Source organism: Streptomyces yunnanensis (assembly GCF_029011865.1).
Lineage (GTDB): Bacteria > Actinomycetota > Actinomycetes > Streptomycetales > Streptomycetaceae > Streptomyces > Streptomyces yunnanensis.
Genome location: NZ_CP095749.1, coordinates 4223240 through 4278835, shown reverse-complemented (window position 1 = coordinate 4278835; position 55596 = coordinate 4223240). Strand labels below are relative to the sequence as shown.

General features: G+C 72.8%; 52 protein-coding genes, 1 tRNA gene and 1 riboswitch (1 of these 54 running past the window's edge). Of the genes, 28 read left to right on the top strand and 25 right to left on the bottom strand.

Annotation, left to right across the window (positions count from 1 at the left end):
* Positions 1-67: the 3' end of a type III secretion system chaperone family protein gene (locus MOV08_RS18285; RefSeq protein WP_039633923.1), read on the top strand. The gene continues 467 nt to the left of window position 1, outside the view; the window shows 67 of its 534 coding nt (coding positions 468-534); its start codon lies off the left edge, out of view; the stop codon is at positions 65-67.
* Between the two features lie 18 nt (positions 68-85).
* On the opposite strand, the gene MOV08_RS18280 is transcribed toward MOV08_RS18285, so the two are convergent.
* The 4 genes from MOV08_RS18280 to MOV08_RS18265 all read right to left on the bottom strand — a co-directional run bounded on the left by MOV08_RS18280 (position 86) and on the right by MOV08_RS18265 (position 3790).
* Complete coding sequence (locus MOV08_RS18280; RefSeq protein WP_275308132.1) at positions 86-1396, bottom strand: alpha/beta hydrolase family protein; 1311 nt, start codon at positions 1394-1396, stop codon at positions 86-88.
* A gap of 175 nt (positions 1397-1571) precedes the next feature.
* On the bottom strand, positions 1572-1991 hold the full coding sequence (locus tag MOV08_RS18275) for a nuclear transport factor 2 family protein (protein ID WP_039633919.1): 420 nt from the start codon (positions 1989-1991) through the stop codon (positions 1572-1574).
* On the bottom strand, positions 1988-2374 hold the full coding sequence (locus MOV08_RS18270; RefSeq protein WP_039633917.1) for a hypothetical protein: 387 nt from the start codon (positions 2372-2374) through the stop codon (positions 1988-1990). The genes MOV08_RS18275 and MOV08_RS18270 overlap by 4 nt, the downstream gene beginning before the upstream one ends.
* Before the next feature lie 24 nt (positions 2375-2398).
* Positions 2399-3790, bottom strand: coding sequence for an MDR family MFS transporter (locus tag MOV08_RS18265; RefSeq protein ID WP_275308130.1), 1392 nt, complete (start codon positions 3788-3790; stop codon positions 2399-2401).
* Between the two features lie 243 nt (positions 3791-4033).
* On the opposite strand from MOV08_RS18265, the gene MOV08_RS18260 reads away from it, so the two are divergent.
* Positions 4034-4795: a phosphoglyceromutase gene (locus MOV08_RS18260; RefSeq protein ID WP_039633913.1), complete on the top strand. Its 762-nt coding sequence runs from the start codon at positions 4034-4036 to the stop codon at positions 4793-4795.
* Positions 4796-5111: 316 nt separating this feature from the next.
* Here MOV08_RS18260 and phoU read toward each other — a convergent pair whose 3' ends face one another.
* On the bottom strand, positions 5112-5789 hold the full coding sequence (gene phoU / locus MOV08_RS18255) for a phosphate signaling complex protein PhoU (protein ID WP_275308128.1): 678 nt from the start codon (positions 5787-5789) through the stop codon (positions 5112-5114).
* Positions 5790-6147: 358 nt separating this feature from the next.
* Here phoU and phoR point away from each other — a divergent pair, with 358 nt between their 5' ends.
* Together phoR and phoP are read left to right on the top strand one after the other, a co-directional pair.
* A complete protein-coding gene (gene phoR / locus MOV08_RS18250) occupies positions 6148-7416 on the top strand; it encodes a two-component system sensor histidine kinase PhoR (RefSeq protein WP_039633910.1) in 1269 nt (422 codons plus the stop codon).
* Positions 7417-7421: 5 nt separating this feature from the next.
* The gene (gene phoP / locus MOV08_RS18245) at positions 7422-8093 is read left to right on the top strand and encodes a two-component system response regulator PhoP (protein ID WP_466869767.1); all 672 of its coding nucleotides are present in this window, start codon (positions 7422-7424) and stop codon (positions 8091-8093) included.
* A 79-nt stretch (positions 8094-8172) separates the two neighbouring features.
* Here phoP and MOV08_RS18240 read toward each other — a convergent pair whose 3' ends face one another.
* On the bottom strand, positions 8173-8772 hold the full coding sequence (locus tag MOV08_RS18240) for a copper chaperone PCu(A)C domain-containing protein (RefSeq protein ID WP_275308126.1): 600 nt from the start codon (positions 8770-8772) through the stop codon (positions 8173-8175).
* 749 nt (positions 8773-9521) lie between these two features.
* Between MOV08_RS18240 and MOV08_RS18235 the strand changes: the two genes are divergently transcribed.
* The 7 genes from MOV08_RS18235 (at position 9522) to MOV08_RS18205 (ending at position 16578) form a co-directional block, all read left to right on the top strand.
* On the top strand, positions 9522-10004 hold the full coding sequence (locus MOV08_RS18235) for a CarD family transcriptional regulator (protein ID WP_003953493.1): 483 nt from the start codon (positions 9522-9524) through the stop codon (positions 10002-10004).
* Positions 10005-10390: 386 nt separating this feature from the next.
* Positions 10391-11137: a 2-C-methyl-D-erythritol 4-phosphate cytidylyltransferase gene (ispD, locus tag MOV08_RS18230; RefSeq protein WP_039633882.1), complete on the top strand. Its 747-nt coding sequence runs from the start codon at positions 10391-10393 to the stop codon at positions 11135-11137.
* Positions 11124-11660 carry a 2-C-methyl-D-erythritol 2,4-cyclodiphosphate synthase gene (ispF, locus tag MOV08_RS18225; RefSeq protein ID WP_372516352.1) on the top strand — a complete coding sequence of 179 codons (537 nt, stop codon included), beginning with the start codon at positions 11124-11126 and terminating at the stop codon, positions 11658-11660. Before ispD ends, ispF begins: the two co-directional genes overlap by 14 nt.
* Positions 11661-11797: 137 nt before the next feature.
* Positions 11798-12202 (top strand): PPOX class F420-dependent oxidoreductase, encoded by a 405-nt coding sequence (locus MOV08_RS18220; protein WP_275308125.1) that lies wholly within the window; start codon positions 11798-11800, stop codon positions 12200-12202.
* A 116-nt stretch (positions 12203-12318) separates the two neighbouring features.
* Positions 12319-13716, top strand: coding sequence for a cysteine--tRNA ligase (gene cysS / locus MOV08_RS18215; protein WP_039633875.1), 1398 nt, complete (start codon positions 12319-12321; stop codon positions 13714-13716).
* Between the two features lie 150 nt (positions 13717-13866).
* Positions 13867-14820: a 23S rRNA (guanosine(2251)-2'-O)-methyltransferase RlmB gene (rlmB, locus tag MOV08_RS18210; RefSeq protein WP_039633873.1), complete on the top strand. Its 954-nt coding sequence runs from the start codon at positions 13867-13869 to the stop codon at positions 14818-14820.
* A gap of 177 nt (positions 14821-14997) precedes the next feature.
* Positions 14998-16578 carry a DoxX family protein gene (locus tag MOV08_RS18205; protein WP_203232559.1) on the top strand — a complete coding sequence of 527 codons (1581 nt, stop codon included), beginning with the start codon at positions 14998-15000 and terminating at the stop codon, positions 16576-16578.
* A gap of 178 nt (positions 16579-16756) precedes the next feature.
* Here the strand turns inward: MOV08_RS18205 and MOV08_RS18200 are convergent, their stop codons facing one another.
* From MOV08_RS18200 to MOV08_RS18190, 3 genes are all read right to left on the bottom strand, one after another.
* Positions 16757-17485 (bottom strand): nucleotidyltransferase family protein, encoded by a 729-nt coding sequence (locus MOV08_RS18200; protein ID WP_275308124.1) that lies wholly within the window; start codon positions 17483-17485, stop codon positions 16757-16759.
* 30 nt (positions 17486-17515) lie between these two features.
* A complete protein-coding gene (locus MOV08_RS18195; RefSeq protein ID WP_039633868.1) occupies positions 17516-17932 on the bottom strand; it encodes a hypothetical protein in 417 nt (138 codons plus the stop codon).
* A 337-nt stretch (positions 17933-18269) separates the two neighbouring features.
* Positions 18270-19400 (bottom strand): ABC transporter ATP-binding protein, encoded by a 1131-nt coding sequence (locus MOV08_RS18190; protein ID WP_275308122.1) that lies wholly within the window; start codon positions 19398-19400, stop codon positions 18270-18272.
* A gap of 386 nt (positions 19401-19786) precedes the next feature.
* On the opposite strand from MOV08_RS18190, the gene MOV08_RS18185 reads away from it, so the two are divergent.
* The 3 genes from MOV08_RS18185 (at position 19787) to MOV08_RS18175 (ending at position 21499) form a co-directional block, all read left to right on the top strand.
* Positions 19787-19860: transfer RNA gene (locus MOV08_RS18185), tRNA-Thr, on the top strand.
* A 193-nt stretch (positions 19861-20053) separates the two neighbouring features.
* Positions 20054-20263, top strand: a complete 210-nt coding sequence (locus tag MOV08_RS18180; RefSeq protein ID WP_275298659.1) for a superinfection immunity protein — start codon at positions 20054-20056, stop codon at positions 20261-20263.
* A gap of 132 nt (positions 20264-20395) precedes the next feature.
* Positions 20396-21499, top strand: a complete 1104-nt coding sequence (locus tag MOV08_RS18175; RefSeq protein WP_275311820.1) for an aminopeptidase P family protein — start codon at positions 20396-20398, stop codon at positions 21497-21499.
* A gap of 97 nt (positions 21500-21596) precedes the next feature.
* Here the strand turns inward: MOV08_RS18175 and MOV08_RS18170 are convergent, their stop codons facing one another.
* Both MOV08_RS18170 and MOV08_RS18165 read right to left on the bottom strand, forming a co-directional pair.
* Entirely contained in the window at positions 21597-22610 is a 1014-nt protein-coding gene (locus MOV08_RS18170) for a zinc-binding dehydrogenase (RefSeq protein WP_275308121.1), read from the bottom strand.
* Positions 22611-22870: 260 nt separating this feature from the next.
* Positions 22871-24049: an NAD(P)-binding protein gene (locus MOV08_RS18165; protein WP_275308120.1), complete on the bottom strand. Its 1179-nt coding sequence runs from the start codon at positions 24047-24049 to the stop codon at positions 22871-22873.
* Positions 24050-24321: 272 nt separating this feature from the next.
* Between MOV08_RS18165 and MOV08_RS18160 the strand changes: the two genes are divergently transcribed.
* Positions 24322-24993: a pentapeptide repeat-containing protein gene (locus tag MOV08_RS18160; RefSeq protein ID WP_239010078.1), complete on the top strand. Its 672-nt coding sequence runs from the start codon at positions 24322-24324 to the stop codon at positions 24991-24993.
* A gap of 31 nt (positions 24994-25024) precedes the next feature.
* Here the strand turns inward: MOV08_RS18160 and MOV08_RS18155 are convergent, their stop codons facing one another.
* Positions 25025-25522 carry a hypothetical protein gene (locus tag MOV08_RS18155; protein WP_275308119.1) on the bottom strand — a complete coding sequence of 166 codons (498 nt, stop codon included), beginning with the start codon at positions 25520-25522 and terminating at the stop codon, positions 25025-25027.
* A gap of 112 nt (positions 25523-25634) precedes the next feature.
* On the opposite strand from MOV08_RS18155, the gene MOV08_RS18150 reads away from it, so the two are divergent.
* Entirely contained in the window at positions 25635-26966 is a 1332-nt protein-coding gene (locus tag MOV08_RS18150) for an SGNH/GDSL hydrolase family protein (RefSeq protein ID WP_275308118.1), read from the top strand.
* A gap of 150 nt (positions 26967-27116) precedes the next feature.
* On the opposite strand, the gene map is transcribed toward MOV08_RS18150, so the two are convergent.
* Positions 27117-27884, bottom strand: a complete 768-nt coding sequence (gene map, locus MOV08_RS18145; protein ID WP_275308116.1) for a type I methionyl aminopeptidase — start codon at positions 27882-27884, stop codon at positions 27117-27119.
* Between the two features lie 136 nt (positions 27885-28020).
* Between map and MOV08_RS18140 the strand changes: the two genes are divergently transcribed.
* Positions 28021-28317: a helix-turn-helix domain-containing protein gene (locus tag MOV08_RS18140; RefSeq protein ID WP_275308114.1), complete on the top strand. Its 297-nt coding sequence runs from the start codon at positions 28021-28023 to the stop codon at positions 28315-28317.
* A gap of 138 nt (positions 28318-28455) precedes the next feature.
* Here MOV08_RS18140 and MOV08_RS18135 read toward each other — a convergent pair whose 3' ends face one another.
* Positions 28456-29031 carry a TerD family protein gene (locus MOV08_RS18135; RefSeq protein ID WP_039633833.1) on the bottom strand — a complete coding sequence of 192 codons (576 nt, stop codon included), beginning with the start codon at positions 29029-29031 and terminating at the stop codon, positions 28456-28458.
* A 276-nt stretch (positions 29032-29307) separates the two neighbouring features.
* On the opposite strand from MOV08_RS18135, the gene arfB reads away from it, so the two are divergent.
* A complete protein-coding gene (gene arfB, locus MOV08_RS18130) occupies positions 29308-29736 on the top strand; it encodes an alternative ribosome rescue aminoacyl-tRNA hydrolase ArfB (protein ID WP_039641046.1) in 429 nt (142 codons plus the stop codon).
* An 89-nt stretch (positions 29737-29825) separates the two neighbouring features.
* Here the strand turns inward: arfB and MOV08_RS18125 are convergent, their stop codons facing one another.
* Positions 29826-30440: a flavin reductase family protein gene (locus MOV08_RS18125; RefSeq protein ID WP_239010077.1), complete on the bottom strand. Its 615-nt coding sequence runs from the start codon at positions 30438-30440 to the stop codon at positions 29826-29828.
* 357 nt (positions 30441-30797) lie between these two features.
* On the opposite strand from MOV08_RS18125, the gene cdgB reads away from it, so the two are divergent.
* A complete protein-coding gene (gene cdgB / locus MOV08_RS18120; RefSeq protein WP_275308113.1) occupies positions 30798-32480 on the top strand; it encodes a diguanylate cyclase CdgB in 1683 nt (560 codons plus the stop codon).
* Between the two features lie 264 nt (positions 32481-32744).
* Positions 32745-33662 (top strand): carbohydrate-binding protein, encoded by a 918-nt coding sequence (locus MOV08_RS18115; RefSeq protein WP_039633829.1) that lies wholly within the window; start codon positions 32745-32747, stop codon positions 33660-33662.
* Positions 33663-33726: 64 nt separating this feature from the next.
* Here MOV08_RS18115 and MOV08_RS18110 read toward each other — a convergent pair whose 3' ends face one another.
* From MOV08_RS18110 to MOV08_RS18100, 3 genes are all read right to left on the bottom strand, one after another.
* Complete coding sequence (locus MOV08_RS18110) at positions 33727-34656, bottom strand: 1-phosphofructokinase family hexose kinase (protein WP_275308112.1); 930 nt, start codon at positions 34654-34656, stop codon at positions 33727-33729.
* A gap of 210 nt (positions 34657-34866) precedes the next feature.
* Complete coding sequence (nagA, locus tag MOV08_RS18105) at positions 34867-36111, bottom strand: N-acetylglucosamine-6-phosphate deacetylase (RefSeq protein WP_039633823.1); 1245 nt, start codon at positions 36109-36111, stop codon at positions 34867-34869.
* A complete protein-coding gene (locus MOV08_RS18100; protein WP_102926552.1) occupies positions 36111-37043 on the bottom strand; it encodes an ROK family protein in 933 nt (310 codons plus the stop codon). Before MOV08_RS18100 ends, nagA begins: the two co-directional genes overlap by 1 nt.
* 346 nt (positions 37044-37389) lie before the next feature.
* On the opposite strand from MOV08_RS18100, the gene MOV08_RS18095 reads away from it, so the two are divergent.
* The 3 genes from MOV08_RS18095 to otsB all read left to right on the top strand — a co-directional run bounded on the left by MOV08_RS18095 (position 37390) and on the right by otsB (position 40140).
* Complete coding sequence (locus tag MOV08_RS18095) at positions 37390-38658, top strand: extracellular solute-binding protein (RefSeq protein WP_039633818.1); 1269 nt, start codon at positions 37390-37392, stop codon at positions 38656-38658.
* An 87-nt stretch (positions 38659-38745) separates the two neighbouring features.
* Complete coding sequence (locus MOV08_RS18090; RefSeq protein ID WP_039633817.1) at positions 38746-39000, top strand: DUF3263 domain-containing protein; 255 nt, start codon at positions 38746-38748, stop codon at positions 38998-39000.
* A 174-nt stretch (positions 39001-39174) separates the two neighbouring features.
* Positions 39175-40140: a trehalose-phosphatase gene (gene otsB, locus MOV08_RS18085; protein WP_039633811.1), complete on the top strand. Its 966-nt coding sequence runs from the start codon at positions 39175-39177 to the stop codon at positions 40138-40140.
* Here the strand turns inward: otsB and MOV08_RS18080 are convergent.
* The 4 genes from MOV08_RS18080 to MOV08_RS18065 form a co-directional block, all read right to left on the bottom strand.
* Positions 40130-40816: a hypothetical protein gene (locus MOV08_RS18080; protein WP_039633809.1), complete on the bottom strand. Its 687-nt coding sequence runs from the start codon at positions 40814-40816 to the stop codon at positions 40130-40132. The genes otsB and MOV08_RS18080 overlap by 11 nt on opposite strands.
* 97 nt (positions 40817-40913) lie before the next feature.
* On the bottom strand, positions 40914-42002 hold the full coding sequence (locus tag MOV08_RS18075) for a cytochrome c oxidase assembly protein (RefSeq protein ID WP_275308110.1): 1089 nt from the start codon (positions 42000-42002) through the stop codon (positions 40914-40916).
* Between the two features lie 97 nt (positions 42003-42099).
* A complete protein-coding gene (locus MOV08_RS18070) occupies positions 42100-43587 on the bottom strand; it encodes an alpha,alpha-trehalose-phosphate synthase (UDP-forming) (RefSeq protein WP_275308108.1) in 1488 nt (495 codons plus the stop codon).
* 49 nt (positions 43588-43636) lie between these two features.
* Positions 43637-44605 (bottom strand): glucosyl-3-phosphoglycerate synthase, encoded by a 969-nt coding sequence (locus tag MOV08_RS18065; RefSeq protein ID WP_039633800.1) that lies wholly within the window; start codon positions 44603-44605, stop codon positions 43637-43639.
* A gap of 176 nt (positions 44606-44781) precedes the next feature.
* Positions 44782-44939: riboswitch (SAM riboswitch) on the top strand.
* 17 nt (positions 44940-44956) lie between these two features.
* Here MOV08_RS18065 and thrC point away from each other — a divergent pair.
* From thrC to groL, 4 genes are all read left to right on the top strand, one after another.
* Positions 44957-46234: a threonine synthase gene (gene thrC, locus MOV08_RS18060; RefSeq protein ID WP_039633797.1), complete on the top strand. Its 1278-nt coding sequence runs from the start codon at positions 44957-44959 to the stop codon at positions 46232-46234.
* Positions 46235-46290: 56 nt separating this feature from the next.
* Positions 46291-46569, top strand: coding sequence for a MoaD/ThiS family protein (locus MOV08_RS18055; RefSeq protein ID WP_039633796.1), 279 nt, complete (start codon positions 46291-46293; stop codon positions 46567-46569).
* A 466-nt stretch (positions 46570-47035) separates the two neighbouring features.
* On the top strand, positions 47036-47239 hold the full coding sequence (locus MOV08_RS18050) for a cold-shock protein (protein ID WP_004986573.1): 204 nt from the start codon (positions 47036-47038) through the stop codon (positions 47237-47239).
* 489 nt (positions 47240-47728) lie between these two features.
* A complete protein-coding gene (gene groL / locus MOV08_RS18045; protein ID WP_275308107.1) occupies positions 47729-49351 on the top strand; it encodes a chaperonin GroEL in 1623 nt (540 codons plus the stop codon).
* Between the two features lie 89 nt (positions 49352-49440).
* On the opposite strand, the gene MOV08_RS18040 is transcribed toward groL, so the two are convergent.
* Together MOV08_RS18040 and MOV08_RS18035 are read right to left on the bottom strand one after the other, a co-directional pair.
* Positions 49441-49761: a hypothetical protein gene (locus tag MOV08_RS18040; RefSeq protein WP_275308106.1), complete on the bottom strand. Its 321-nt coding sequence runs from the start codon at positions 49759-49761 to the stop codon at positions 49441-49443.
* 93 nt (positions 49762-49854) lie between these two features.
* Complete coding sequence (locus MOV08_RS18035) at positions 49855-50256, bottom strand: Ig-like domain-containing protein (RefSeq protein WP_275308105.1); 402 nt, start codon at positions 50254-50256, stop codon at positions 49855-49857.
* A gap of 499 nt (positions 50257-50755) precedes the next feature.
* Between MOV08_RS18035 and MOV08_RS18030 the strand changes: the two genes are divergently transcribed.
* A complete protein-coding gene (locus tag MOV08_RS18030) occupies positions 50756-51709 on the top strand; it encodes a DUF998 domain-containing protein (protein WP_275308103.1) in 954 nt (317 codons plus the stop codon).
* A gap of 2122 nt (positions 51710-53831) precedes the next feature.
* On the opposite strand, the gene MOV08_RS18025 is transcribed toward MOV08_RS18030, so the two are convergent.
* Positions 53832-55502 carry a PTS transporter subunit EIIC gene (locus MOV08_RS18025; protein WP_275308101.1) on the bottom strand — a complete coding sequence of 557 codons (1671 nt, stop codon included), beginning with the start codon at positions 55500-55502 and terminating at the stop codon, positions 53832-53834.
* Positions 55503-55596: the final 94 nt, after the last annotated feature.

Genomic DNA, 55596 nt, shown 5'->3' with positions numbered 1-55596 from the left:
GCGCGGCGAGTCCACCCGCAACCTGGCCGCCTTCGAGCGGCTGACGCGGGGCGACGGGCAGGAGTAGCCGCGCGGCGGTGGTGGCTCACGGTACGAACCGCACCTCCGGGTGGCGCGCCGACGGCCCGTCCAGCAGGTTCCCCCGGTCACGGCCGCGCAGCCAACGGTCGAAGAACGCGGTGACGTAGGCCCGCTCGGCGGCGACCGCGCGCTCCGGCCGGGCCGTCCCGATCATCTCCGTGACGTCCTTGCGGGACAGCCCCAACTGCCGGGCGATCTGAGGGACCAGCGCCTCGGCGTCGGTGAAGGAGGCGTGCCGGCCGCCCCGCAGCGTCAGGTCCCGCAGCCAGGTCCCGCGCGCCGCGCTGTGCCGCCACACCGCGTCCCAGGACGCGACCGAGTGGTGGTCGTCCCCGGCCATGCCCATCAGCAGCAGCGGCCGGTCCACCCCGTCCCGCCCCACGGTGGACGGATGCGACGGGTCGTCGTCGCGCTGGGTGTAGCCCATCACCCCGTCCATGTTCACCGCGGCCCTGATCCGCCGGTCGTCGTGCATCGTTTGCGCGGCGGTGAAGCCGCCCGCCGACTGCCCGAACATCCCCACCGCGGTCAGGTCCAGCGCGCCGCGCAGCGCGGGCGGCAGCACCGCGTCCCGCCCCGTCAGGGCCAGCGTGTCGAGGACGAACCGGGTGTCGGCGACCCGCACCGCGCTGACCTTCTCCAGCAGCTCGGTGATCCGCCCGGTTCGCTGCGCCTTCGCCAGCTCCGCCCGCATCACGCTGTGCGCCACCCGGCCGTCCGGGAACTGCACGGCGGGCGCCTCGTAGGTGTGGTCGACGGTCACCACGGCATAGCCGCGGGAGGCCAGTTCGTCGCAGAGCGTGCTGCCGAGGGCGCGCGGGTCGCCGGCGCCGGGGGAGTAGAGGACCACCGGCAGCCGGCGCCCGGCCGGCCGGGCCACCGGTGCGCCCTGGTGCGCGTGGGTGAGGGTGGCGCCCCAGGCCACCTTTCCCGCCGGGACGTGGTCGGCGAAGGTGTTCAGCCCGTCGAACCCGACCGCCTCGGCCCGCGTCATCTGCGGCGCCCGCGGGAACCGCCCGGCGTCCCGGGTGGCCGGGTAGCGCACGCTCACCATCAGCTCCCGGTGCCGCTGCCCCGCGACCCAGGGATCCGAGCGGTGACGGTCCGTCAGGTGAAGGGCGGTGGTGCCGACGGGATACCGCCCGGTGGGCGCCGGGAGCGTCAGTGCCGGCGCGCCGGCCGACGCCCGCGCGGCCCCCGCCCCGCTCGCCCTCCCCGGTTCCGCCCCCGGCGCCCCGGCCGCCGCCGCGACCGCCACCGCGATCGCCGTCAGCGCCCCGATACCCGCGGCCCCCCGCCGCACCCTGCTGCCCATCGCCGCTCCCCGTGGCTCGGTCCTCGGGCGCGGTGTGCGCCCGACGCGCGGCTCGCCGCCCGTACGCAGCAGAATTCCCGGTCGGCCCGCCCCGATCGACCGTGCCGGCACCCGTCTTCGGGGTGTGGCCACCACGAAGAGCCGCGCCCGCCGCGAGGTCCGGCGGGCATCGCGGTCACCTCGCCCGGCCGCCCAGCGGCGCCCGCCGGGGCAGGACCGTGCGGTGGGCGATCCGCCATCCCCCGGGCGTGCGCACCACCACGTCCTCGTAGGTCACGCTGCTGCAGCTGCCGTCCGCGCCGACCCCCAACCCCTTGGAGCGCACCCGGACCTGATCGTCCGTCACCGGTGTGACGACGATGTTGGTGACGTGATGACCGACCGGGTTGCGCTCCGCCAGCGCGAGCGCCGCGGCCAGGATCTGTGCCGGGCCGTGCAGCACGCCCTGCCCGAACACCGTCACGTCGTACCGGACGTCCGGTGTGAACAGCTCGTCCAGCCGGTGGAGTTCACCGTCGTCGAAGAGGTGCCCGTGCAGGGCGAGCAGCTCGGTGACGGCCGCGCGGTCCTCCGGGGTGAACGCCGCCGCGGTCATCGCCGGCCCCGCGTCCCGCGGGCGGCGCCCGCCGCCTCGGGGAGTTCGCGCCGGACCAGCGCCCGGGCCGGCGGCTCGCCGGTGGCGTCCGCGTACGCCCGCCGCTCGCGGACCTCGCGGAGCGTGCGCGGGCGGTAGCCGGGCCCCTCGCCGCAGCAGCCCGTGGTGTGGAAGCGGACCCCCGCGGTCAGCAGGACGTCGAGCACCCGCCAGCCCTCGGCGTCGCGGCGCGGCGGCGCGGCGAACGCCGACCCCACGTGGATCAACTGCCGCGCGCACCGCGGACAGTGCCGCGGACGGCCGGCCGCGCGGGCCTCGGGGGGCGGCTGTTTGTAGGAGGCCCGGCAGGGCAGGCACACGAAGGACGACTTCCGAGGCGGCATGCGGGGGAGGCTAGCCGAGCCGTACTACGAGGTCGACGGGATTTCCGCCCGCCCGGTCCCGGCCCGCTCGTCGGTGGACGGGGCCGCGTCGGCGGGGGCCTGACCGGCGGGTTCCGCCCGGTTCCCGGCGACGGTGGCGGCGCCGCCGGACGGCGCCGCCTTCCCCGGCAGCCGGCGCAGCAGCAGCCCGTACCCCAGCGCCGCCACCGTGCCGACGGCCGCGCAGCCGGCCCAGAGCACGTCGGGGCCGTAGCGGTCGATGACCGTGCCGCCGAGCAACGGGGCGGCCAGCGAGGCGACGGACCAGGACAGCGCGTACATGCCCTGGTAGCGACCGCGGCCGTGGAGCGGCGACAGGCGGATCACCAGCCCCATCTGGGTGGGCGAGTTGATGATCTCGCCGAGGGTCCAGACCGCGACCGCGACCGCGTACAGGGCGACCGAGCCGGCCAGCGCCGTCATCCCGAAGCCGTAGCCGGCGAGCAGCGCCGAGCCGACGAGCAGCACGGCCGGGCTGCGGTGCTCGATGAAGCGGGTGACCGGGATCTGGAGCAGCACGATCAGCACCCCGTTCACCGCGATGACCAGCCCGAAGTCGGCGCTGGAGAAGCCGGCCCGGCCCATCGACACCGGCATCGAGACGTACGCCTGCTGGAACAGCAGCGCCAGCAGGAGGTTCAGCCCGACGACGGTCATGAAGCGGCCGTCGCGCAGCACGGTCAGCATCGAGACCCGCTCGGCGCCGGCGGCCGCCCCGCTGGACGCCGGGTCGTCCGCCGCCCCGCCCGCCTCCGGCCGGGACTCCGGCAGCTTGAAGAACACCACCAGCGCGCAGGCCAGCACCAGCGTGGCCTCGCCCAGGAAGAGGGCCAGATAGCCGTGTTCGGCGATGAGCCCGGCGGCGGTGGAGGAGAAGGCGAAGCCGAGGTTGATCGCCCAGTAGTTCAGGGAGAACGCGCGGACGCGGTCCTCGGGGGCGACGATGTCCGCCATCATCGCCTGCACGGCGGGGCGCGAGGCGTTGGTCGCCATGCCGACCAGGCCGGCCACCACCGCGATCGCCACCGGGTCGGTCATGAAGCCCAGCAGCGCCACCGACGCCGCCGTGGACACCTGCCCGATCAGCATCGTCGGCCGCCGCCCGAGCCGGTCGGTGAGCACCCCGGCGCCCACCGAGGAGACCACCCCGCCCAGCCCGTACAGCGCCCCGACCAGGCCCGCGTACGAGGCCGAGTAGCCGCGCTCCACGGTGAGGTAGAGGGCCAGGAACGTGGCGACGAACGCCCCCAGCCGATTGACCAGTGTGCTGGTCCAGAGCCACCAGAACTGCGGGGGCAGACCGGAGACGCTCTCCACGGCGGCCCGCCGTATCCGGGACGGGCCCCGCCCCCGGGACCCACTGATAGGCGCGGACATGACATTTCCCCCTTGGATGCCGGCCCGCACCCGCACGGGCGGGCAACCGCGATGGCCGGACGGCGTGCGACGACGTTCGATGCGGTAAGTGGCGAAAGCGCCAAGCGCACACTACAAACCGGCGGGTCGGCCAGCCACTCGATTGACGGGAAACGTCAAACGTCAACGACCCCGCCGACCCCGGATCCGCGCAGGTGACGGCCGCACGCGGGGACACCCTCGGCGTCGATTACGCTCGACGGCATGGCCACCGCACCGTACAAGCTGATCCTGCTCCGCCACGGCGAGAGCGAGTGGAACGCGAAGAACCTGTTCACCGGCTGGGTGGACGTCAACCTCAACGAGAAGGGCGAGAAGGAGGCGGTCCGCGGCGGAGAGCTGCTCAAGGAGGCCGGCCTGCTCCCCGACGTCGTCCACACCTCCCTCCAGAAGCGCGCGATCCGCACCGCGCAGCTGTCCCTGGAGGCCGCCGACCGCCACTGGATCCCGGTCCACCGCAGCTGGCGCCTGAACGAGCGGCACTACGGCGCGCTCCAGGGCAAGGACAAGGCGCAGACCCTGGCCGAGTTCGGCGAGGAGCAGTTCATGCTCTGGCGCCGTTCGTACGACACCCCGCCGCCCCCGCTGGCGGACGGCACCGAGTTCTCCCAGAGCGACGACGCGCGCTACGCGTCGATCCCGCCGGAGCTCCGCCCGAAGACGGAGTGCCTGAAGGACGTCGTCACCCGCATGCTCCCGTACTGGTACGACGGCATCGTCCCGGACCTGCTGGCCGGCCGCACGGTCCTCGTCGCCGCGCACGGCAACAGCCTGCGCGCCCTGGTCAAGCACCTCGACCAGATCTCCGACGCGGACATCGCCGGCCTGAACATCCCCACCGGCATCCCGCTCTCCTACGAGCTCGACGCCGACTTCCGCCCGCTCACCCCCGGCGGCACCTACCTCGACCCGGAGGCCGCCAAGGCCGCCATCGAGGCCGTGAAGAACCAGGGCAAGAAGAAGTAAGCCCGCACGCACAAGCCCCCTGCCTGCGGTTTCGCCGCAGGCAGGGGGCTTGCTTCCGTGCTCCGGTGGCAGCCGCTCGTCAGCAGCTGCCGCCGCACTGGCATGGGCCGCCGGACTGGCAGCCGCAGCTGCAGCCCGGTCCGCAGCTGCATCCGCTCAGGAGCGGGAGCAGCGGCCGGCCGGCGGCCGGCGGCTCGTTCGGGGACGCGGGGATGGGGGAGTCCGCCATGAGTGCCATGTATTCGCCTCCTAGGGGTCACCTGGTGCTTATTGCAAGCCCGGGTGCATAGGCGCGTCAACGGCGCGTGGGCGCACGTTACGCGCCCTCCACCGCCGTCGACGAGGCGATCTCGTCGGCGTGTTCGCCGGTCACGAGGTAGACGACCCGCTTGGCCACGGACACCGCGTGGTCCGCGAAACGCTCGTAATAGCGGCCCAGCAGGGTCACGTCCACGGCCGTCTCGATGCCGTGCTTCCAGCGGTCGTCCATCAGGTGCTGGAAGAGCGTGCGGTGGAGCAGGTCCATCGCGTCGTCGTCCTGCTCCAGTTGGAGCGCGAGGTCGACGTCCTTGGTGATGATGACCTCGCCGGCCTTGGCCATCAGGCGCTGCGCCAGCTGACCCATCTCCAGGATGGTGGCGTGCAGATCGCGCGGCACCGCCCGCTCCGGGAAGCGCAGCCGGGCCAGCTTGGCGACGTGCTGGGCCAGGTCGCCGGAGCGCTCCAGGTCGGCGCTCATCCGGAGCGAGGTGACGACGATCCGCAGGTCGGTGGCGACCGGCTGCTGGCGGGCGAGCAGGGCGATGGCCCGCGCCTCCAGGTCGCGGTGGAGGTCGTCGACCTTCTCGTCGGCGGCGATGACGTTCTCGGCCAGCTTCAGGTCCGCGTCGAGTATCGCCGTGGTGGCGCGCCCGATCGCGGAGCCGACGAGCCGGGCCATCTCGACCAGGCCCTCGCTGATCGAGTCCAGCTCCTCGTGGTACGCGTCCCGCATCAGTGACCTTCTCTCGCTTCGAGGATTCCGAGTGCTCCCGGGGGATTCCGGGGGGCGTTGCGTGGTGATGAATGGGAGGTGGCCGTGGCGCCTACGCTCCCACGGACCGGGCGCCGGGAGGTCCCCGCACCCTCAATGTGCGGCCGGATCGCGACGTGCGGGGCCACCGGGGGTGAACCACCGCCGACCTGAAGGTGAACTCTGGGAGTCGCCGCCGCAGCCGCGAGGGCGCCCGGCCGGCCCGGCCGTCGCGGTGGGTGAACCGTCACCGACGCCTCGGTGAACTCTGGGCGAAGGGTGGCCGAGCAGCATCTCCGACCGCTGGGGGAGTGTCGGAATCGGCACATACTCTGGATTCATGAACGTGGACGCGGCCGTCGCCGCGATGGCAGCGATCGCCGGGCTCTGCACCGGCGTCTTCGCCATGCTGGCGTTCCGCTGGAGTGAGCGGGATCAGGCCAAGCCCACCCGTACGTCCCTGCACACCGAGGCGGTCCTGCCGCCCGGTGTCGACACCGTCCTGTCGGTGCTGCGCTCCTCCGCCGTCGTCCTCGACGAGGCCGACACGGTGGTCAAGGCAAGCTCCGCCGCGTACGCCCTCGGGCTGGTCCGCGGCGGTCGGCTGGCCGTCGAACCGATGCTCCAGATGGCCCGCGACACCCGTCGCGACGGGGAGATACGCCAGGTGGAGCTGGACCTTCCGCGCCGCGGCACCGGCCGCGGGGACGCCCTCGCGGTCTCCGCCCGGGTCGCCCCGCTCGGCTCCCGGCTGGTCCTGCTGCTGGTCGAGGACCTGACGGAGGCCCGCCGCATCGAGGCGGTCCGCCGGGACTTCGTGGCCAACGTCAGTCATGAGCTCAAGACCCCCGTCGGCGCCCTCTCGCTCCTCTCCGAGGCCGTGATGGACGCCAGCGACGACCCGGAGGCGGTCACCCGCTTCGCCGGCCGGATGCAGAACGAGGCCACCCGCCTGACCAACCTCGTCCAGGAGCTCATCGACCTCTCCCGGGTGCAGAACGACGACCCGCTGGAGGACTCCGAGCCCGTGCCGGTCGACGAACTGGTCGCCGAGGCCGTCGACCGCTGCCGCCAGCAGGCCGGCACCAAGCAGATCACCATCGCCGCCGGCGGCACCGCCGACCTCACCGTCTGGGGGAACCGCGGTCAGCTCGCCGCCGCCCTGGGCAACCTCGTCGAGAACGCCGTCAACTACTCCCCGGCGCGCACCCGCGTCGGGATCGCCGGCCGCCGGGTCTCCGCACCCGGCGGCGACCTGATCGAGATCGCGGTGACCGACCAGGGCATCGGGATATCCGAAAAGGACCGGGACCGCATCTTCGAGCGGTTCTATCGCGTGGACCCGGCGCGCTCGCGCGCCACCGGCGGGACCGGCCTCGGCCTCGCCATCGTCAAACACGTGGCCGCCTCGCACGGCGGGGAGGTCACGGTGTGGAGCGCTGAGGGACAGGGCTCCACCTTCACCTTGCGTCTCCCGGAAGCCGGGGTCGTCCGCGACCGCGAACGGCCCTCGGACCTGACTGCGGAGGGCCTCGACGACGAGGACCGCCCGTACGAGACCTTCAACGATCCGCTCCCAGCTCACCCAGCCCCGGAGGTCCTTCCGTGACCCGAGTGCTTGTCGTCGAGGACGAGGAATCGTTCAGCGACGCACTGTCGTACATGCTTCGCAAGGAGGGCTTCGAGGTCGCCGTGGCGGCCACCGGCCCCGACGGCCTGGACGAGTTCGAGCGCAACGGCGCCGACCTCGTCCTGCTGGACCTGATGCTGCCGGGGCTGCCCGGCACCGAGGTCTGCCGCCAGCTGCGCGGCCGCTCCAACGTCCCCGTCATCATGGTGACCGCCAAGGACAGCGAGATCGACAAGGTCGTCGGTCTCGAAATAGGGGCCGACGACTACGTCACCAAGCCCTTCTCCTCCCGGGAACTGGTCGCCCGGATCCGCGCCGTGCTCCGCCGCCGCGGCGAGCCGGAGGAGGTCGCCCCGCAGGCCCTGGAGGCCGGCCCGGTCCGGATGGACGTGGACCGCCACGTCGTCACGGTTTCCGGCGGCAAGGTGGACCTGCCGCTCAAGGAGTTCGACCTGCTGGAGATGCTGCTGCGCAACGCCGGCCGGGTGCTGACCCGGATGCAGCTGATCGACCGCGTCTGGGGTGCCGACTACGTGGGCGACACCAAGACCCTCGACGTCCACGTGAAGCGGCTGCGCGCCAAGATCGAGCCCGACCCGGGCGCCCCGCGCTATCTGGTGACGGTCCGCGGCCTGGGCTACAAGTTCGAGCCGTAGGCCGCCGCCCGCGAGCGATGTGCGTGAAGGGGCGCCCCTCCCGACCGGAGGGGCGCCCCTTCACCTGTTGCTGCGGGCCTCAGTGGCCGGCGTGCGCCGACTCCGAGGGCGAGGCGGAGGTCGACGGGGAGGCCGACCCCGAGGGCTTGCCGCTCGCGGAGGTGGACGGCTGCGGCGTCACCGACGGGCCGTAGTTCTCGAAGATGTTCTTCGCCGGGACGACGAAGGCGTTCAGCGTCACCTTGCCGGTCGAGCTGAAGGTGAAGGTCAGCGGCTGGGCGTTGCCGTCCTGGACGGCCTCCCGGCCGCTCGCCAGGACGGCGCTGGGGTTGCCCTGGCCGCCGATCACGACGGAGCCGCCGGCCGGCACGTTGATCTTGGCGGACGACAGCTTGGCGGACTGGCCGGTGCCGTCGACCGAGATCCCGGTCAGCTGCTGGTCCTTGTCGCCGGAGTTGAACAGCGTCGCGGTGATCGCGGCCGGCCCCTTGGCGGTGGGGTCGGGCTGGGTGACGACGTTGGCGTTCTGGACCTTGATCGTGCCGACGCTGGTCTCGGCGTTGTCCGGCTTGACCCCCAGCGTCTGGGCGTCGTTCCCGGCGGCGCACGCGGAGAGAGTGGCGATCGAGAGCGAGAGGACGGTGGCGGCGAGGACGCCGCGTCGAAGGCTGCGGCTCACGGCGGCGGCATCTCCTTGACGAGCTACGGCGGCCGAACGTTCGTGCCCGGTCGCGGATGGACGGCTGTGGACGGACTCGCGTACGCGTCATGGCGACGCGTACGTAAAGCCGCCCTAAGGGTTGGTCAGCGCCGCTAGGTTACCGAGCCGTCCTCGCGGTGCCGCACCCGACCCGCCCCCTGCGCGATCACGCACCTGCCGCCCGGCCCGGCCGACCCGCGACGGGGGTGGCGGCCGGACGGTCCGGACGTCCCCCGGACGGGATTTCCGGAAGTCGATCTCGGGCGGATCTCGGTGCCGATCTCCGGAGAACCGGGAGGCATATTCCGGCACGCGGCCGTTCGAGTGGCGGCCGTGGTGTTTCCCCCGGTGAAAAGCGGTATTCACAAGGAATGCACATGCCGCCCGAAATTGATCACACACCGGCGTGCGGGAGTGTTGATCAATTCCGGGAAACGCACCCGACTCGTCACCAAGCGTCCGAACGGAGTAGCGGAACTCGCTCATGCGGATCGGTGCAAATCAGGACGTACAACTCATTGATCACCGGGTTTCCGGTGCGCCACGGGTGGCATTCCGGGCGCCCGTGAAGCCCCTCCCACCTGCGAATACCTGTACCGAGTGCCCCCTCGCAGCACGTTCCGGGCGCTGTTGTCAAGCCCCGAGATATGCCCTGACCTGCGAAAACGCCATTCAGAACGGCCCGTTCCCGTGTTAGCATGGATAGCCACGGAAGGGGTACCTGTCACATGACGTTCAAGGTTGGCGACACCGTGGTCTATCCCCATCACGGGGCCGCGCTGATCGAGGCCATCGAAACTCGCCAGATCAAAGGCGTGGACAAGACCTACTTGGTGCTGAAGGTCGCGCAGGGCGACTTGACTGTTCGTGTGCCAGCGGACAACGCGGAGTTCGTCGGCGTACGCGACGTGGTTGGTCAGGACGGGCTGGACCGGGTCTTCGAGGTGCTGCGTGCACCGTATGCCGAAGAGCCGACGAACTGGTCCCGTCGCTACAAGGCAAATCTTGAGAAGCTCGCTTCCGGCGACGTGATCAAGGTCGCCGAGGTCGTTCGTGACCTGTGGCGGCGCGAGCGTGAGCGCGGACTTTCCGCCGGTGAGAAGAGGATGCTCGCCAAGGCCCGCCAGATCCTGGTGAGCGAGCTGGCCCTCGCGGAGAACACCAACGAAGACAAGGCCGAGGCCCTGCTGGACGAGGTCCTCGCGTCCTGACGACGCGCACGCTGACTGCGGCGCAGCGCTGTGGTGACGCAGTGGTGTGACGATGCGGCGGTGTGACGACGCAGCAGCAACGTAGCAATGCCGCGGTGCCCGAGTGACGACCTTCCTCCGGAAACGGAGGGTCTGTTGCCGGGCGCTGCGGCATATCTGCGGACGGTGCGTGGGAAGGCCGGAGGCCGAGCCGGCGGCGGCTTCCTCGGGGAAGCCTGCCGGGCCCCATGGTGGCGTGCCGGGCTCGGGCTGATGCCCCGACCGATGTCACGGAAGGGTTCCGGTCAAGGCGTAACGCCCGGCACTCCCAGGCCATACCCACCTCGCCCGAGGAAACAAACCTGTCTGCCCCAATTCCGGGCCGAGCCCGGACTCCGGAGCCATCGATGTCAGATCCTTCCCGCCCGGTCCGTACCGCGGCGGTCATCCCCGCAGCCGGCCTCGGCGTCCGGCTCGGTCCCGGCGCCCCCAAGGCCCTGCGCACCCTCGGCGGCACCCCGATGCTGGTCCACGCGGTCCGCGCGATGGCCGCCTCGCGCGCCGTCACGCACATCGTCGTGGTCGCCCCGCAGGACGACCCCGAAGGGGTCCGCCGCCTGCTCGACGCCCATCCGCTCGCCGACCGCACCGGGCTGACCGTGGTCCCCGGCGGGACGACCCGCCAGGAATCCGTCCGGCGCGGGCTGGCCGCGCTGCCGGACGGCATCGACGTGGTCCTGGTCCACGACGCGGCCCGCCCGCTGGTGCCGGTCGAGACCGTGGACGCGGTGATCGCGGCGGTCCGCGACGGCGCCCCGGCCGTCGTCCCCGCGCTGCCGCTGGCCGACACCGTCAAGCAGGTCGAACCGCGCCCCCAGGGCACCCCGGAGCCGGTGGTCGGCACCCCGGAGCGGTCGCTGCTGCGCGCCGTGCAGACCCCGCAGGGCTTCGACCTGCCGACGCTGCTGGCGGCGCACGAGATCGTCGTGGAGGGCGAGGGCGCCACCGACGACGCCGGGCTGGTGGAGCGGCTCGGGAAGCCGGTGGTGCTCGTCCCGGGCCACGAGGAAGCGTTCAAGGTGACCCGGCCGCTGGACCTCGTCCTGGCCGAGGCCGTACTCGCCCGCAGGAGGGCCACCGATGGCTATGTCTGATCCGTCCGGGACCGTTCCCGCGCCGCCCGCCGTGCCCGGCATCCCGCTCGTCGGGGTCGGCACCGACGTGCACGCCTTCGAGCGGGGCCGCGAGCTGTGGTGCGCCGGACTCCTCTGGGACGCCGCGGAGAGCGACGGCTACGGCCTGGCCGGGCACAGCGACGGCGACGTGGCCGCGCACGCCGCGTGCGACGCGCTGTTCTCCGCGGCCGGCGTCGGCGACCTCGGCGCGCACTTCGGCACCTCCCGCCCGGAGTGGTCCGGTGCCTCCGGGGTGACGCTGCTGGCCGAGGCGGCACGGATCGTCCGGGCCGAGGGTTTCGCCATCGGCAATGTCGCGGTGCAGGTCATCGGCGTCCGCCCGAAGATCGGCAAGCGCCGGGACGAGGCGCAGCGGGCGCTGTCGGCGGCGGTCGGGGCGCCGGTCTCGGTCTCCGGCACCACGACCGACGGGCTGGGGCTGACCGGTCGTGCCGAGGGGCTGGCCGCGATCGCGACCGCCCTGGTGGTGCGCACCGGCTGAGGCCGCCGGGCGGGCCGGGTCGGGCTGCGCCGATCGGGCCCACTGCGTCGGAATGCCCGGCGCTGGAGGGGGCGTTGGGCCGGAATCCGGGTACGGGTGTTCCTCGGAAGCCAACGGTTCGTACGGGAAGGAACCTCGTGTCTGCAACGCTCTCCGACAGTCTCAAGAAGCTGCTCGACTCCCCGGTCTTCGTCATGGTGGGGACGATCCAGCCGGACGGCAGCCCCCAGCTCTCCCCGGTCTGGGTCAAGCGGGACGGCGACGACCTGCTGATCTCCACGACCGTCGGGCGCCGCAAGGAGAAGAACCTCCGCCGCGACCCGCGGGTCTCGGTCGTCGTCCAGCCCTTCGACGCGCCCTATACGTACGCCGAGATCCGCGGTGAGGCGACGCTCAGCACCGAGGGCGGGCAGCAGTTGATCGACGAGCTGTCGCGGAAGTACACGGGCAAGGCGTACGCGGAGTTCAACGCGGACGCGGTCAACGACGCGGAGCGGGTCGTGGTCCGCATCACCCCGCGGAAGGTGGTCGGCGGCGTCTGAGGCGTCGCCCGGAAGCACTCCGTCCGGAAAATCCGGCGAATCGGACGGCTTCGGCGATCTGTGCCCTGTGCTCGAGAGGGCACAGGGCACTGCCGCGTTCCGACTACCCTGGTCCCGTGACGATTCGCCTGTACGACACCAGCGCCCGGCAGATTCGCGATTTCACCCCGCTCCGGCCGGGCTGTGTCTCGATCTACCTCTGTGGCGCGACCGTGCAGGCCGCGCCGCATATCGGACATATCCGCTCCGGACTCAACTTCGACATCATGCGCCGCTGGTTCGCCCACCGCGGCTACGACGTGACGTTCGTCCGCAACGTCACGGACATCGACGACAAGATCATCCAGAAGTCGGTCGAGCAGGGCCGCCCGTGGTGGTCGATCGGCTACGAGAACGAGGTCGCCTTCAACACGGCCTACGACGCCCTCGGCTGCCTGCGCCCCACCTACGAGCCGCGCGCCACCGGCCACATCCCCGAGATGATCGAGATGATGCGCGGCCTGATCGAGCGCGGTCACGCCTACGCCGCCGACGGCAACGTCTACTTCGACGTGAAGTCCTTCCCGGGGTATCTCCAGCTCTCCAACCAGGAGTTGGCCAACCTCCTCCAGCCGTCCGGCGAGGGTGAGACCGGCAAGCGGGACCCGCGCGACTTCGCCATGTGGAAGGCGGCCAAGGAGGGCGAGCCCAGCTGGGACACCCCCTGGGGCCGCGGCCGGCCGGGCTGGCACCTGGAGTGCTCGGCGATGGCCCACAAGTACCTGGGCACGGTCTTCGACATCCACGGCGGCGGCGTCGACCTGGTCTTCCCGCACCACGAGAACGAGATCGCGCAGGCCAAGGCGTACGGGGACGACTTCGCCCGGTACTGGTCGCACAACGCCTGGGTGACCATGAGCGGCGAGAAGATGTCCAAGTCGCTGGGCAACTCCGTGCTGGTCTCGGAGATGGTCAAGCGCTGGCGGCCGATCGTGCTGCGCTACTACCTCGGCACCCCGCACTACCGCTCGATGATCGAGTACAGCGAGGAGGCGCTGCGCGAGGCCGAGTCGGCGTTCGCCCGGATCGAGGGCTTCGTCCAGCGCGTCGTGGAAATGGCCGGGAAGGCCGTCGAGCCCGCGGCCGAGGTGCCGCCGGCGTTCGCCGAGGCGATGGACGACGACCTGGGTGTCCCGCAGGCGCTGGCGATCGTGCACACCACCGTCCGGCAGGGCAACTCCGCGCTGACCGCCGACGACAAGGAGTCCGCGGTGGCCCGGCTGGCCGAGCTGCGCGCCATGCTCGGGGTGCTCGGCCTGGACCCGCTCGACGAGCGCTGGTCGAGCGGCGGCGCGGACCGCGGCGAGGACCTGCACGGGGTCGTGGACTCGCTCGTCCGGCTCGTCCTGGAGCAGCGGCAGGGCGCCCGCGCCCGCAAGGACTACGCCACCGCCGACGCCATCCGCGACCAGCTCCAGCAGTCCGGTCTGACCATCGAGGACACCCCCTCCGGCCCGCGCTGGTCGCTGTCCTGAGCCCGGCCCCGGGGTGCCCCGGGGACCGTCCGTACCCCCGGCCACCAGCCGGATTCGCCCTTCCCGGTGGCTGCGGGCGACACTCAATCCATACGTACGTACCCACTCCACGTCGCGAGACGTCGAGAGCAGTGAAGAAACAGGTGACCCATGGCCGGCAACAGCCAGCGCAGGAACCGCCGCACGTCGAACAAGAAGGGCGCTCAGGTCGGCAGTGGCGGTAAGCGGCGCCGGTCTCTTGAGGGCAAGGGGCCGACCCCGCCCGCGTCCGCGCGCAAGGGGCACGTCAAGAACCGCATCGCCAACGCCAAGAGCAAGCAGGCCGAGAGCCGCCGGCCGGCGCCGCGGCGCGGCGGCGCCAAGGGCACCGCGGAGCTGGTCGTGGGCCGCAACCCGGTCGTCGAGGCGCTGCGCGAGGGCGTGCCCGCGACCACCCTGTACGTGCAGCAGTTCATCGACAACGACGAGCGGGTGCGCGAGGCCCTCCAGCTCGCCAACGAGCTCGGGCTGAACCTCCTGGAGGCGCCGCGCGCCGAGCTGGACCGGATGACGAACGGCCTCAACCACCAGGGCCTGGTCGCGCAGATCCCGCCGTACGAGTACGCGCACCCCGAGGACCTGTCCGCGGCCGCCTTCGACGACGGTGAGGACCCGCTGATCGTCGCGCTGGACGGCGTGACCGACCCGCGCAACCTGGGCGCCGTCGTCCGCTCCGTCTCCGCCTTCGGCGGCCACGGCGTGGTCGTGCCCGAGCGCCGGGCGGCCGGGATGACCGCGGGCGCCTGGAAGACCTCGGCGGGCACCGCGGCCCGTACGCCGGTGGCCCGGGCCACCAACCTGACCCGGGCCCTGGAGTCGTACCAGAAGGCCGGGCTGACGGTGGTCGGCCTGGCCGCGGACGGCGATGTGGAGCTGCAGGACCTGGAGGTCCTGGACGGCCCGGTCGTCATCGTCGTCGGCAGCGAGGGCAAGGGCCTGTCGCGGCTCGTCGGCGAGACCTGCGACCTGCGCGTGCGGATCCCGATGCCGGGTGGCGCGGAGTCGCTGAACGCCGGTGTCGCCGCCGGTGTGGTCCTGTGGGAGGCGGCCCGCCGCCGCGGCTGAGGCGGCCGCCGCCGGGTGCTTCCGGCGGTGCCCCGGACCGGGCGGGCCGCACCGCCGCCCGGTCCGGGGCACAGCGTGACGCTCCGTACGTCTCTGCCGTATCACGTGATCTTTTGACGGGTCTCGGACAGATCGGGCCGGTCAAGGCAGTGTCTTAACCGCGGGTCACTCGGTTAGATGAGCGTGGACACCAGAACACCCCGCACGCCTACGGGGGGACGCTCGTCGTCGAGCTTCGACGACGAGCCGGTCCTGAGCTCGGTCAAGGTGCCGTGCGATCCCGCGCAGGTCATCGTCAACCACGCCAGCTTCCGCGTACAGCTCGCCGCTCCCGTGGTCGCCGGCCGCCTGGCAGAGACCACGCGCGTCCCCGCCCTCCGGGGATCGCCGCCCAGACGCCGCACGCCCGTGGTCTGGAGCGGTCGCACCGAACCGGGCGGTACCGCCGGCGCCACCACCCAGCTCCTGCACGCGGTGCGCGACGCCAGCGTCGGCCTGGACCGCGGACCGGCCGAGGACGTCGGCACGACCCAGGTCCTGCCCCGGGTCCGGCTCGGTGGCTCCCCCGCCCCCACCGTCGTCGGCCCGCGCGGTCCCGCCGACGGCGAGGACACCCTGCCGCGCGGCACCCGCGCCGTCGCCGCCCGGTTGCCCGGCCAGCGGTACGACGACGAGGACGGCCGCGACGACGAGCGCTTCGAGATGCGCGACAGCTACGACACCGGGGTCCGGCGGCGCGGCGGCGACAGCGTCCGGCACGCCTACTACCCCGGCCGCCGGATGAACCTCGGCGTGGTGCTGCTCCCGCTGCGGATCTTCCTCGGGCTGATCTCGGTCTACGCCGGCATGGGCAAGCTCTGCGACCCCGTCTACTTCGACGGCGGCCAGCGCGGCTCGATGGTCACCTGGCTGCTCTCCCTCCACCCCTGGGAACTGGCCGTGCCGCTGCGGGACTTCGCGGTCGCGCACCCGGTCGGCGCCGGGCTGACGGTGGCCTTCCTCCAGGTCGTGGTGGGCGTGCTGACCATCTGCGGACTGTGGCAGCGGGTCGCCGCCTCGTTCGGCGCGCTGCTCTCCGCGGCGCTGCTGATGACCGTCAGCTGGCGCACCCTGCCCGCCTACGACGCCCCCGACATCATCTACCTCGCCGCCTGGAGCCCGCTGATCATCGCCGGCGCCCCCGTCTACTCCATGGACGCCCGGCTGGCCGGTGAGGCATGGCGGCGGCTGGGCCCGCGCGTCGAGGTCGGTGCGCTGCGCCGCCGGGTGCTGCGCCGCGGCGCCGTGATGACCGCGGTGGTGGCCGGGCTGACCCTGCTCATCGGCTCCCTGCTGGGCGGCGCCGTACGGACCGCGCGGGTGCCGACCGTGCCGCGGCCCGGCGAGCCCGCCATCAACAACCTCCCCGGCTCGCCCCTGCCCCGCCCCGGCCACCACGCCGCCCGCCCCGGCCACCGCATCCCCGGCCACCCCGGCGCGCCCTCCACGAGCGCCTCCCACAAGGCCCACAAGCCGGGCACGCCGTCGGCCTCGGCCCCCGGCAGCCCGTCGGCGGGCGGCCACACGGGCAGCTCGGCCCACCGGCCCGGCGCGACCAGCAGCGCCCCGCAGCTGTCCGGCCCGAGCCGCACCCCCGGCCGCACCCAGTCGCCGGCCGGCTCCGGCGGCACCGGCGGCGGCACGAGCGGCAGCTCCAGCAGCGGCGCCCCCGGAGGCGACTCCGGCCGCGGCAGCACCCTCGGCGGCCTGCTGGGCTGACCCACCCGGGCCCACGCCGCCCCGCTCCTCCACCACCGCCCGCACCACTGGTCCCCGATCGCTCCGTCCCCCTTCACGGCCTCAGGCCGGGGGCGAGTGGTCGGGGATCAGTGGTGCGGGCCGCTTCTCGTTGCGGGGGAGCGGGCGGAGGGGTGGGGAGTGCGTCGCCGACGGCGGCTCAACGGCCGTGTGCGGCCATTTCCTCGGCGGCCTCGGTGAGGTCCTTGGCGGTGTCGATGGCGCGCCAGTAGGAGCCCTGGGGGAGCGGATAGCCGGCCAGCCGGCGTTCCCGGGCGAGGCGCGGGAAGGTGGTGCGCTCGTGGTCGCCCCGGGCGGGCAGCAGCTCGGCGAAGGTCGCGGCGAAGACGTAGACGCCCGCGTTGATCAGATACGGGGAGGGCGGGGCCTCGATGAAATCCAGGACGTGCCCGAAGGCGTCGGTTTCGACGGCGCCCCAGGGGATGCGCGGGCGGGCGAGCGCCAGAGTGGCCGCGGCGTCGCGCTCGTCGTGGAAGGCGGCCATCTCGCGGAGCGGGAAACGGGTCCAGATGTCGCCGTTGGTGGCGTACCAGGGCTCGTCCGGGCGGGGCAGGGAGCCGGCGGCGTACTTCAGGCCGCCGCCGCGACCCAGCGGCTTGGTCTCGACAACGGTCGTGACGCGCAAGGGGAGTTGGGCCTGGTCCAGCCAGTCCTGGAGGACCTCGGCGAGGTGCCCGCAGGAGATGACGACGTCGGTGACGCCCTCCTCGGCCAGCCAGTTCAGCTGATGGCCGATGATCGGGGTTCCGGTACCGGGAATCTCGACCATCGGCTTGGGGCGGTCGTCGGTATACGGGCGAAGACGGGAGCCCTGGCCGCCGGCCAGGACCACGGCCTGCGTGGGGTGGAAATGCGGGGCACCTGTCATGTTTCGCACCCTATGCGGTGCGAGCGGCGGTCACTGGGCGGCGGCCACACCGGAGGCGAAGGAGGTGTCACAGACCGGCCGGGAGAACGCCTGGGCGCGGTGCGCGGCACCGTACTTGGCGACCGCGGCACGGCCGAGGGCACGGGCGATGGAGGCGCAGTGCTTGGCCAGCGAGGGCCGGGCGGTGGTGGCCTCCTGGAGGTGCGTCAGGGCGACGCCGGGGTCCTTCTCCTGGAGTTCGACGAGGAGACGGTCCCGGAGCACGTCCTGGGCGGCGCGGGGGCCGGCCTTGGTGGAGACCTTGCCGGAGGACGCGGCGAGCACCTGCGACTCGGTGGTCTTCGATGCCCACGGGACGCGGGTGACCGCGAGGGTCCCGGAGAGCACGAGGACGACGGGCAGGACGAGGGCGAGAGTTCGGCCGATACGGCGGGCTGCGGAGTTCACGGTCGTGATGGTAGCGAGGGGTGATGATTTGGCGACATTTGGTCACCTTATCGGGGGACGGAATGGCTCGTCGGTGCGGTTGTTGGGTTGACGGACTGATGCGAAAAGCCGCTTCCGGGCGGGCTTCGCGGGGTGCGGCGAGGGCGCCCGTCGTCCCGTTCCCGGGCTTGGGAGCGCTGGTCTTCCGCGGTCCGGACGCGCCGCGGCGGCGGTGCGGGGACGCGCAGTACCCCACACCGCCGCCGCGGTAAACCGGATGGGTCGGGGGCGGGCGGATCAGGCCGGAGCGGGACGGAGGCACGCCCCCGCCGCCCGGCTCCGCCCGTCGGCCGGCCGGTCAGTCGGTGAGCCGCTCGCCCGTCGAGGTGGAGAAGACGTGCGTCTCGCCCGGCTGCGGCACGACGTGCAGCTGGGTCCCCTTGGCCGGTACCTGGCGGCCGTTGACCCGGACGACCAGGTCCTTGACCGTCCCGCCGACCTCGGCCGTCCCGTAGACGTAGCCGTCGGCGCCCAGCTCCTCGACGACGTTGACCGTCACCGCCAGGCCGGCCGGGGCGTCCGTGGCCTCCTTGGACAGCGACGTGGCGGCCGCGCCGTTCTGCTCGACGATGTCGAAGTGCTCCGGCCGGATGCCTACCGTCACGGTGCGCTCGCCCTCGGCGCCGGCGAGCGCCTCCCGGCTGACCGGCACCACGCTGTTGCCGAACTTCACCCCGCCGTCGGTGATCGGCACCTCGATGAGGTTCATGGCGGGCGAGCCGATGAAGCCCGCGACGAAGAGGTTGGCCGGGCGGTCGTACATGTTGCGCGGCGAGTCGACCTGCTGGAGCAGCCCGTCCTTGAGGACCGCGACCCGGTCGCCCATGGTCATGGCCTCGACCTGGTCGTGGGTGACGTAGACGGTGGTGATGCCGAGGCGGCGCTGGAGCCCGGCGATCTGCGTACGGGTCTGCACCCGCAGCTTGGCGTCCAGGTTGGACAGCGGCTCGTCCATGAGGAACACCTGGGGCTCGCGGACGATGGCGCGGCCCATCGCGACCCGCTGGCGCTGGCCGCCCGAGAGCGCCTTCGGCTTGCGCCCCAGGTACTCCGTCAGGTCCAGGATCTTCGCCGCGTCCTCGACCTTCTGCCGGATCTCGGCCTTCGGCACGCCGGCGATCTTGAGCGCGAAGCCCATGTTGTCGGCGACCGTCATGTGCGGGTAAAGCGCGTAGTTCTGGAACACCATGGCGATGTCCCGGTCCTTGGGAGGCAGGTGGGTGACGTCGCGGTCGCCGATGCGGATCGCGCCCTCGTCGACGTCCTCCAGCCCCGCGAGCATCCGCAACGAGGTGGACTTGCCGCATCCGGAGGGCCCGACGAGCACGAGGAACTCGCCGTCCTCGATGGTGATGTCGAGCTTGTCGACGGCGGGCTTGTCGGAGCCCGGGTAGATCCGGGTTGCCTGGTCGTAGGTGACCGTTGCCATGGTGTGTCCCTTCACCGGCAGGAACGTGCCGGACGATCCGAGTAAAGGAGAGCGCGCCCCGTGGAGGAGTGCGCGCGGCCCACCCCCGGGGGCCACCACGCGAAGTGGTGTAGTCCACAGCGGCAAGCCGCTGGTGACGCTACCTGCGCCGGGGCCGGGTGTCAGTAGGTCCGCGGTCACGAAATGCGGTCGGTCGGCGGGGTGCGGGACGAGGGGCCGGGGCGCGGCGGCGCGGCCGTCCGGCAGGACCGGCTCGTCGCGGCGCGACGCCCGGGCGGGCCCGAGCGAGGTGGGCGGCGCGAGCGGTGTCCGGGTGATGCCTGCACAAGGCGACCCCGAATAAGGCAACCGGCACCGGGTGCGCCTGGGTACACTTCTTCCGGTACGCCTCCTTAGCTCAGCTGGTCAGAGCGCCGCTCTTGTAAAGCGAAGGTCGTCGGTTCGAATCCGACAGGGGGCTCTGGGAAGCCCAGGTCGCAGCGATGCTGACCTGGGCTTTTTCTTGTCGGTGGGGTGGGCGTCCCGGGGTGTGGGAAGTCGGTTCGGGCGGGCGCCAGTTGGGGTGAGGGGTGGGCGGAAGCGGGGGGTGTGTCCCTGCGTAGCCTTGTTGTGCGGTTGGTCGCTTTGGGGTGAGGGAGTGGGGAACGGTGTTCATGGACCTGGGGCCCTTGGAGGTCGTGGTTCTCTCCGTGGTGGGGCTCTTGCTGTACTTCCTGCCCGCTTTCGTGGCGTTCCGGCGGGGCAGTGAGAGCCGGCGGTTGGTGCTGCTCGTCAATGTGCTGTTCGGGGCGACGCTGGTCGGCTGGGGTGTGGCGTTGTTCCTGGCGACGCGGAGGCCGGGGCCGCGAGAGCAGACGGCATGACCTGCCGGTCCGGGACGAGGTGCTGGTCCGGACTGAGGTGTTGGCCCGGGCCGGCCTGTTGATCTGTTGGCCTTGTCGAGATCGCCGGGGGCGGCGGGCGGGGCGGCGTAGATTCGCGGCATGGTGACTTCGATGACGCGGGACGCGTACGAGCAGCGGATGGCGCGGGCCGGGCAGGCCGCGGCGGCGGCCGGGCTGGCCGGGGTGATCGTGACGCCGGGGCCGGACCTGGTGTGGCTGTGCGGGTACCAGCCGCCGGCCGTGACCGAGCGGCTGACGGCGCTGCTGATCGAGCCGGGGCGGGCCGGGCAGCTGCTGGTGCCCGTACTGGAGCGGCCGGACGCGGAGCGCGCCGTGGGGGCCGGGGCGCTGGAGGTGGCGGGGTGGTCCGACGGGGCGGACCCCTATGCCGAGCTGGCCAAGTGGCTGGCGCCGCAGGGGCGTTACGGGGTGTCGGACGGGATGTGGGCGCTGCATCTGCTCGGGTTGCAGCGCACGCTCCCCGGGGGCGGTTACGCGGCGCTGACGGAGGCGCTGCCGATGCTGCGGGCCGTGAAGGACGCGTACGAGGTGGAGCGGCTGGCGGCGGCGGGGGCGGCCGCGGACGCGACGTACCAGGACATCCTGGGGGTGCGGTTCGCCGGGCGGCGGGAGCGCGACGTGGCGGCGGATCTGGCGCGGCTGCTGACCGAGCACGGGCACAGCCAGGTGGACTTCACGGTCGTCGGGTCGGGGCCCAACGGGGCCAATCCGCACCACGAGGCGGGGGAGCGGGTCATCGAGGACGGCGACATGGTCGTGCTCGACTTCGGCGGGTTGAAGGACGGCTACGGGTCGGACACCACGCGGACCGTGCACGTCGGGGAGCCGAGTGCCGAGGAGCGGACGGTGCACGAGATCGTGCGGGAGGCCCAGCAGGCGGCGTTCGAGGCGGTGCGGCCCGGCGTCGCGTGTCAGGAGATCGACCGGGTGGCCCGGCGGGTGATCAAGGCGGCGGGCTACGGCGAGTACTTCATCCATCGGACCGGGCACGGCATCGGGGTCACCACCCATGAGCCGCCGTACATGGTGGAGGGCGAGCATCTGCCGCTGGTACCGGGGATGTGCTTCTCCATCGAGCCGGGGATCTATCTGCCGGGGCGGTTCGGGGTGCGGATCGAGGACATCGTGGCGTGCACGGAGACCGGCGGGCGGCGGCTGAACGTGACGGGGAGGGAGTTGGCGGTGGTGAGGTAGGCCGCCGCGCGGGGCGGGGGCGGGGTGGGGCCCGCGCTGGTGGCGGGCCCTGGCACCTCGACGGCGGCCGGGCCGGGGGCCGCGGGGCGAGCCGGCCTTACGGCACCAGGACGACCTTGCCCATCGTGCCGCGGGACTCCAGGGCGCGGTGCGCGGCCGCGGCCTCGGCGAGGGGGAAGCGGTGGACGGTGGGGACGAGCCGGCCGGCGGCGGCTTCGGCCAGGGCGGCGGTCTCCAGGGTGCGGATCGGGTTGATGCCGCCGACCCGGGCCAGCATCGGGGGGCCGAGGACGGTTTCGGAGGTGATGCCGCGTTCGGCGCGTTCGGCGTCCGTGAAGTGCAGCGGGCCGCCAGTGAGAGGGCCGCCGGAGGACCAGCCGAAGACCAGGTGGCGGCCGCCGCGGGCGAGGAGGTCCACGGCGGCGCGGCCTTCGGCGCCGCCCACCGAGTCGAAGACGAGGGTGGCCCCGGTGGCGCCGCGCTCGTCGAGGAAGCGGCGGGTGAGGGCCGGCCAGTCGGCCTCGGTGTAATCGAGGGCGAGGTCGGCGCCCAGCTCGCGGACGTGGGCCACCTTGGCGGGGCCGCCGGCCAGGCCGATGACGGTCGCGCCGACGTTCCTGGCGTACTGGACGAGCAGCGAGCCGATGCCGCCGGCGGCCGCCGGGACGAGCGCGATGTCGTCGGGGGCGAGGTCGGCGAAGAGCAGGATGCCCATGGTGGTGCGGCCGGTGCCGATCATGGCGACGGCCTGGGCCGGATCCAGCCCCTCGGGGATGGCGTGCAGCCGGTCGGTGCTGGTCACGGCCAGTTCGGCGTAGCCGCCCGGGGCCATGCCGAGGTGGGCGACGACGGGTCGGCCGAGCCAGCCGGGATCGGTGCCCTCGCCGATGGCGTCGACGGTGCCGGCCACCTCCCGGCCGGGCACGGTCGGCAGGTCGGGCAGCGGCGCGGGGCCGCCTTCCAGGCCCTCGCGGAGGGCGGTGTCCAGGAGGTGGACGCCCGCCGCGGCCACCGCGATACGGACCTCGCCCGGACCCGGGGCGGGGTCGTCGAGGGTCTCGTGGACGAGGTTTTCCGCGGGGCCGAAGGTGTGCAGCCGTATTGCGCGCATGGCGGAGTCGTTTCCTTTGGAGGAGGGCGGCGGGGCGGGCGCCGGTGAAGGGCGACCGCCCCGCCGCGGGGGATGGTCGACTGCCGCCACTCTGGTACCTCAAGCTGAGTTGAGGTCAATACCTGGTGCAGGCGGTGGAGTTGGGGCGAGGAGCGACTCCTGGGGTTCGTGGGTGTTGGGGGTGTCGTGGGTGCTGTCGCGCCGCGGGTGTCGTCGCGTTGTGGGTGGGATGGCGCCGTGGGTGTCCTGGAGGCGGTGGATCAGCGCGTGCGGTCGAGAGGGGCGGGGGCCGGGCGGCGGGGGGTGGTCTGCAGCGCGAGCGAGACCGCTTCCAGGGCGCTGGTGAAGGACACCTCGCACAGCACGCCGGGAGCCGCGACCTGGTCGCCGGCCAGATAGACCCCGTCGCCGCGGTCGATCGCCGGGCGGTCGCGCCAGGTGGTGCCCGGCAGGTCCACCGCTCCCGTACGGCCGGTGGACAGTGCGGTGCGGCGCCAGGTGGTGCGCTCGCGCCAGTGCGGGAAACCGGCGTCCAGGAGGCGTTCGGCGCGGGCTACGCCGTCGGCGCGGGTCTCGTCCGGGCCGATGCCGACCTGGCCCTGGAGGAGCTGTTCGCCGCGGGGCGCGAGGCCCGGGTCCTGGCTGGTGAACCGCTCGATCCAGCCGGGGAAGTCGAGCCCGGACAGCGCGAACGGATCGCCGCGCCGGGTCCGGACGGCGAGGTCGAGCAGCACCGTCCGCGCACCGGTCCAGCTGAGGCGGTCGTCGCGGAGGAGGGCGCGTGCGGAGTCGAGGTGGGTGGCGACGATGACCGGGGCGCCCTCCGGGAGGGCATCGACGCGGGCCCCCGTCTCGATGCGTACGCCCAGGTCGCGGGCGTGGTGCGCCATCCGCTCGATGAGCGTGCCCCAGCCGCCGGCGAGGTAGTGGGCCTCCGGCGGCAGGCTGGTGGTGCGGCGCAGGCGTTCCTGGACGAAGGCGGCGGAGAGGCTGCCGGGGTCGTGGTGGAAGGTGGCGACGCCGACGTAGTGCGCCGCGGCGCGGACGGTGCTCTCGCCGGCGTGGGTGCGCGCCCAGGTGAGGAAGTCCTGGTCGACGGGGGCGTCGCGGTGGCCGCGCAGCCCGAGCATGCCGAGCGGGGGCAGCCGGTGCAGGGTGCCGCGGTGGAAGAAGCGCAGCCGGGCGGCTTCCCGGAGGGGCAGCGGGGCGAGCGGCTTGAGCAGGCCGCGCTGCCGGAGCCAGGGCCAGTGCGGGCCGCGGTGGTAGAGGGCGTGCGGGCCGTCGTTGGTGAGGTAGGGGCCGTCGGCGGTGCGGGCGCGGCCGCCGAGTGTGCGGTGGGCCTCGTAGAGGGTGACGGTGGCGCCGGCCTCGGCGGCGGAGATGGCCGCGGTGAGGCCGGCGAAACCGCCTCCGATGACGGTGAGCGGGCGGCGGTTCATGGCAGTTCCTCCGGTCGTGGGTGGGGCGAGGGGCGGCGTCCGCCGGTGGGCGGGCGCTCGCTGAGGGGACGGACGGAGGTGCCACGGATGTGACATGCCGACGCACCGGAGAGGGTTTTCGCAGGTCAGCAGGGGTTTCAGGGGGATTGTCAGTGGGGTGGTTCAGGATGGGGGTGGATGTGGAGCGGTCCGCGGAGCGCGGGCGGCCGAGCCGGTCCGCGGCACGGGGACGGGACCGGGGCGGGCCGGGACGGATGGGAGGCGGTGAGCGCATGGCAGGGCGCGGCAAGGAGACGGTGGTGCGGCCGGTGCGGCGGCCCGAGGTGCGGTTGCCGGAGCTGCGGGCGTACGACGGCGGGGAGCTGGAGCCCGAGGGCGACTACGACGGCCTGGAGTTCACCGAGGTGGACTTCGCGGGGCAGTCGGCGCGGGGCGCCCGGTTCATGGACTGCGCGCTGCGGCGGTGCGCGCTGGACGAGGCGGTGCTGAGCCGGGGGCGGCTCATCGACTGTGTGCTGAGCGGGGTGCGCGGGGTGGGCACGGACCTGTCGCAGGCGTCGTTGCGCGACGTGGAGGTGGTGGACGCCCGGCTCGGCGGGATACAGCTCCACGGTGCGGTGCTGGAGCGGGTGGTGGTGCGCGGCGGCAAGATCGACTTCGCCAATCTGCGCAAGGCCAGGCTGCGGGACGTCGCGTTCGAGGGGTGCGTGCTGGTCGAGGCGGACTTCGGGGGCGCGCAGCTGGAGCGGGTGTCCTTCGAGGACTGCACCCTGACGCGGGTGGATTTCTCGGCGGCGCGGATGACGGACGTCGATCTGCGCGGGGCGGTCGGGCTGGACGTCGCGCGGGGCATCGACTCGCTGGGCGGCGCCGTGATCAGCATCGCTCAACTGATGGATCTGGCACCGGCGTTCGCGGCCCAGGTGGGCGTGCGGGTGGAGTGAGCCGGAGGATGCGGACGGGGGCGGGGGTGGATCAGATGCGGGGGAAGCGGGCCTGGAGTGCCCAGACGGCGGCGTTGTCGGCCAGGCCCTCGTGCATATCGGCGAGGTCGGCGATCAGGTCGTGCAGGAAGTCGCGGGCCTCGCGGCGCAGCGCGGCGTGATTGAAGGTGAGGGGGGCTTCCTCGACCGGCATCCAGTCGGCGGCGACGTCGACCCAGCCGAAGCGCCGCTCGAAGAGCATCCGGTCGGTGGATTCGGTGAAGTCCAGCTCGGCGTGGATCGGGCGGGCGGAGCGGCTGCCACGGGGGTCGGTGTCGAGCTGCTCGACGATGTCGCACAGCGCCCAGGCGAAGTCGAGCACCGGCACCCATCCCCAGGCCGTGGACAGCTCGCGGTCGGTCTCGGTGTCCGCGATGTAGACATCGCCGCAGAAGAGGTCGTGCCGCAGGGCGCGCACGTCCGCGGTCCGGTAGTCGGTCTGCGGAGGGTCCGGAAAGCGGCGGGAGAGGGAATAGCCGAGGTCGATCACCTCTTGATGGTGTCACGCGCGCTCGCGCGCCGGCGCGGCGGAGGGTCCGGACGACCGGCCCACGCGACCGGCGGCGCGCCGGCGCAACGGCGGACGGGTGGAGGGTGGGGCAATGATCATGTCTGGTTCCTTGGTGCGGCGTTCGGGGGTCGCGCTGGTGGCGGCGGCCGCGCTGGTGGCGCTGCCGGCCTTGCCGGCGCTGCCGGACGGGACGGGAGCGCCGGGCGCGGCGTACGCGGCAGGTCGGGCGGGCGCCGCGGGCCGCGGTGGTGCCGCGCAGGCCGGGGAGCACTGGCGCGGTGGCTGGGCCGCCGCGCCGCAGCGGCCGACCGAGGTGTTCGGGAAGAACTGGTCCGGGGAGGGCTTCGCGCGGCAGACCGTCCGCCAGGTCGTCCGGGTCGGCGCGGGCGGCGCACAGGCCCGGATCAGGCTGTCGAACCGCTACGGCACGGCGCCGCTGAAGGTCGCCGGGGCGACCCTCGCGCGGGCCGACCAGGGCGCCTCGGTGCGGGCCGGCTCGGTGCGACAACTGACCTTCGGGCACGGGAAGTCGGCGACGATACCGGCCGGCGGCGAACTGCTCAGCGACGGGGTGGGCCTGCGGGTGCGCGCCCTGGAGTCGGTCACCGTCACGCTGTATTTCGACGCGCCGACCGGTCCGGCCACCCTCCACGCGCTGGCCGGCGCCACCAGCTACCGCGCGGCCGGTGACCACCGGTCCGATGTGGGCGCCGCGGCGTTCACCGAGACCTCGCAGTCCTGGTACTACCTCTCGGGCGTCGAGTTCGCCGGCGGCGGGCCCGCCCGGCGGGACGGCATCGTCGCCTTCGGGGACTCCATCACGGACGGGTACGGCTCCACCTTCGGCACCAACCGCCGCTATCCGGACGCCCTGGCCGACCGGTTCGCCGCCGTGGGACGCCCGCGCGGCGTCCTCAACGAGGGCATCGCCGGCAATCAACTGGTCAACACCACCGCGGACTTCGGTGAGAAGGCGACGGCCCGCTTCGCCGAGGACGCGCTCAACGGGCCGGACGTGGGCACCGTCATCCTGCTGGAGGGCATCAACGACATCGGGATGAGCGAGGTGGCGGTCGGGTCGGGCGGACCGACCCCCGAGGTGTCGGTCCGGCAACTGATCGACGCGCAGAGGGAGTTGATACGCCAGTCGCACCGCCGGGGCGTCAAGGTGATCGGCGCGACGCTGACGCCGTTCAAGGGGGCGGCGTATTACACCGAGCGCGGCGAGATCAAGCGCGAGGCGCTCAACCGCTGGATACGCACCTCCGGTGCGTTCGACGGGGTGGTCGACCTGGACCGGGCGCTGTCCGACCCCGCCGACCGGGGGCGGATGGCCGCCGCGTACGACCAGGGGGACCATCTGCACCCGAACGACGCCGGGTACCGCGCGATGGCCCGGGCGATCGACCTCGACGCGGTCTGAGGCGGGACGGGCGGCACTCGCGGGCGGGGCGCGGCGGTGCTCACGGACGGGGGCGGGCGACGCACCGCTCGGTGTGCCGTTCCCTGGCCCGCCGCCCCGGCCCGCGCGCCGCACCCGCACCCGGTCCCGTGCCGCGCGCCCGCGCCTCCCCTACGGCAGGGTGAGGATGCGCGGCCCCTGGTCCGTCACCGCGACGGTGTGCTCGAAGTGGGCCGCCCGGCTGCCGTCGAGGGTGCGCAGGGTCCAGCCGTCGGCGTCGGCGGCGTAGTGGTTGCTGCCGCCGGCCAGGAACATCGGCTCGATGGCGATGACCAGGCCGTGCCGGAGCACGAGGCCGCGGCCCGGCCGGCCGTCGTTGGGGACCGGCGGGTCCTCGTGCATCGCCCGCCCGATGCCGTGGCCGCCGAAGTCCTCGGGGATGCCGTAGCCGGCCGCGCGGCCGATGCTGCCGATGGCGTGCGCGACGTCGCCGATCCGGGCGCCGACGACAGCCGCCGCGATGCCCGCCTCCAGGGCCCGCCGGGTGGTCTCCATCAGCCGGCGGTCCTCGGGGCGCTCGGTGCCGACCGTGAAGCTGAGGGCCGCGTCCCCGGCCCAGCCGTCGACCATCGCGCCGCAGTCGATGCTGACCAGGTCGCCGTCGCGCAGCCGGTAGCCGTTCGGGATGCCGTGCACGATCGCGTCGTTGACGGACGCGCAGATCACCGCGGGGAAGGGGGTGGGGGCGAAGGAGGGGCGGTAGCCGAGGAACGGCGAGGTGGCGCCGGCCTCGTGCAGCACCGTGCGGGCCACCTCGTCCAGTTCGGTCAGCCGCGTCCCGGGGGCGGCCGCGGCCCGGGCCGCGGCCAGCGCGTCCGCGACCACCCGGCCGGCCACCCGCATCGCGTCCAGCGACGCGTCGCTCTTGATCTCCACCATCGGTACGCCCTCCCTTTCCGTCACCCGGGCGCTGCGCCCGGACGGCGTTCCGTCCCCGGGGGCGGAACCGTGCGCTCTGCCCCCCGGGCCGGTATTTGTTTACCGGTATTTATTTACCGGTATTAGTATCACGGGCATGGTGCGAACTCCATTGACCCCCTGGGAGCGCGAACGCGGTGAGCGGCTGGGCACGCTGCTGCGCGTGGCGCGCGGCGAGCGCAGCATGGTCGAGGTCGCCGCGGCGGCCGGGCTGTCCGCGGAGACGCTGCGGAAGATCGAGACCGGCCGGGCGCCGACACCGGCGTTCTTCACGGTCGCCGCGCTCGCCGGGACGCTCGGACTGTCGCTGGACGAGGTGGCCGTGCTGGCCACGCCGGCGGAACCGCCCCCCGGGACCGCCGACGACACCGGACGCGGCAGCGCGGCGGCCTAGGGCCTGTCGCGTCCAGGGCTCTCCCAGGGGCCGGTGCGAACGCCGAGGGCCGGCCCCCTCTCGGGAGCCGGCCCTCGGTGCCGGAGGTCTCCGGCGGTGGCGTGCCGCGGTGCGGCCGCGCCTCGGCGGTGTCGTGTCTCAGACGTTGACGCCGAAGTCCTGCGCGATGCCGCGCAGGCCGGACGCGTAACCCTGGCCCACGGCGCGGAACTTCCACTCCGCGCCGTTGCGGTACAGCTCGCCGAAGACCATGGCGGTCTCGGTGGCGGCGTCCTCGCTCAGGTCGTAGCGCGCGATCTCGGCGCCGCCGGCCTGGTTGATGATGCGGATGAAGGCGTTCCGCACCTGGCCGAAGTTCTGGCCGCGGTTCTCGGCGTCGTAGATGGAGACCGGGAAGACGATCTTGTCGATCTCGGCCGGCAGCGCGCCGAGGTTGACGTTGATCGACTCGTCGTCGCCCTCGCCCTGGCCGGTGGTGTTGTCGCCGGTGTGGACGATGGTCTGGTCCGGCGTCGACTTGTTGTTGAAGAAGATGAAGTGCTGGTCGGAGTGGACCTTGCCGGTCGCGTTGACCGCGATGGCGCTGGCGTCGAGGTCGAAGTCCGTGCCCGTGGTCGTGCGGACGTCCCAGCCGAGGCCGACCGTGACGGCGGACAGGCCCGGTGCCTCCTTGGTGAGCGAGACGTTGCCGCCCTTGGACAGGCTTACAGCCATGGGAAGTCCCTTTCCTCGTCGAGTCGCGCCGACCTGGGGCCGGTGATGCCGCTGCTGCGGGTGGTGATGCCGCGGCGGACCCGCCCGGGAGCGGGGCCGCCGTCACCCACCTCAACGCCCCGGGACGACCGGGTGGTTCCAGCTCCCTTTACTTTCTTTGCCGAATCCTGATGGCCGTGCCGGGCCCGTTCCTCGAAGGCGGCGGCCCGTTCCGACCAGGGAAACCGAGGTGAAACCGAGGTGACGGACGGCCGCGGGCGCGGGATCATGGGGGGCATGTCCGGGCCCCATGTCATCCGAGGTTCGGTCGTCCTCCCGGAGGCCGAGCTGGTCTGGCGGTTCTCGCGCTCCTCCGGCCCGGGCGGCCAGCACGTCAACACCAGCGACAGCCAGGTCGAGTTGCGCTTCGACCTGGCGCGCACGAAGGCGCTGCCGCCGGTGTGGCGCGAGCGTGCCCTGGAGCGACTGGCGGGCCGGCTGGTCGACGGGGTGCTGACGGTGCGCGCCTCCGACCACCGCTCGCAGTGGCGCAACCGCGAGATCGCGGCCGTGCGGCTGACCGCGCTGCTCGCCGAGGCCACCGCCCCGCCGCCCACGCCGCGCCGCAAGACCCGCATCCCGCGCGGCATCAACGAGCGCCGGCTGCGCGAGAAGAAGCAGCGCGGCGACACCAAGCGGGGCCGCTCCGGCCGCGATTGGGGCTGACGGCGGCGCCCCTGCCCGGCGCCCGGCCGTCCCGCGCCGGGCCCCCGAGCCGGACCGCCCCGCACAGGGCCGCTACATCGGGCCCCCGTTCACCCCAGCTGCCGGTACTTCCCCCGGAAGTACGTCAGTGGACCGTCGTCCTCCCCGGACGTGGTCGTCGCCAGGACACGGCCGATGACGAGGGTGTGGTCCCCGGCCACCACCCGCTGCTCGGTCCGGCACTCCAGCGTCGCCAGCGCGCCCTCGATGAGCGGCGCACCGGACGCTTCGCCCGTTACGGATGGAATGTCCTGGAAGAGCAGCCGGTCGCTGATCCGGCCCTTCATGGCGAATCGCGCCGCTACCTGCCGTTGGTGGCCCGACAGCACCGAGACCGCCCACAGCGGCTGCTGCGCCAGCAGGTCGTCCATCCGTGAGTCGTTGCGAACGCTCACCATCACCAGCGGCGGATCGAGCGACACGGAGAGGAACGCCGTGGCGGTCATCCCGACACCCTCGCCGCGCGGTCCGGCGTCCGGATCGTGGGCGGTGATCAGCACCACGCCGGCGGCGAGGCGGGACAGCGCGGCGCGGAACTCGTCGTCACTCACCCCAACAGCATGCGCGATCGACCCGTCGCCCGGCAGGGAGGCGAGGGCGACGGTGGGGGCGGCGGTGGCGGCGGAGCCGGCGGCCGGGGTGGTGGCAGGAGTCTTCGTGAACACGCCACGAACGCTAACGCCGCTCGGGCGGGGCGCGCATCGGGCCTCCGGACCACTCGCGTCCTAGGTCCCGCGGCGGAGGCGGCGGTCGGCGGGCCAGGGGTGTGGATCACGCCGCGGGGTGGCCGGAATTTGCGTTCAGGAAGTTTTCAGGGGGTGTCCGAATGCCGTTCGCGCGCGCGGATGAGCCCCTGGTCGGCGATCCGTAACGGCCCGTCACTGGTTGTGACTTGAGTCACATGGGCCGCTAATTGTTGACCCTGTGTACCGAGTGAACAGCTCACTGTGATTCAGTGAGCGTGGAATCGGACGACGAAGAAACCGGTGGAGTTGCTGTCGAGGTCTCAGGGAGAGCGAGCGATGGAGACCGAGTCGGAGCCCTATGTCCGTCTTGCGACCCTGCGGCAGCTGCACCAAGTGGTCGCCGAACTGAACACCGCACGCAGCCTTGCGGACACCTTGCAGTGCGTCGCCGACGGGGCGATCGCCGGGCTCGGCTACGAGCTCGCCGCGGTCAACCTCGTACGGCAGGACGGTGATCTCGTGGTCGCCGCGGTGGCCGGCAGCGCGGGCGCGGAGGCGCTGATGGCCGGGCGGGTGGGCTCGCGCGCCTCATGGGAGCGCCGGCTGTCCATGGGGGAGCGCTGGGGCGAGCTGTGCTTCATCCCGTACACCGAGGGCTGGGTGCTGGACGACGACGACGTGCCGCAGTGGCACACCGCCGGGCCGGCACCGCGGTTCCCCGACGAGTGGCACCCGATGGACCGCCTCTTCGCGCCCATGTACACCGCCGCCAACGGCAACGGCGAACTGCTCGGCGTGCTCTCCGTGGACCGGCCGCGCAACGGCCGGCGCCCCGGCCCCTGGGGCCAGGAGGCGCTCCAGATGTACGCGTTCCAGTCCGCCATCGCGATCAGCAACGCCCGGCTGCGGGCCAACATGCAGCGGGCGCTGGTCCGCCTGGAACGCGAGCAGCAGGCGCTGCGGGCGAGTGAGGAAAGCTTCCGGCAGGCGTTCGAGTACGCGCCGAGCGGAATGGCCGTCGCCGAGATGGGCGGCGACCAGCACGGACGACTGCTGCGCACCAACGACGCGCTGTGCCGGCTGCTGGGCCGCCCGGCCTCCGGGATGCGCCGGCTGTCGTTCTCCGACATCTGCCACCCCGAGGACATCGGCACGCTGCTGCGCACCTCCGCGGAGGGCGGCCGGGCCGAACTGCGGCTCCAGCGCCGGGACAGCACCTACGTGTGGGTCTCGCTGCGCAACTCGGTGGTCGCCGACACCACCGACGGCCCCCGCTACCTGCTCACCCACGTCGAGGACATCGAGGAACGCAAGCGGCACGAGCTCCAACTCGCGCACCGGGCCAGCCACGACTCGCTGACCGGCCTGCCCAACAGCGCCGAGCTGCGGGCCCGGCTCTCCGCCCGGCTGTGCTCCCGCCCGCCGAGCGCGCTCGCCGACGCCTACGCCGCCTCGGGCGGCGGCGCCGACCCGCGCGCCCCGCACGGCTTCGTGGGGGACGGCTCGGAGGCGTTCGAGGGGCTCGACGGCTTCGAGGGCGAGCCGACGCCCCGCGGCGCCCTCCCCTTCGACCACCACGTCCACCTCTCCGCGCTCGCCGACGGCGCCGAGGACGACGGCGCCAAGGGCCTCGCGGTGCTCTTCTGCGACCTGGACGGCTTCAAGTCGATCAACGACCGCTTCGGCCACAACACCGGTGACGCGGTGCTGATCGAGGTCGCCCGCCGGCTGACCAGCGGTGTCCGCGACGGCGACACCGTCGCCCGGCTCGGCGGCGACGAGTTCGTGGTGCTCGCCGACGGGCTGGGCACGGCCGACGCCCAGGACCTCGCGGTCCGGCTGCGGAACGCGATCATCCCGCCGATCCGGGTCGAGGGCCGGGCCGTCCGGGTCGGCGCCAGCTTCGGCATCGGCTGGGCGAGCTGCGGGATGACGGCCGAGGAGGTGCTGGAGTCGGCCGACCAGCGGATGTACGTCGAGAAGCGGCGGTCGAAGAGCGGCCGGCGGGCGGCCGGCTGAGCCGCCCGCGACCGCCCGGCACCGGCCGCCCGGCCCGATGCCGCGCATCTCACACCCGCGGTGTCCTGCCTGGGCATCGCACGTTCACCGATCTGTAGCGATCTTGTGAACCTCCGGGGACGGCGTGGCCCGGCCCCGACGGGGTAGGCTGCGCCGATGCGGCGCGGCGGCGCCGGGAGGCCCGAAAGAGGCAGTTCGCGCGGAGCCCCGCGCACGCGTACGGACGCGCACAGACGCGTAGAGACCGCTTGGGAGTGACACGGAATGACGGCCGGCAACAACGGCGCGGACACGCCGGAGAACGACGACCCCTTCGCCCACCTGTACCGCTCGGAGGGCGGCGAGGGCGGCGCGGGCGCGTCGGGCGCCGGCACGCCGCGGCAGCCAGGCGTCCCGCGAACCTCCTACAACCAGGTGCGCACGGTCGGTGAGCGACAGTACGGCACCCCGCAGGGCCAGCCCGGCTACGGCCGGCAGAACCCGCGCTCCGCCTCCGCGCACTACGCGGCCCCCGAGACGCTGCCCGGCGGCGGTGCCGCCGACCGCACCCGTCCGGTCCCGATGGCCCCCGAGCCCCGCAAGAGCCGCAACGGCCTGCTGATCGGCGCGGTCGCGGTGGTCGCGGTGGTGTGCATAGGCATCGGCGCGGCAATGCTGACCAACTCCGGTCAGTCCAAGGACGAGAACGGCGCGAAGAACCCGGGCCCGACGGCCGCGGATTCGGTCGAGCCCAGCAAGCAGCCCTCCACCAAGCCCACCCCGGGCGCCCTTCCCAAGGACGACGCGGGCGCGCTGCGCCTCGAAGGCGGCGCGACCACCGCCAAGGACGTCCCCGGCGCCCGCACCGCCAGCGGCTCGTACGTCGCCGGCATGAACACCCCCGGCGCGTCGGCCACTTGGACCCTCGACGTGGACACCGCCGGCCAGTACAAGCTCTGGGTCGGCTACGGCGTGCCGGGCAAGGACGCCAACCTCACGCTCAACATCAACGGTCAGGCGCTGACCCGGCCGATAAGCCTGCACAACTTCGCCCACGCCCCCGAGGGCGCCTGGGACAAGGGCTGGACCAAGTCCTGGTCGCTCATCCAGCTCAACAAGGGCACCAACACCATCAAGCTGTCCTGCGAGAACGGCAACCAGTGCGAGGTCAACCTCGACCAGGTCTGGCTCGACCGGCCCTGACGGCGCCGCACCCCGCAGGACGGGGCCGGCGGTCCCACCCGAGGAGCGCGGCCCCGAGGGGCGCTCAGGCCACCGCGGGACGGTCCGTCACCACCACGTGGGGCAGCAGCTCCTGATAGGTCGTGGCGTCGAACTCGCCTGCGGCGGGGGCCCGTACGGTCGCGGCGGACAGCGCCACCGCGCGGCACAGCCGGTCCGGCCAGGGCAGCTCCTCGACCAGTCCGGACAGCAGGCCGGCCACCGCGGAGTCGCCGGCCCCGGTGGGGTTGCCGGCGAACCGACGGGGCGGGGTGGCCTGCCAGGCACCGTCGGCGGTCACCGCGAGCATCCCGTCCGCGCCGAGTGAGGCGGCCACCGCGTGGGCGCCGCGGCGCCGAGCGTCGCGGGCGGCCCGCAGCGGTTCGGTGCTGCCGGTGAGGGCGGCCAGTTCGTCGGCGTTGGGCTTGGCGAGGTCGGGGCGGGCGGCCAGGCCGCGGCGCAGCGGTTCGCCGCTGGTGTCCAGCAGGACGGGGACCCCGGCGGCGTGGGCGGCGCGGGTGAGCCGGGCGTAGACGTCCACCGGGACGCCGGGCGGCAGGCTGCCGCAGAGCGCCACCGCCCGTGCCTCGCCCAGCAGTTCGCGGTAGGTGCCGAGGAAGGCGGCCCATTCGGTCGGGGAGACCGTCGGGCCCGGCTCGTTGAGCTGGGTGGTGTCGCCGGTGCCGGCGTCCACGACGGCGACGGTGCGGCGGGTGGCGCCGCCGACCGGGACCAGCGCGTCGGTGACGGCGGTCTCCTGGGCGAGCAGGGCGCGCAGCGCCTCGCCGGTGCCGCCGCCCGCGAAGCCGGTGGCGACCGTGCGGTGGCCGAGCGCGGCCAGCACCCGGGCGACGTTCAGGCCCTTGCCGCCGGGGCGTTCGGCGACCTCGGTGACGCGGTGCGTGGTGTGCGGATGGAGCCGGGGGACGCGGTAGGTGATGTCCAGGGCGGCGTTCAGCGTGACCGTGAGGATCATGGTCTCCCCTCCGGGAGGAGGCCGGCCGGACGGCCGTGGGTGAGGGCCCCGCGTTCCGCGGCGGCATACGGACAAGTGCGCGAGCGATCATGCCATCGCGGACGGCCGTAGGCCCAGACCCGGGTCGGCCACCCTGCCCGGCCCGGCCGCCTGGACGGCGGTCGGGCCGGGGGTGCCCCCGGCGGTAGCGGGGAGTGCCGGTCCGGTCGGTCAGACGCCGGGCGGGCGGCGCAGCCAGGAGCCCTGCCGCAGCACGCCCACCACGTCGTGGGCGGCGTCCAGGACGACCAGGTCGGCGTCCTTGCCGGCCTCCAGCGAGCCGGTCCGGTCGGCGATGCCCAGCAGCCGGGCGGGGTTGGCGGAGAGCGCCTGCACGGCCTGCTCGACGGTGAGGCCGTCGAGGGTGACGGCCCGTTTGAAGGCGCGGTCCAGGGTGAGCGTGGAGCCCGCGATGGAGCCGGCGGTGGGGCCCTCGCTGATCCGCGCGACGCCGTCCTTGACCTCGACCCGCATGGGGCCGAGCGGATACATCCCGTCGCTCATACCGGCCGCCCCCATCGCGTCGGTGATGAAGGCGACCCGTTCGGCGCCCGCCGAGCGGAACGCCATCTGGAGGATCGCCGGGTGCAGATGGGTGCCGTCGTCGATCAGCTCGACGGTGATCCGCTCGTCCTCCAGGAGCGCGGCGACCGGGCCGGGGGCACGGTGGCCGAGCGCGGGCATCGCGTTGAACAGGTGGGTGGCGACGGTGGCGCCGGCGTCGATGGCCCGGCGGGTGGCGTCGTAGTCGGAGTCGGTGTGGCCGATCGCGGCGATCACCCCGGCGTCGGCGAGCAGCCGCACGGAGTCCAGCCCGCCCGGCAGTTCGGGGGCGACGGTCATCATCGCGGCGGTGCCGCGGGCGGCCTCGACCAGCCGGCGGACGTCGGCGGGGTCCGGGTCGCGCAGCAGCTCGGGCTGGTGGGCGCCGCAGCGGTGCGGGGAGATGAACGGCCCCTCGAAGTGGATGCCGGCCAGGTCGCCCTGCTGCACCAACTCGGCCAGGACCGCGGCCTGTCGGGCCAGGTCGTCCAGGTCACCGGTGACGGTGGAGGCCACCATCGAGGTGGTGCCGTGCCGACGGTGGGTGTCGACGACGGTCAGGCACTCCTCGGGGTCGGCGGACGAGAAGGAGCCGCCGCCCCCGCCGTGCACGTGCAGATCGACGAAGCCGGGGACGATCAGATGCCCCGTCAGGTCGAGGACGGTCGCGGTGTCGTCGTGGAGGTCCTGCGGCTCGGTCGCGTCCGGCGACCGGCCGCGGTCCTTGTCGCGACTGTGGACGGCGGTGATCCGGGTGCCCTCGATGGTGATCCGGCCGTGGTCGGTGACGCCGGAGGGCCGGGCGATCCGGGCGCCGGCCAGGATGGTGCGCCCGGCGTCCGAGGGCCGTCCCGCGGACTGTTGCTGTGCCATCAGGCGGTTACCTCCGTGGAGAGAAGATCCCAGGCGAGCAGTCCTGCGCCCAGGCAGCCGGCGGCGTCCCCGAGGGCCGCCGGGACGATCGTGGGGAGCTGCTGGAAGGTAACGCGCGCGCGGACCGCCTCCCGCAGTGGCGCGAACAGCGTGTCGCCGGCCTCCGCCAGCCCGCCGCCGATGATCAGCATCCGCGGGTCGAGCAGGGTGAGCCCGGCGACCAGGCCGTCGGCGAGCGCGTCCACGGCGCCCTGCCAGACCTCCCGGGCGCGCGGGTCGCCGGACTCCACGGCCTTGGCGCAGTCGGCGGCGCCGGCCCGCGGATCGCCGCAGACCGCGGCCCAGTCGCGGCCCACCGCCGCGGCCGAGGCCACCGTCTCCAGGCAGCCGCGCTGACCGCAGCCGCAGGTGTGACCACCCGGCCGGACGACGAGGTGGCCGATCTCGCCGGCGCTCCCGTGGGCGCCGGCCTCGATGCGGCCGTCGAGTCCGATGGCACCGGCGATCCCGGTGCCCAGGGGGACGAACAGGAAGCGGTCGGCGTCCCGGCCGGCGCCGATCCGGCCCTCGGCCAGGCCGCCGGTGCGGACGTCGTGGCCGAGCGCGACCGGTACTCCGCCGAGGCGTTCGGAGAGCAGCGCCCGCATGGGCACGTCCCGCCAGCCGAGGTTGGCGGCGTAGACGGCGGTGCCGGTGGTCTCGTCGACGATGCCGGGGACGGCGACGCCGGCGGCCAGCGCGGTGCTGCCGAACCGCTCCCGGCCGACGTCGCGCAGCTCGGCGGCGAAGCCGAGGATCGTCTCGACGACCGCCTCGGGGCCGCGGTCGCGCCCGGTGGGGCGCCGCGCCTCGTACAGGAGGGTGCCGTCCGCCCCGGCGAGGGCGGCCTTCATTCCGGTGCCGCCCACATCAAGGGCGATGACGTGTTTCACGGGGGACAGTGTCGCGCGATCGGCCAATAAAGGTCTAGTCCACTCACCGTGCTGATCACCACGTACCGCACGTCACCCACCGCTCGCCGGCGGTCGGCCGTAGCCGGACGCCGCCGCCCGCGTCCGGGCACGGATACGCGCCGGTAGCCTCTGTGTTCAGCCCTCCCGCGGGCCTGTGACCTGCGCAAGGGGCGGGCCGATACGGAAGGTGGGGGGAGGGTGGTGTAGACCTTGTGGGGGACGGTGGAGAGATCCGCTGTTCTGCGTCGATCGCGGGCGATCCCCGAGACGGCGGAGGGAACACCCGCAAGCACGGAATTTTCGGGACAAAGGGGCGGTAACAGCGGTGCGACGGCGGTACGTGAGCCTGGCGGCGGCAGGACTGGCCGCCACCATGACACTGACTCTCACCGGCTGCGGCAGCGGTTCCGGGGGCAAGGACGTCGCCCTCACGCTGATCGCCGCGGACTACGGCGACAGCAAGGCCAACAGCTCGCAGCACTACTGGGACGGACTCGTCCGCGCCTTCGAGGAGCAGAACCCCGGCATCAAGGTCGACGTCAAGGTCTACAGCTGGACCGACGTCGACAAGAAGGTCGAGGAACTGGTCGACTCCGGCAAGGCCCCCGACATGGCGCAGGTCGGCGCGTACGCCGACTACGCCGCCCGCGGCAAGCTCTACGGCGCCGACGACCTGCTCTCCATCCCCGTCCAGGCCGACTTCACCCCCTCCCTCGCGGAGGCCGGCGAATACCAGCGCAAGCAGTACGGCATGCCCTTCGGGGCCAGCACCCGGCGCCTCTTCTACAACAAGAAGCTGTTCGCCGCCGCCGGCATCACCGCGCCGCCGCAGAACTGGAGCGACATCCTCAGCGACGCCCAGGCGCTCAAGGCGCACGGCGTGAAGATCCCCTTCGCGCTGCCGCTCGGCCCCGAGGAGACCCAGGCCGAGACGCTGGAGTGGATGCTCGCCGGCGGCGGTGACTACACCGATCAAATCGGCAAGTACACCATCAACTCGCCCGAGAACGTCAAGACCTTCGAGTGGCTCCAGAAGGAACTCGTCGGCAAGGACCTCACCGGAGGCGACCCCGCCAAGCTCAACCGCGAGGACGCCTTCGCCGGCTTCGCCGACGGCAACGTCGGCATGCTCAACGGCCACCCCACCCTCATGAAGCAGGCCGAGGCCAAGGGCATCGACTACGGCACCGTCGAACTCCCCGGCACCACCGGCAAGGCGAAGGCCACCATGGGAGTCGCCGACTGGATGATGGCGTTCAAGCAGAACGGCCACCGCACCGAGGTCGGCAAGTTCCTGGACTTCGTCTACAGCAAGAAGAACGTCCTCACGTTCTCCGCCGACTACAACCTGCTGCCGGTCACCAGCTCCGCCTCCCAGGCGATGCTCGCCGACGACCGCTTCAGCAAGCTGCACGGCTTCCTCAACCAGCTGCCCAGCGCCCACTTCTACCCGTCCAACAAGACGTCCTGGCCGCTGGTCTCCAAGACCGTCAAGTCCCGGATGGGCGCCGCGGTCGGCCCGCAGGGCAATCCCTCGGCGACCCTCACCGACATCCAGAACATCGCGGACACCGCCGACAACTCCACCGAATAGCGCCGCCCGCGGGCCCGGCGGACCACCCCCGGGCCCGCGTCTGCGGTGGGCTTATCGTGGGAAGCAGACGACGGACGGTGGAGTGGGATGACGGACGGCACCGATGCGGGCACCGAGCGCGGGCTCTCGGCCCGTGACGAGGCGGTGCTCGCCGTCGAACGCCGCTCCTGGCCCGGCCCCGGCGCCAAGGAACGCGCCATCCGCGAGCAGCTCGGCATCTCCCCGACCCGCTACTACCAACTCCTCAACGCCCTGCTCGACGACCCCCGGGCACTGGCGCACGACCCGGTGACGATCAACCGGCTGCGCCGCGTACGGGACGCGCGGCGGGCACGGCGCTGACCCGGCCGCCCTCCCGTCACCCGACCTCCACCCCCGGAAGACGGCGCTGCGCGCCGAACCGCCCTCCCGTCACCCGACCTCCACCCCCAGAAGACGGCGCTGCGCGCCAGGCCGCCGTGTTGATGCGCCCGTACACCCGGCGTGCGCCCGTGTCCCGCCGGTAGGGTCGGCGTCATGGGCACCCCGAACGCCGCGCCACCTCCCGAACCAGCGCCGGACCCCGCGCCGGCGCCGCCCGCCGTCCCGATCCCGGACGCCCCCGCCGGCCGGGCGGGCCTCGCCGCCCTGCTGGCCCACCCCGAACGTGCCGTCGTCGCCCTCGACTTCGACGGCACCCTCGCCGACATCGTCCCCGACCCCGCCAAGGCCCGCGCCCACCCCGGCGTCCCCGAGGCCCTGGCCCGACTCGCCCCGCACCTGCGCGCGATCGCGGTGATCACCGGCCGTCCGGCCGGCGTCGCGGTCCGCCTCGGCGGCTTCGACGGAGTGCCGGGCCTGACCCACCTCGTCGTCCTCGGCCACTACGGCGCCGAGCGCTGGGACGCCGCGACCGGCGCCCTGCACGCCCCCGCCCCGCACCCGGGCATCGCCGCCATACAGGCCGAACTCCCCGGCGTACTGGACCGATCCGGCGTCTGGCACGGCACCTGGGTCGAGACCGCCGTCGAGCGCAAGGGCGGGCGGGCCATCGCCGTGCACACCCGCCGCGCCGCCGATCCGCAGCGCGCCTTCGAGCGGTTGCGGGAACCGCTCACCGCGCTCGCCGAGCGGCACGGCCTGATCGTCGAACCGGGCCGGCTGGTGCTGGAGCTGCGCCCGCCCGGGATGGACAAGGGCGTCGCGCTCGCCGAGTGGGTCGCGGAGACCGGGGCCGCCGCCGTCCTCTACGCCGGCGACGACCTCGGCGACCTGGCCGCCTTCGCCGCCGTCGAGAAACTGCGCTCCGACGGCACGGCCGGCGTCCTGGTGTGCAGCGGCAGCAGCGAGGTCACCGAACTCGCCGAGCGCGCCGACCTGGTCGTCGACGGCCCGAAGGGCGTGGTGGCCCTGCTCAACGCCCTCGCGGACCACATCGAGAACCCACCACAGGAGCCGGACGGGCCGGACGAGCCGGATGGGGCGGCCGGGGCTACTCCTTGAGGCCCAGGGAGGACAGCGCCGTCGTCCAGTCGTGCGCGATGGCCTGCTGCGCCTTGCCCAGATCGGCCTTGCCGGAGCAGATGGCCGCCTTGAGCTTGTTCTCCACGCCGTCCTTGGGGTTGTTGGGCCCGGCGCCCGGCTTGTGCCCCGGGGACGGCGGCTCGACCCAGAGGTTGCGCGGGTCGTTGGGGTCGCCGCCCAGCTGGAGGCTGATGAGGTGGTCGTACTCGGCGTCGTGCGGCGAGCCGGTGTAGCCGTAGGACTTGGCGTTGGCGGTCTTCTCGCGCCCGGTGATGCTCACCGGCGGCCGGATGCCCTTGGTGTACCCGCTCTGGCAGATCGTGGTCTTCAGCGTCTGCGGGGTGACCTTGGGGTTGGTCGCCCCGGGGGTGCACGTGGGGTCGGGCAGCGGCTGCTTGTCGGCGGTGTAGCGGAAGTGGCAGGTGCCGGGCGCGGGTTGCTTCTGCACCGTGTACGCCGACTGCGGCCCGGGGCCGACGGGTATCGACCCCGACGGCGCGGAGGCGGACGCCGACCCGGACGGCGTGCCGCCCTTCGCGTCGGCGCCGCCCTTCCCGGTCTTCCCGGACGAACAGCCGGCGACCGCGGTCGCCAGGACGGTGACGGCCGCAACCGCGGCCCACCGTGCGGAATATGAGCGTGTGCTGAGGGGCATGGGAAAGGACTACCCCGTTCGGGCCCGCCGCAGCCACAACACGGGAGCGCGGGGGAGCCCCGAAGGGGCGGACGAGGCAGGACTTCGCGGAAACGTCCTAGCGCCCCCGCCGGAACCGTTCGCCGACCTCCCCCTGATCGGTCTCCCACCAGGGCCGCGTCAACTCCGGCTGCGGCACGGCCGCCTCGCCCGGCGACGAGGTCGTGGTCGTCACCGTGGACGCGGTCGTCGCGGTTGCCGCGGTTGCCGTCGTTGTCGTGGGCGTGGGCGCCGCCGTGGCCACCGCGAGCTCCCGGTCCAGCCGCTCGTCCAGCGCCCGCGTCCTGCGCCGCTCGTCGCGCACCCACTCCGCGAACACCGCGATCAGGAACGGCAGTCCGACCAGCTCGGCGATGGTCAGCATCAGCCCGCCGCCGATCATCTGGTCCTGCTGCGGGCTCGGATCCCACGGCCGGTGCTGGGACGCGTACCAACCGCCCGCGATCAGCGTTCCGCTGGTCATCACCACGATCCCCGGCACCGCGTCCACCAGGCCGTCCAGCAGCACCAGCAGCGCCCGCACCGGATGGCTGCACCACGACGGCAGCAGCTCCTGGCGGGTGAGCATCGGCAGCACGAAGAGGCTGCCGGTGACGAGCAGTTGCAGATACATCAACTCGTGCAGCGGACCGTGCCGCAGCGCGGTCGGGAAGTACGGCGTGAAGTAGATCGCCAGCTCGGAGGAGAGCACCAACACCGTGCTGACCAGCGGAAACGTCAGGAAGCGGAGGAGTCGACCGGAGAGCGCCGCGCGCAGCCGGCTGGCCGCCGGTCGCTCCTGCGGCAACGCGGCGAGCGCCAGCGACAACGGGTCGCCCAGCGCCAGCCCCAACGGCGCGATCAGGTCCAGCACGATGTTCTGCACCGCGGCCGGCCAGAACAGCTCATGGTCGTAGACCGCCAGCCCCGACATGGTGGCCAGCGCGATCGCGCCCAGCCCCAGCCCGGCGAACGCCACCGTCCGGGCCACCGGCCAGCGCTCCCCGCGCCGCGCCAGCCGCACCACGCCCCAGGCGTAGAGGCCGCCCAGGACGAGGATCAGCACCAGCGCGTACGGGTCGAGCCGCCAGCTGTCGATCAGCCGCCCGGCGGTCAGCTCCGGCAGACCGGACGCGACCGTCGTCGAAGCAAGCGTTGTCACTGTCACGGCCCACCACGCTAGACCCGCGCGTCGACGATCTACCGGCGGGGTTCCCTCTCGCCCGCCCCCGGGGCCGGCGGCCCGGCCGGCGACGGTCCGCCGGTCACTCGCCCAGCGCCTGCAACTGCTCCAGGAACCACCGCGCCGGCGGCAGCGCGGTCGCCGCCGCGGCCAGCCGGGCGGTGCGCGCGGCCCGCTCCTCGGCCGGCATGGACAGCGCGGCGTGCAGCGCCTCGGCGGTCTGCGCCACGTCGTAGGGGTTGACCGTCAGCGCGTCCGCACCGAGCTCCTCCCAGGCGCCGGCCTCCTGGGAGAGCACCAGGGCGCACCCGGCGTCGGAGACCACCGGGACCTCCTTCGCGACGAGGTTCATCCCGTCCCGGATCGGGTTGACCAGTGCCACGTCCGCCAGTCGGTACGCCGCCAGCGACCGCGCGAAGTCGTCCTTGACGTGCAGCACGACCGGCTGCCAGCCCGCCGTCCCGTATTCCGCGTTGATCTCCTCGGCGAGCGCGCCGACCTGCGCGGTGTAGTCGCGGTAGACGGCCAGGTCCTGCCGCGAGGGGTAGGCGAACGCCAGGTGCACCACCCGCTCGCGCCACTCCGGCCGGTCGGCCAGCAGCCGCCGGAAGGCCAGCAGCCCGCGCACGATGTTCTTGGACAGCTCCGTCCGGTCCACCCGCACGATCGTCTTCCGGTCGGTGCCGCCGATCTGCCCGCGCAGCGCCGCCATCCGCTCCTCGACGTCCGGCCGCCGGGAGCGCTCCCGCAGGAACTCGGCGTCCGCCCCCAGCCCATGGACCCCGATCCGGGTCCGGTGCGCCTTCCGGTCCGGCGGCACCGCGACCACGCTGGGCGCCTCGTGCCGCGGCCAGTGCGCCGTGCAGTCCGGCCCCAGCGCCCGCTCGCAGCACGCGGTGAACGCCCGCGCCCACCGCTCGGTCAGGAAGTTCGCCCGGTCGGCGCCGAGGATGCCCAGCACCAGCTGCCGCTGGACGTCGTCGGGCAGCATCGCGAAGTACTCCGGCGGCGCCCACGGGGTGTGCGAGAAGTGCGCGATCCGGACGTCCGGCCGCACCTCGCGCAGCATCGCCGGCACCAGCGCCAGGTGGTAGTCCTGCACCAGCACCGCCGCACCCGGGCTCGCACTGTCCGCCAGCGCCGAGGCGAACGCCGCGTTGTACGCCTCGTACGCCGCCCACTGGCCCCGGAAGTCGGTGTCGAACACCGGCTCCAGCGGCGTCTGGTACAGCATGTGGTGGACGAACCACAGCACGGAGTTGGCGACGCCGTTGTAGGCCGCGGCGTGCACATCCGCCGGGATGTCCAACATCCGGACGCGCTGTCCATCGGTGTCCGCCACGTCCAGCAGCCCACCGGTCCGCCGAGCCGCCTCCCGGTCGCCGTCGCCCAGCGCCGAGCACACCCACACCGCGTCGGCCCCGATCGTCGAGAGCCCCGACACCAGCCCCCCGCCACCCCGCTTGGCGCTCAGTTCACCGCCCTCTCCCAGGGCGTACGACACGGGCCCGCGGTTGGACGCGACGAGGACCTCGGCACCTGGCTGGACCGCACTGCGCTCGGAGACCATGTCGCGACATTAACCCGTCACGGATCCGCGCAAACGTACGGATCGTCCCTCAGGCCGCCCGCCGTTCCGCGTATTCCGGTATTTCGGCCATCGGCGGCCGCTCCTCGGTGTCCACCGCCGTCGTCCGCGGCACGAAGCCGTGCTCGCCGCGCTCGAACTGGGTCAGCCGGGGCCGCACCAAATGACCGCGGGCCAACCGGAGTTGGGCGGTGCGGTAGATCGCCGCGGCCATCCGGCCGAGCGCCTGGCCGCCCTGGTGGCGGTGCCTGCGCACCCCGACGTCCACCTGCGCCAGGGCGTCCAGCCCGACGGTGTGCAGCGCGTCCACCAGCAGCCCCAGCTCCACCCCGTAGCCGACCGGGAACGGCAGCCGCTCCAGCAGCGAGCGGCGCGCCGCGTACTCCCCGCCCAGCGGCTGCACGAACCCGGCCAGCTGCGGCCAGTGGAGGTTGAGCAGCGGCCGGGCGACCAGCTCGGTGACCCTTCCGCCCTGCTCGCCTCCGGCAGTCGGCCCGCCCCGGCCGGTGTCCAGCGGCCGGTCGTACATCGCCTTGACGAACTGGACCTCCGGGTCGGTCAGCAGCGGCCCGACGATCCCCGAGACGAAGGTGGACGAGAATTCCCGCAGGTCGGCGTCGACGAAGCAGACGATGTCGCCGCTGGTCACCAGCAGCGAGCGCCACAGCACCTCGCCCTTGCCGGGCAGCGCCGGGATCCGGGGCAGCACGCTGTCCCGGTGGACGACCCGGGCGCCGGCCGCCGCGGCGACCTCGGCGGTGCGGTCGGTGGAGCCCGAATCCAGCACCACCAGCTCGTCGACCAGAGGCACCTCCGCGGTCATCAGATCGGCGCGGATCGCCGCGACGATCGCACCGACCGTCGCCTCCTCGTCGAGCGCGGGCAGCACCACACTGACCGTCCGACCCGTCTGGCGCTTGGCCTCCAACAGCTGCTCCAGGGGGCGGTCCGCGGCGGACCAGGAGCGGCCGGCCAGCCAGCGCTCCACTTCTTCCAGCACGTCTACGACTCTCCTCGGCGGCCCCCCGAACGGGAGCCCGTTATGTGATCCATCTCGCGGACCGGACGACTATCTCAACGGTGAGTGCCTTCGGTTACAGTCTTGAACAACGCGGAGGACCCTCGCATGTCGGGGTCACCGCGCAACAAACGCCTGGGTTCCGCCCAGTGCCATACCGCTCATCCAGAGGGGCAGAGGGACACGGCCCGTTGAAGCCCCGGCAACCCTCCAGCCGGTCTCCGCCGCACGACAGCACAGTGCGCGCGCGAGGCTCCCGGCTAGGGAAGGTGCCAAATCCGTCTCACGGCGAAATGCGTCGTGAGGAAGATGAGGAGAAAGGGCCTCGCCTCCATGGCTGTGCAAGCAACCGAATCCACGCCTTCTGTCGCACTCGGTCCCGCCGTAGCCCTGTCCTGTCGCGAATGCGGCGAGCGCTTCCCGCTCGGTCCGATCTTCGCGTGCCAGGAGTGCTTCGGCCCGCTGGAAATCGCCTACGCGCTCCCCACCGGCGACCCCGAGGCGCTGAAGAAGCAGATCGAGGCCGGTCCCGCCAACATCTGGCGCTATGCGCCGCTGCTGCCCGTCCCCGCGGACGTGGCCGACAAGCCCAACCTCAACCCCGGTTTCACCAAGCTCGTCAAGGCCGACCGGCTCGCCGCCGAGCTGGGCGTCACCGGCGACCTCTACGTCAAGGACGACTCCGGCAACCCCACCCACTCCTTCAAGGACCGGGTCGTGGCGATCGCCGTCGAGGCCGCCCGCGCCTTCGGCTTCACCACCCTCTCCTGCTCCTCGACCGGCAATCTCGCCGGTGCGGTCGGCGCCGCGGCGCGCCGCGCGGGCCTGAAGTCCTGCGTCTTCATCCCGCACGACCTGGAGCCCGGCAAGGTCGTGATGGCCGCGGTCTACGGCGGAGACCTGGTCGCCATCGAGGGCAACTACGACGACGTCAACCGCTTCTGCTCCGAGCTCATCGGCGACCCGCTGGGCGAGGGCTGGGGCTTCGTCAACGTCAACCTCCGCCCGTACTACGGCGAGGGCTCCAAGACGCTGGCGTACGAGATCTGTGAGCAGCTCGGCTGGCGGCTGCCGGACCAGCTGGTCATCCCGATCGCGTCCGGCTCCCAGCTCACCAAGATCGACAAGGGGCTGAAGGAGCTGATCGCCCTCGGCCTGGTCGAGGACAGGCCCTACAAGATCTTCGGGGCGCAGGCCGAGGGCTGCTCGCCGGTGTCCGCGGCCTTCAAGGCCGGGCACGAGGTCGTCAAGCCGCAGAAGCCGAACACCATCGCCAAGTCGCTGGCGATCGGCAACCCGGCGGACGGCCCGTACGTGCTCGACATCGCGCGCCGCACCGGCGGCGCCGTCGAGGACGTCACCGACCCGCAGATCGTGGACGCGATCAAGCTGCTGGCCCGTACGGAGGGGATCTTCGCGGAGACCGCGGGCGGCGTGACCGTCGGCGTGACCAGGAAGCTCATCGAGAACGGCGTGCTGGACCCGTCGCTGACCACCGTCGTGCTGAACACCGGCGACGGCCTGAAGACCCTCGACGCCGTCGCCTCCGGGCCCACCGCCACCATCCGGCCGGACCTGGACGCGTTCCGCGCGGCCGGCCTGGCCGGCTGAGCCGTCCCTCCGCCCGTCCCGTTCCGCACCCCCCGTACCTCCTGGAAGGCAGCACCATGAGCGTCAAGGTCCGCATCCCCACCATCCTGCGCACGTACACCGGCGGCGAGGCCGAGGTCACCGCCGAGGGCGCGACCCTCTCCGAGGTGATCGCCGACCTGGAGAAGAACCACCGGGGCATCGCGGCCCGGGTGCTCGACGACGCGGGCAAGCTGCGCCGCTTCGTGAATGTCTACATCAACGACGACGACGTCCGCTTCGAGCAGGGACTCCAGACGCCGACCCCGGAAGGCGCGGGCGTCTCTATCATCCCGGCGGTCGCCGGAGGCTGCTGATACGCCCGACGACTGTCCGGTGCGGCGCGATATGGATCGTATTCGCGCCAACTCTTTGCCGGTAGTGACCGGAAATTGCCCCGTCCGAGCTAAACGGACGGGGCAATTCCGTGTTGTGAAAGGCGATACCATTGGGGCGATCCCCCTCCGGTTATCTCCGTGTGCATGCCGAACGCATATGAGATCGCGGTGACTTGTGCGCAAGTTGTGTGCGCGATTTGTCGTCTATGCCACTTATTCCCGGCCCGACTTGGCCTGAGATAACGGGATTTGAGCGCATACAGCCGTTTCCCTGGCGCAAGAATTCTCGTCCGATTGACCTGTTGCGCTGGGCATTGGTCCAGATACATTCAGCGGCGGTCGACGCGTTCCGGCGCACACCCCACGGGCCATTCCGGGGGGTGAGGTCTGACCCGGGTCCGCGGAGTGCGGTCCTGTGCAAGGGCCAGTAATAGGGGAGTTAGGCATGGCTCAGGGCACCGTCAAGTGGTTCAACGCGGAGAAGGGGTACGGCTTCATCGCGGTCGACGGTGGTGCGGATGTTTTCGTCCACTACAGCGCGATCCAGATGGACGGGTACCGCACCCTGGAGGAGGGTCAGCGGGTCGAGTTCGAGATCTCGCAGGGCCAGAAGGGGCCACAGGCGGACATGGTCCGGGTCACCGCCTGAGGCGGCGGCCGACTGCATCGTTTCGCGGAAGGCCCGCATCCCCGAGTACGGGGTTGCGGGCCTTCTGTCGTTCCCGAGGGGTCGCGCGCGCCTCGCGGGCGCGCGGGCGCGCGCGGGCGGAGGCAAGGGGCGGTGAGCAGGGGGCGGCGCCCGTCTCGCGGACGGGGCCCGACCCTCTCGCGGGCGAGCGGCACACCGCCCGTCAAGCACCTCTACCCACCCCCGGCCCGAGTGTCACCACCATGGGAGACATCTCCGGAGCCGCTTGCACTCGATGGGTGCGAGTGCTAATCATTGCGTTAGCACTCTCCCCGTGAGAGTGCTGAATACGGACCGGGTCGGTGAGGCCCGCACGCCAGGTGGGGCAAGGAACCACACGGCATGCAGGCCGTCCGTCGCGGGCGCCAGCGCGGTCCGAGCTTTCCTCCCCCGAGCTCAACTCCGTTCGAGCGAGGGGGTACCCCCATCAGCCCGGAGGGACCACTTCACATGGCCAAGATCATCGCGTTCGACGAGGAGGCGCGGCGCGGCCTTGAGCGCGGTATGAACCAGCTCGCCGACGCCGTCAAGGTCACCCTCGGCCCCAAGGGCCGCAACGTCGTCCTTGAGAAGAAGTGGGGCGCCCCCACGATCACCAACGATGGTGTTTCCATCGCCAAGGAGATCGAGCTGGAGGACCCGTACGAGAAGATCGGCGCCGAGCTGGTCAAGGAGGTCGCGAAGAAGACGGACGACGTCGCCGGTGACGGCACGACGACCGCGACCGTCCTGGCCCAGGCGCTGGTCCGCGAGGGCCTGCGCAACGTCGCCGCCGGTGCCAACCCGATGGCCCTGAAGCGCGGCATCGAGAAGGCCGTCGAGGCCGTCTCCGGTGCGCTGCTCGACCAGGCCAAGGAGATCGAGACCAAGGAGCAGATCGCCTCCACCGCGTCCATCTCCGCCGCCGACCCGCAGATCGGCGAGCTCATCGCCGAGGCCATGGACAAGGTCGGCAAGGAAGGCGTCATCACCGTCGAGGAGTCCCAGACCTTCGGTCTGGAGCTGGAGCTCACCGAGGGTATGCGCTTCGACAAGGGCTACATCTCGGCGTACTTCGCGACCGACATGGAGCGCATGGAGGCGGCGCTCGAGGACCCCTACATCCTCATCGTCAACTCCAAGGTCAGCAACGTGAAGGACCTGCTGCCCCTCCTTGAGAAGGTCATGCAGTCCGGCAAGCCGCTGCTGATCATCGCCGAGGACGTCGAGGGCGAGGCCCTGTCGACCCTGGTCGTCAACAAGATCCGCGGCACCTTCAAGTCCGTCGCGGTCAAGGCGCCCGGCTTTGGCGACCGCCGCAAGGCCATGCTCGGCGACATCGCCATCCTCACCGGTGGCACCGTCATCTCCGAGGAGGTCGGCCTCAAGCTGGAGAGCGCCGGTCTCGACCTGCTCGGCCGCGCCCGCAAGGTCGTCATCACCAAGGACGAGACCACCATCGTCGACGGTGCCGGTGACAGCGAGCAGGTCCAGGGCCGGGTCAACCAGATCCGCGCCGAGATCGAGAACAGCGACTCGGACTACGACCGCGAGAAGCTCCAGGAGCGCCTCGCGAAGCTGGCCGGCGGCGTGGCCGTCATCAAGGCCGGTGCCGCGACCGAGGTCGAGCTCAAGGAGCGCAAGCACCGCATCGAGGACGCCGTTCGCAACGCGAAGGCGGCCGTCGAGGAGGGCATCGTCGCCGGCGGTGGCGTGGCCCTGCTGCAGGCTTCCTCGGTCTTCGAGAAGCTGGAGCTGGACGGCGACGAGGCCACCGGTGCCGCCGCCGTGAAGCTGGCCCTGGAGGCCCCGCTCAAGCAGATCTCCGTGAACGCCGGCCTTGAGGGTGGCGTCATCGTGGAGAAGGTGCGCAACCTGACCCCGGGTCACGGCCTGAACGCCGCGACCGGCGAGTACGTCGACATGATCGCCGAGGGCATCATCGACCCCGCCAAGGTGACGCGCTCCGCGCTGCAGAACGCCGCCTCCATCGCGGCGCTGTTCCTCACCACCGAGGCCGTCATCGCCGACAAGCCGGAGAAGGCCGCCGCGGCCGCTCCGGGCGGCATGCCGGGCGGTGACATGGACTTCTGATCGACCTCTGGTTGATCAACGTCCGCTCGTTCGCCGGGGCGGTACCCCTCTCCCAGGGGTACCGCCCCGGCGGCGTTGTGCGCCGGGCGTTACGGCAGGCGGTCCGGGAGCCAGGTGGGGAGCTCCTCGGTCCGGGCGGTGTCCAGGATGGAGGCGCTGCGTTCGTCGTAGCCGACGAGGACGACGTCCCGGCCCCGGCGGCGGAGTTCGTCCAGGAGCGGGTATCCGCGGCGGTTGAGGTGCTCCCAGGAGAGGTCCAGGTCGCTGGGGCCGGTGTTGAAGCCGTCGGCCCTCAACACCGGGCGGACCAGGCCCTGATGGCCCTCGCCGTAGTAGACCCAGGCGCTGCCGCCGGGCAGTCGCCAGGTCTCGTCGAGGGCGGGGGCCGCTTCGGCGGCCGGCCCGGGCACCGGTGGCCAGGAGGACCGCGGCGGCGACCTGCAGGGCCTCGGCGGCCTGCTCTTCGGTGATGTCCATGAGCGCTCCTCCCTTGAGGGGGTCGGCTACTTCGCGAAGGTGAGGACAAGGACCGCGGCGGTGGAGCTCTGGCCGCGGCTGCTGGTGACCGCGTGGGCGAAGGAATCGCAGCCGGACGAACCGGAGTTGGGGGTGTGAGCGACCGTGCCGCCCTGCACGGCGGCGGTGCCGTCGGCGGGCGCGGCCACCCCGCTGACGGTCAGGCCGCGCGCCGTGCCGGAGCCGCCGTTGGTGTCGTCGGAGAGGACGTCGGCGATGACCGGGGTGACCGGGGTGACCGGGGTGACCGGGCGGGCCTGGGCGGCGTCGTCATCATCGAGCCGACGACCGCCGCGCGGGCCACGGCCGCGCCGACGCGGCGGTCGTCCTTCCCCCGCCCGCCCTGCCCCGCGCGCAGCCGGCCGGTGTCCCGTGTCTGTCTGGATCATTGCCGCTGTCCCTCCCGTGGAGCCGATGCCGGTGCGCGGGCCCTTCGCCGTCGCGTCCGTTCCCGGCGAGGCAATGACAGCGGCATGGTCGCTCTTCGCACCAGTCTGTATGTGGACAGTCACGATCGCCGCTATACGGAAGCGCGATCGTCGGCCGATCGGGAACGAAGCATTGCTCACACGAACACCCGTTCGTTCGATCACGAACGGTCGGCAACCGGACGGCCGACGATCGCCCGCCTCGCCGACGACGCCTCACACCCGATGCCGTGAATGGCTGGATCAGTCGATCAGGGGACATGTTCCGCCTGTCGAGTGGCGGCTCGGCGCGCCTCCGAACGGCGCGCCAACGTAGCGGGCCCCACCGGGGAGAACCTCGCCTAGGGCCCGTCATCACACTCCCGCACGCCACCCACCGCCCGGCCCGCCCTCCCGGCGAACGACGGGAGCCCGACGACAGGCCCCAGGACCCCGCCCCCACCCGGAACAGGACCCGCCCGTGCCGAACGTCCCCAACCCCACGACGACCGGTGCCCGCACCGTCTACGAGCCCGTGGTCACCCCCACCACCCGCTACGCCGGACGGGAGGCGACGGCGGCCCTCCTCTTCGCCGCCGCCGCCCTGCTCTACAACTGGTGGCCGCTGGAATTCGTCCTCCCCACCGGCCTCGACCCCCGCCACTCCTACGTCAGCGAGCTCTACGCCGCCGACCAGCCACTGCGCCTCCTCTTCGGCGGCCTGGAAGGGGCCTGCGCCCTCCTCGTCATCACCGGCGCCCTGCTCGCCCGCAGCACACCCTCGGGCCACGGCCGCTGGGCCCGCGCGGGCTGGCTCTCCCTGGTCGGCCTCGCCCTCTCCTCACTGGCCGACGTCCTGCTGCCCATGGCCTGCGCCCCCTCGGTGGAACAGGACTGCATCGCCGTCCACCCCTGGCACACCGCCACCAGCGCCTTCGCCCACTTCTTCCTCTTCGCCTCGATGGCCTTCCTCAGCAGGGCCGCCGCCGTCCAACGTCCCCCCATGCCGGCGGTCCGCCGCTGGGGCCCACGCGTCCTGGCCGTGGCCATGCCCGCCGCGATCCTCACCGTCGGCCCGCTCGTCGGCCACCCCGGCTGGCACGGCGTCCCGCAACGCGTCCACCTGACCCTGGTCGGCGCGTGGTTCGCCCTCCTGGCCTGGGAGTTGGGCCGCTCGGCCCGCCGTCGACGCCGCTGGGCCGGCCACTGGGACGGCCCCTGGGCGCGCTACGTGGAGGGCCTCAGGCGCGCATGGCGGACCGAACCCGCCGGGCGCGCGAACGGACCTGCTCGGGAGCCAGACGCCCCGGAGCCGGGAGCTGCGGGGCCGGGAGCTGCGGGGCCGGGGACTGTGGAGCCGGGGAACGCGGGGCCGGGGGATCCGGGACCGGGGGCACAGGGGGCAGGTCCGACGCATCCGGACGCCCCGGAGTGAGCCGATGCGAAGCGGGGTGGTGGCCCGGTGCGGGGCGACTCCCGGTGAGACGGTCCTCGGTGGGGCGATCCCCGATGGGGCGGCCGTCGGTGAACTGAACTCCGGTGACCTGATCTGCGGTGAACTGATCTCCCGCGGGCCGGCCGCCCGTTGGCCGGTCGCCGGTGGGTCGATCTCCAGTGGGCCGATCCCCTGTGCGTGGGGCTTCGGCGCGCCGGTCGGCATGGCGGTCGGCATGGCGGTCGGTGCGTTGATCGGTGCGCCGATCGGTGGGGTGGCCGCTGGGGTGGTCGCTGGAGCGGTGGGCGTACTGGTCGGACTGCTGGTCGGCGTACTGGTCGGGTGGGGCTTCTCCCCGGCAGTCGCGGCAGATGCCGCCGGGGAGCGCTTCGGGGCGCCCTGGCACGCGACAGACCGTGCACTCCATGATGCGCGGTCCGGCCGGCCTGGCAGCCGGCACGCCAGGGGCCGGGGTCGGGGCTTGGATGACGGGCGGCAGCTTGGCCGTCAGCCGGGACAGTGCGAACCGGGCCGGGTGGTGGACGTGGGCCGGTAGCCCGGCTGTCAACGCGGCCAGGACTTGTTCCGGCGAGGCGCCCCTGGCCAGCCAGTCCGCCGCGAACGGCTCCAGGGCTGCGCAGTCGGCCGCGGAGAGCGTCAGGCGCGGCTCGACCCGCCCGAGGCCCGCGAGGAGGCCGTAGGCGGCGCTGCGGGGGCTGGAGGGGGAGAGGGAGGACGCGGGGGAGGGGGAGGGCGCGGGGGCGGCGGCTGGGTGCTCCGGCCGGCCGTTCTCCTGCGGCATATGCGGCATATGCGGCGCGCTCCCGGCGTGCGCCTCGGGGGAGTTACCGACCTGCACGATCGCTACGTCCGCGGGTACGTCTCCGGGCGCGTTCCCCGGCGCGTTCCCCGGCGCGTTCCCGGGCGCGCTCCCGGCGTGCAGGTCCGCCCACCAGGCGTCGTCCCGCGCTGTACGGGAGAAGTACGTCCGGGTCACCCACTGGGGGCTGCCGGCGGTGCCGATGTACGTCTCGGTGATCCGCCGCAGGTGGCCGGCCTCGGAGAGGCGGCGAAGGGCGGTCCGCAGGGCGCACTGCCCGTAGTCCGGTAACACCTTGGCCAGCGTCTTCACGGAGACGTCGGCCCCTTCGGGGAGCCGGTCGAGGTACGCGGCGATCGACGCCTCGCGGCGGGGGAGGTGGTCGAAGTCCGTGGGTCGGGGCGGACGTTGGTCCGGTGCGCCACGTTTGCCGAAACCTGGTTTGGCACGGGGGTGGGGGGCTGCGGACGCGGGCGCAGGAAAGCTAGAGTTTTCGTAAGTCATGAGATCGGCCTGTGATCTTGTGGCGAGACCCCGGCGTGGTGTTGGCGCACCTGCCGGGGTTGATTTGTTGCTGCGCACGCTAGACGGGCGGGACGCCGCGTGGCAAGCCCGCTACGGAACGTCATCTCGCCTGGTGTGCGAGGCAGTTGAGGCGGGGGAGGGAGGGTGGGTGGGTACTGGCCCGTCCACCCGTTCCTTGGAAAGAGGGCTCGAACGACGAGGCTTGAGCCCCGGGCGATGCCCCGTCGCACCGGGACACCTGCGGCCGGGCTGCGGCTGGGCCGAGGCCGACTGGCGGCCGGGCCGCGGCGGACCTGTGGCCGACGGGGGGCGACGGGGGCGGGTCTGCCCGCCTCAACGCCTTGACGCCTCAACGCCTTGATGCTTTGACGGCGTCGATGAACGCGCCCCCGCCGCCGCCCGAAGCGTGAGCGCCGGGTGCCGGGTGCCGGGTGCAGCGCAACTGCCCCCTGGGGCTACTGCCGTCGGCCCTGCCATCCGCCTCCCCCGAAGGCGTCGGATAGCCACTGGCGTTCGCTATGTCCGCGACCGTTCGCCACGCCCGCGACCCGATTACCGGACCTGGACCCGTGCCTGCATTCGTACGTTCACCTGAACCCGACCCTGTACGTGACGTGTACCTGTACCCGGACCCGCCCCCGGACCTGAACTGGGAGGGCGGCCAGGCGGTGTGAGGCGTGACGGGCACGCCGCGGCGGGCGTCCGACGGTGGGCGCTCGGTGAGGGGTGCTGCGAGGGGCGAGGGGAGAGGGGGGAGAGGGGAGGGCTCGTGGGTGGCTATCCGACGCCTTCGAAGGCGGGGCCCAGGGCCTCCGGGTTTCCCACTCGGGACGTGTCGGGAGCCGGGGCGTCGGCTTCGCCCTCTCCCCGCGTGCGGGGCGCGTCGTGGGGCGCGTTGAGGTCCGCGCGCTGCTGTCTGCTGAGGCCGAAGAAGTAGGTGCCGGCGAAGCCGACCGCGTAGCCGACCAGGAGGCCGAGGGCGTAGACGGTGATCGTCGTGCCGAGCGCGTGGTTGCCCTTGACCAGGGGGAAGAGGGCGAAGCCGGACGGGCCGATGGCGGTGGAGCCGACGGCGTCACCGAGTTGGTTGAACAGGCCGACGAAGCCGCCGCCGAACGCGCCGCCGACGCAGGCGGTGATGAAGGGGCGGCCGAGCGGCAGCGAGACGCCGTAGATCAGGGGCTCGCCGACGCCCAGGAAGCCCGCGGGGAGGGCGGAGCGGATCGTCGTGCGGATCGAGTGGTTGCGGCGGAGGCGCACGTACAGGGCGAGGGCGGCGCCCACCTGGCCCGCGCCGGCCATGGCGAGGATCGGGAGGAGGGTCGTATAGCCCTGCTGCTGGATCAGGGTGGTGTGGATCGGGATGAGGGCCTGGTGGAGGCCCAGCATCACGAGGGGGAGGAAGAGGCCGCCGAGGAGGAACCCGGCGAGCGCGCCGCCGTGGCCGAGCAGCCAGTTGGAGGCGGTGCCGATGGCGAGGGAGACCTCACCCGCGGCGTACATCAGGCCGAAGGCGGTGACCAGGCCGGTGAGGAGGACGGTGAGGGTGGGGGTGAGGAGGACGTCCAGGGCCTCGGGGACGCGTCGTCGGAACTGCTTCTCCAACTGGGCGGCGAGGAGCGCGGCGGCGAGGGCGCCGAGGACGCCGCCCTGCCCGGGTGCGAGCTTCTGGCCGAAGGCGGTGACGTTGGCGATGCCGGGGAAGACGATCACCGCGGCGACCGCGCCGCCGAGGACCGGGGTGCCGCCGAATTCCTTCGCGGTGTTGTAGCCGACGAAGACCGCGATCAGGGACATGAAGCCGGAGGCGATGGCGGTCAGGGCCGGCACCAGGGCGGGGAGCCAACCGGCGTTGGTGAGCAGGCCGTTGAGGCCGGCGATGACGCCGCAGCCGATCAGGGCGGGGATGAGCGGGACGAAGATGTTGGCGACGCGGCGGAGGAAGAGTTTGACGGGGGTGGCGTTGCGGGCCTTCTGGCGGGCCTTGAGGGTGGCGCCTTGGGCGGCGAGGTCGGCGGCGGCGGTGGTGATCTCGGTCGGGGGCGTGGTGCTTTGGGGGGCGGGATTTTGGGGGCCTGCCTGGCGGGCGCTGCCTTCTTCCTTATTACGGCAACGATTACGGAGCGTGATTTGTTCCTGCGGAGCGTCACCGGGGTGTTGGGTGTCCGCGAGGGAGGTGGCGGGGGCGTCGGGGCTGGTCAGTAGGCGTTCGAACTCGGGGGTGACCCGGGCGACGGTGCCGGGTCCCAGCACGATTTGGTAGGTGTCGTCCTCGACCAGGCCCAGGACGGAGGGGAGCGCCATGAGGGCGGCGTCCTGGACGAGGGAGCGGTCCCGGATGCCCAGGCGGAGGCGGGTCATGCAGTGGGCGACGGAGGTGACGTTGTCGGCGCCGCCGACGAGGGGGAGGAGGGTGGCGGCGGTGGCGCGGTGCTTGTCTGCGGTCATGTGTGGCGCCTTGCTGTGTGGACAACGGGGTGGGCGTGACCTTTGGGGTGGAGTGGGGTGGGATGCGGTGGATTGGGTGGTGGGGCGGTGGGGC

What these genes read in the sequence shown, in the direction of transcription:
- MOV08_RS18160 (WP_239010078.1), top strand. Translation starts at nt 24,322, where the DNA reads ATGGCAGGGCGCGGCAAGGAGACGGTGGTGCGGCCGGTGCGGCGGCCC.
- MOV08_RS18260 (WP_039633913.1), top strand. Translation starts at nt 4,034, where the DNA reads ATGGCCACCGCACCGTACAAGCTGATCCTGCTCCGCCACGGCGAGAGC.
- MOV08_RS18170 (WP_275308121.1), bottom strand. Translation starts at nt 22,610, where the DNA reads ATGCGCGCAATACGGCTGCACACCTTCGGCCCCGCGGAAAACCTCGTC.
- groL (WP_275308107.1), top strand. Translation starts at nt 47,729, where the DNA reads ATGGCCAAGATCATCGCGTTCGACGAGGAGGCGCGGCGCGGCCTTGAG.
- MOV08_RS18270 (WP_039633917.1), bottom strand. Translation starts at nt 2,374, where the DNA reads ATGCCGCCTCGGAAGTCGTCCTTCGTGTGCCTGCCCTGCCGGGCCTCC.
- MOV08_RS18175 (WP_275311820.1), top strand. Translation starts at nt 20,396, where the DNA reads ATGACGCGGGACGCGTACGAGCAGCGGATGGCGCGGGCCGGGCAGGCC.
- MOV08_RS18165 (WP_275308120.1), bottom strand. Translation starts at nt 24,049, where the DNA reads ATGAACCGCCGCCCGCTCACCGTCATCGGAGGCGGTTTCGCCGGCCTC.
- nagA (WP_039633823.1), bottom strand. Translation starts at nt 36,111, where the DNA reads ATGGCACAGCAACAGTCCGCGGGACGGCCCTCGGACGCCGGGCGCACC.
- map (WP_275308116.1), bottom strand. Translation starts at nt 27,884, where the DNA reads ATGGTGGAGATCAAGAGCGACGCGTCGCTGGACGCGATGCGGGTGGCC.
- cdgB (WP_275308113.1), top strand. Translation starts at nt 30,798, where the DNA reads ATGGAGACCGAGTCGGAGCCCTATGTCCGTCTTGCGACCCTGCGGCAG.
- MOV08_RS18135 (WP_039633833.1), bottom strand. Translation starts at nt 29,031, where the DNA reads ATGGCTGTAAGCCTGTCCAAGGGCGGCAACGTCTCGCTCACCAAGGAG.
- MOV08_RS18280 (WP_275308132.1), bottom strand. Translation starts at nt 1,396, where the DNA reads ATGGGCAGCAGGGTGCGGCGGGGGGCCGCGGGTATCGGGGCGCTGACG.
- MOV08_RS18205 (WP_203232559.1), top strand. Translation starts at nt 14,998, where the DNA reads ATGAGCGTGGACACCAGAACACCCCGCACGCCTACGGGGGGACGCTCG.
- MOV08_RS18090 (WP_039633817.1), top strand. Translation starts at nt 38,746, where the DNA reads ATGACGGACGGCACCGATGCGGGCACCGAGCGCGGGCTCTCGGCCCGT.
- MOV08_RS18265 (WP_275308130.1), bottom strand. Translation starts at nt 3,790, where the DNA reads ATGTCCGCGCCTATCAGTGGGTCCCGGGGGCGGGGCCCGTCCCGGATA.
- otsB (WP_039633811.1), top strand. Translation starts at nt 39,175, where the DNA reads ATGGGCACCCCGAACGCCGCGCCACCTCCCGAACCAGCGCCGGACCCC.
- thrC (WP_039633797.1), top strand. Translation starts at nt 44,957, where the DNA reads ATGGCTGTGCAAGCAACCGAATCCACGCCTTCTGTCGCACTCGGTCCC.
- phoR (WP_039633910.1), top strand. Translation starts at nt 6,148, where the DNA reads ATGAACGTGGACGCGGCCGTCGCCGCGATGGCAGCGATCGCCGGGCTC.
- MOV08_RS18055 (WP_039633796.1), top strand. Translation starts at nt 46,291, where the DNA reads ATGAGCGTCAAGGTCCGCATCCCCACCATCCTGCGCACGTACACCGGC.
- ispF (WP_372516352.1), top strand. Translation starts at nt 11,124, where the DNA reads ATGGCTATGTCTGATCCGTCCGGGACCGTTCCCGCGCCGCCCGCCGTG.
- MOV08_RS18070 (WP_275308108.1), bottom strand. Translation starts at nt 43,587, where the DNA reads ATGGTCTCCGAGCGCAGTGCGGTCCAGCCAGGTGCCGAGGTCCTCGTC.
- MOV08_RS18025 (WP_275308101.1), bottom strand. Translation starts at nt 55,502, where the DNA reads ATGACCGCAGACAAGCACCGCGCCACCGCCGCCACCCTCCTCCCCCTC.
- ispD (WP_039633882.1), top strand. Translation starts at nt 10,391, where the DNA reads ATGTCAGATCCTTCCCGCCCGGTCCGTACCGCGGCGGTCATCCCCGCA.
- MOV08_RS18050 (WP_004986573.1), top strand. Translation starts at nt 47,036, where the DNA reads ATGGCTCAGGGCACCGTCAAGTGGTTCAACGCGGAGAAGGGGTACGGC.
- rlmB (WP_039633873.1), top strand. Translation starts at nt 13,867, where the DNA reads ATGGCCGGCAACAGCCAGCGCAGGAACCGCCGCACGTCGAACAAGAAG.
- MOV08_RS18115 (WP_039633829.1), top strand. Translation starts at nt 32,745, where the DNA reads ATGACGGCCGGCAACAACGGCGCGGACACGCCGGAGAACGACGACCCC.
- MOV08_RS18140 (WP_275308114.1), top strand. Translation starts at nt 28,021, where the DNA reads ATGGTGCGAACTCCATTGACCCCCTGGGAGCGCGAACGCGGTGAGCGG.
- MOV08_RS18110 (WP_275308112.1), bottom strand. Translation starts at nt 34,656, where the DNA reads ATGATCCTCACGGTCACGCTGAACGCCGCCCTGGACATCACCTACCGC.
- MOV08_RS18235 (WP_003953493.1), top strand. Translation starts at nt 9,522, where the DNA reads ATGACGTTCAAGGTTGGCGACACCGTGGTCTATCCCCATCACGGGGCC.
- MOV08_RS18150 (WP_275308118.1), top strand. Translation starts at nt 25,635, where the DNA reads ATGATCATGTCTGGTTCCTTGGTGCGGCGTTCGGGGGTCGCGCTGGTG.
- phoU (WP_275308128.1), bottom strand. Translation starts at nt 5,789, where the DNA reads ATGCGGGACGCGTACCACGAGGAGCTGGACTCGATCAGCGAGGGCCTG.
- MOV08_RS18180 (WP_275298659.1), top strand. Translation starts at nt 20,054, where the DNA reads ATGGACCTGGGGCCCTTGGAGGTCGTGGTTCTCTCCGTGGTGGGGCTC.
- MOV08_RS18035 (WP_275308105.1), bottom strand. Translation starts at nt 50,256, where the DNA reads ATGATCCAGACAGACACGGGACACCGGCCGGCTGCGCGCGGGGCAGGG.
- MOV08_RS18275 (WP_039633919.1), bottom strand. Translation starts at nt 1,991, where the DNA reads ATGACCGCGGCGGCGTTCACCCCGGAGGACCGCGCGGCCGTCACCGAG.
- MOV08_RS18200 (WP_275308124.1), bottom strand. Translation starts at nt 17,485, where the DNA reads ATGACAGGTGCCCCGCATTTCCACCCCACGCAGGCCGTGGTCCTGGCC.
- arfB (WP_039641046.1), top strand. Translation starts at nt 29,308, where the DNA reads ATGTCCGGGCCCCATGTCATCCGAGGTTCGGTCGTCCTCCCGGAGGCC.
- MOV08_RS18190 (WP_275308122.1), bottom strand. Translation starts at nt 19,400, where the DNA reads ATGGCAACGGTCACCTACGACCAGGCAACCCGGATCTACCCGGGCTCC.
- MOV08_RS18080 (WP_039633809.1), bottom strand. Translation starts at nt 40,816, where the DNA reads ATGCCCCTCAGCACACGCTCATATTCCGCACGGTGGGCCGCGGTTGCG.